The following is a 40499-nucleotide window of genomic DNA, read 5'->3' as shown; positions in this document are numbered from 1 at the left end:
GGAGCTAAGCAGGGGCGCCTTGGGATCAGACAGGAGCGATTCGACGAAAACGGGCTGATCCACAATGCCACCTGTCACATGAGACGGCGTCAAGCGCATCTGTACCAGCGATCCCAGACCGACCCACCCCATGGAGCATCACCAAATACTCCAGCCGGGACAAAACGCTCTTTGAGAAGCCGTTGTCATTCCGATCTCGGCCGTTGAGTTTTAGCTGGTGAGGCGTGAAGTGCCCTTCGGTGAGGGAGCGCTGGGGCCGCAACGAAGTACAGCAGCCACTACGACCGCAGCTGACCGACGCCGGCCCGTTCGATCCCCTCGGCGATGTCGCCCGCCACCGGGACCGGCGGGCGACGGCGCCACGCGCTCGCGGCGTCAGGAGAGGGTGGAGGCGCGGTTGACGAAGGCTCCGATGGCTTCGTGCCAGCGCCGGTCGATGTCGGACAGGCTCCTGCCGATGCCACTCATCCACGACGGCGGGTAGGTCGGCGGGTAGCCGGCGAAGATGAACAGCCGGTCCACGACCTGGTAGTTCGGTGTCCAGGATCGCGCCGCCCTGTCCCACTCCTCCCGTATTTCCGCGATGCGGCGGTGGTCGTCGCGTCGCAGGCCGAGCAGCAGGCCGGAGGTCCACTCCCGCCAACCGCGGAAGCCGGACGAGGCGTTGACCACCGCCGTCACCTCCGTAAGGACACCATCGGCATCATGGTCATCGGCTGCGAGGCACAAGACCTTCGCCGCCAGCGCGGTCCGCATATTGAGCCACATGCCATAGCGGTCGGCCTCGGCGATCGCCGCATCACATTCAGCGACCGTCGTACGTCCGACGAGCGCAGCTCGCCACAAGGCGATCGCATCGTTCTCCAGAGAGACGCGGTGCTGTCCGACGGACCGCAGGTAGCCGGCGCGGCCTGCGGGGCCGGCGATCCCTTCCGCCATCTCTCCGCGATCGTGGGCAAGGTCCCCCTGTATTCGCAGGTCAGCGCCGGGATCGAGCGGATAGCGGTCAAGGTGCTCGCTCAGCGCTTCGTAGCGACCAAGGGTGTGCAGGGTTCGGGCAACCTGGTAGCGCACCCTCCCGGATTTGGGCTTCTCCGACAGGAGTTCCAGGAGGATGGGAAGGGCCAGGTCGCTCTTGCCGGTGGTGCGGTGCGCGTACGCGAGGAAGCGGCGGGCCACCCGGTGAACGTCGTCCGGTAACGGGCCGGTCAGCAACCGCTCCAGGTAGTCGATCCGCTGACGTGCCGTGCGGCCGCGCCACCCCTCGAAGAACCGGGACAGCTGTCCCATCCAGTTGTCCTCAGCCGGCGGCGGCAGCCGTTCAGCGGTCTGCCTCATCCCCGGCAGGTCGATCAGCGCCTTGAGGAGCCATGGCGCCCGCATGTCATGCGCCGCGCAGAGCCCCGCGACGAGCTCCAGGACGTCGAGCCGCTGCCCGACGTTGTCCAGAACGTCCTCGTGAAGCTGCCGCAGGGTTTCGACCAGCGTGTCGGCGCGGGCCGTGCGGTCCGTCGGCGCCCACGCCCCCCGGTGGATGACGGACTCGTTGGCGATCGCCGAACGGACCGCGTCGTGAAGCCGGAACGGGAACACCGGGTGGTTGTCCTCGCTGACGAGTGACCGTCTGCAGAAGCGCTGGGCGTCGCCCAACAGCCCACCGGTCACTCGTGCCATCAGGTCGGGGTCGAAGCGGGGAATCAGGCTCGCGGTCCGCGCGATCTCGCGTTCGTTCTCCGGGAGGTCGGCGAAGACCCGCGTGACCAGTTCGGGCAGCGATCCGCCGAAGGCGACAGGGTCGAGCGGGCTGTCGGCGGCAGCGCGGGCGATGGACATGGACAGGTCCAGATAGAGGGGCAGGCCGTGGGCGCCGCGCCTGATGCGGTCGATCACCTCGGTGCCGAGGTGCGGGTTGCCGGCCGTTCCGGAAGCCGCCGCCAGATAGCGATCGACATCGGCGTCCGACAGGTCGCCGACCAGGTGCTGGTGAGGTTCGGCCCGCTCGCCCAGACGGAGACCGGGCCAAACCTGAGGACCGGACGCCGGCAGCACCCCGGTCAGTGCGCCGGCATCCCAGTCCAGACTTTTCCGGGAGGTGACCACCCACAGCACCCCGGGCGTCAGATGGACGATCCGGTTGAACAGCCGCTCCTGGATCCGGTCGCCTCCCTGGATGTACTCGGCGGCGTCGGCGAACGCCACCACCACGGGCCTTTCACCGATCTCCAGCCTCTCCAGGTCCCAGGAGAGCAGTCCGGCCAGGGTCGCCGCCACGTACGGCGACGGATCCAGACGCGCCTGTTCGATCACTGCTGCCAACGGAGCACACTCGCGCAGCGTTCTGCTGCGCAGCCGGCGCGTACGGACCGCGTCGACCAGCCGGATCCCCGTACGCACGGTCAGCGGCCCTACGCCGAGCCGTGCCCCGGCGTCGGCGAGAACTTCATTGAGGGTGTCCGTGATCTGCTCCCGCACATCGAATCCACCCGCGCTCCGAAGATCCGGCAGCACCGTTCCCGGACGTGCCAACGCCCACCACGCCGCCAGGCCCAGATCGAACGCCGGGAAGCGTCCGCCGAGGTCGGCGACGGCGGCCCGCAGGCAGAGCACGATGTCGGCAGCGCCGACCACCGTGCTGCCGTGAAAGTCGACCCGGACCGTCCTGACCGGCTGGTCGAGCCGCGGTGCGTCGCCCCAGTCACCGGGATCCCCGAGCTCGCCGAGGATCCAGCGTTCCAGGCGCCTCGACAGCTCCGTCTTACCGATCCCACCGATCCCGTAGAAGGTGAGCACGTTCTCCCGCGCTGTCCGAGCCAGTACGGAGCCGCCGTCGAGCAGCCGTTCCAGGTGTCGCAGCAGCCCGCGCTCGAAGGCCTGGTTCTCGGCATCGCGGTTGGTGAACAGGTCTGCAGCGGAGTACTGAGGGTCGAAAATGCGGTCGAAGTCATTCACGATGAACTCACGTCCCCTCAGGCCGTGTTGAGCGAATGGCCGGAGTGCGGCCGGGCGACGATCCACGGTCTCACGGGCCGCACCGCAGGCGCCGGAAGTCGGCTTCGTCGACTTCAACGACGGCGATCGGCCGTACCGGCCGGCGCCTCAGCGGCCGGTCCCCAGGGCTGCCGCCTCAGCGGCCGGTCCGTACGGCTCGGCGCCTCCCCGGGCCACGGTCACCGCCCCAGCCCGCCAACGGCGACGACAGCAGCGGCAGTGGCAGCGGTGGAAGCACTGGCGGCGGGGGCGGATCCGTCGCCTACGGGAAATGCTCCGAAGCGCGCGCCGCGGGCGTGGCACCCGTCCACCGCGGCGAGCCGGGCTACGGCTCCCACCTCGACCGGGACGGCGACGGCGTCGGTTGCGACGCCGGATCGTCTGAACGTCGCCAGGGAGTCCGGTCAGGGGTGCGGCAGCCGGTCCGCCCCTGACCCTCCTCCAGCAGCACGGCCGAGGACCCCGGCCACGCACCACACCCGGCCGAACATAAGATCAGTTGGCTACGGTTGACGTCCGCCACGGCGGAGGACGGGGGACACCATGACCGACTCGACCGACGGCTACGCACCGCACCCTCACATCGGGGGCCGCACCGCCGCGCTGCGTGCCCTCGCCGCATGGCGGACGCAGGAGCCCGGCGCACCGCGCGTCCTCGTACTCACCGGGAGTCCGGGCAGCGGCTGTTCGCGGTTGCTCACCGGGTTCCTGATGCTCTGTGACCCGGAGTTTCGCAAGCAGCTGCCACTGGACGAGCTCGATCCCACGATCGTGCCGCCCGAGCTCCCCGCGCCGGCCGTGCCCGGCCCGGAAGGCCTGACGGCGGCTCAGGTGCTCTGGGTGCTCGCGGACCATTTCGGGTCGCAAGCCGCCCGTACCGAGGACGTGTACGCCGAACTGGCCGCCCGCGCCGAGCCCGTGACCGTCGTCGTTCCCGATGTGGACCGGGCCGGGCCGGTACGAGCCGCCGGGGAGCCGGCGCGGCTTGTACGGGAGGTCCTGAAGCCCCTTGCCGCCACCGAGACCGTACGGCTCCTGGTCGACGTACCGCGCCCGCTCGCGGCCGAGTTGGCCGCGTTCGCCGCCGGATCGCCGTCCGGCGTCGTGCAGATCATCGACCTCGACGAGCCCGAGTGGGCCGACCCGGAAGGTCTGGTCCTGCACGCCGACGCGGTGCTCGATCCCCGATTCGGCGCTCCGGAGCTGCCGTTCACCGCCGACCCGGAGGCCCGCCACGCCCTCGCCGCATCCATCGCCCACCGCGCGGCCGCGGGTCCCGGCAGCCGGCTGACGGTCCAGCTCGCCGTCAACGGCATCCTGCTGCACCCGGACGGCTTCGATCCGGCGGACGCGACGTTGCTGCCCAGCAGCGTCGGGGAGGCGGTCGACCTGCACGCCCGACGACTGGGCGCGGATCCCCGCACGCTGCGGCTGATACTCGCCCCGCTCGCCCTCGCCGAGGGCGACGGGCTCCCGGTCGAGCTGTGGGGCCGCCTCGCGAACGCCGTCGCCGGGGCGGACATGAGCGAGCCCATAGCGGGCGGAATGACGCTCGCCGGACCGTTCGTCCAGCCCGTGGAGCAGGACGACGACCGTACGCTGCTGCGCCTGCTGCACCCCGGCCTCGCCGAGGAGATCCGTGCGGGACTGCCGGACGTGCACGCGGCGCAGACGCAGATCGCCATGGCGCTGCTCGAGGCCGTCCCCGAACAGGACTGGGCCAAGGCCGACCCGTACGTACGCGACTACATCGCCGGACACACACTCGACGCCGGGCTACTGCCCCAACTCCTCACCGATCCCAGCCTCTTCGTGCACGCCGACCCCGTCGTGCTGCGGGCGGCCGTCGAAGCCGTGCCGGTGGAGTCACTCGCCGCGCCGGCCCGTACCTATCTGCGCTCGGCTCCGCTGTTCACCCGCACCCAGGCACCCGCCACGATGCGCGCGGCCCTCCTCGAGACCGCGTTCGTCGAGGACGGCATGCCCGAACATGCTGCCGCACTGCACGAGATCGGGCTCGATCTGCCCTGGCGCACCCTGTGGAGCCTCCCGGTTCCGGGTGTCAGCGCCGTGACCGTCGGCAGCCTCCCGCAGCCGGGCCGGCAGGCGGATTCGGATACGGATCCGGATTCGGGTCCCAGGGCGGGTGCGGGCGCGGGAGGCGTCCAAACCGACCCGAGCTGCGACCCCGACCCGACGGAACCGGAAGCCTCGGCCGCCCTCCCCGTCGCCGTCCTCGTCGTTCCCGAGGGCACGCCGGGCGCCCGCCCCGTCGCGGAGAGCGGCGGCGCAGCGGTGCTCGTCCACGCTCTCGTACGGCCCGGGCTGCTCCACGAGTCCGAACCGGAACGGATCCTGCGCCCCTCGGAGGACGAGCGGGCGGCCGCCCCGCTCGCGTTCAGCCGCGGCGCCGACTACCTGCGGGTCTGGGACCGCGGAAGCGAGCAGGTCGTGGCAGCGCTGATCTCCGACACCCCGTTCACCGGCGCCGACCTCTCCTCCGACGGCGTCCTGCTCGTCGCCACCGGGCGCGGGGTCAAGGCCCTGCGCATCCTGTCGCACGTATCAGCGATAGCCTCGTAGTTGCCCTCAGTGGCCACCCGTACCCCCTCGAAGGTCTCGAAGGAGTCCCCTCTTGATCAGCCAGGCGCAGGCCATCGCCATCGCCGACCGATGGCTCAACCCGTACGGCGCGCAGGCTCCGCAGCGCCAGGTGGCCACGCACGAGTTCGACCTCGGCTGGGTCGTATGGGCCGTGCCGCCGCCGCCCGAGCGCGACCCGGTGACCGGTCAGCGACGGCCGCCCGCCGAGGTCGGCAACGCGTGCGGTGTCGTCGACCGCCGGTCGGGCGAGCTGACCGTCTGGCCGTCTGTGCCGGTTGAAGAGGTCGTACGGATGTACCAGCAGAAGCACGGGGGCGGCGCCACCGCGCCTGCCGCGGCCGAGGCGCGCCCGGTCACAGGCCCCGGCAACACCGCCGTGTTCACCTTCGTCGACCCCTCCAACGGCGAGGAGACGACCCTCTTCCGGAACTCGGCCCCCGGAATGCCGCACTCCGAGTACCAGGGGTGGGCGGAACTCCAGCGGATGGGTGTCCCCGCGCAGAACGTCGTCGGCGTGCACACCGATCTGAGCTCCAGCCTCCTCCCCGGCGGCTACCCCGGTGAGATGCTCCGCAACGCCTTCCCCAACGCCCAGTTCTCCTGCACGCAGAATTACGGTGAGCGTCCCGAGGAGCGTGCCGAGGGCATCGCCGGGCTGCTCCAGCACGTCGAGATGATGCACCGGATCGCCGGCCAGCAGCCGCCGCCGGCTCCGCACCGCGTCCCCGTGCCCGCGAATGTCACGCCTGCCGATCCCGTACGGGACGTGGCTCTCGGCCGCTGGCTCGCCGAGGTCTTCGGCGCGGAGGGCGTACGGCGCCACGACGCCGACGACGTGGCGCACACCCAGCTGCCCGAGGCAGCGAAGGGGACGCTCACCTGGGCGGGGCTCCCGGCTGAACTGCCGTTCTTCTTCACGGCCGACCGGGCGGACGCTCCTCCGGCGGGCGGTCTGTTCACCGACATGGCGACGTACATGCGGGAGGTCGGCACGGCGGCCACCGAGATTGCTCTCGAGGTTCTCGGTGGCCATGTCCGTATCGGCTCCGACGGGGTGTCCGCGATCACGGTGCAGTGCACCGCGCCGCCGCATATGACGAGCCCGGTCGGCCAGGTCTGGGCGGTCCCGCCGCGCGATGCCAAGGGCCGTCGCGTGAACGTGTCGGTGTCCGCCTTCGTCCGCTCCCTTGCGCTGCTCGCCACGACCCGCGAGGGGATGCAGGGTTTGGACCCGGTGGCGGCGGGTGCGGAAGTCGCCGCGTTCCAGGCGCAGTTGGCCGCGATCGACGCGACCGCGCTGGAGGACCCGGACAACTGGTGGTCCGTGATCGTCGAGCAGATGTGGCACGGACTGTTCTGACGAAGCCCGGCCCGCGGCTCCCGTCGCCGCTGCGCTGCCGCTGCCGCTGCCGCTGCCGTGGCCGTGGCCGTTTCATGTGACGGATGGCCTTGACTCGGGAGCGTTTCCACTGGTCCGGGAGGGTGGGAGGGAAGGCCGTCGGCGTTCCCGGGGCCTGCTTACCGTCCTGGACCGCCGGGTGGGCGATTTCGAGGCCGACCTCCGCCGACCCATTCACCCGCACTGGCGTACGCTTCCCGCGCGGGTGACCCCGGTGATTGAACGGAATCCGCCGACAAGCCGTACGGATAACGGCGGCCCCGACCTCCCGAGCCTGGTCCGCCTTGCCACTACCGGGCTTCGCACGGAAGGACCTTTGGGTTGTCGCCCTTCACAAGCTCTCGTCGGCCGCCGAATACGGACAAGGCAACCACGGAGGAGGGCCTGACGCCGGACGGCCCCCCGGAGGGCACGCCGGACGACGCCGCCGCGGGACAGGACGCCGCCGCAGGTGACGGCACGCCCGTACGTGAGGAAGCCGCCGCAGGGGGTGACGGCACGTCCCCCCGTGAAGCCGCCCCAGGTGACAGCGCCCCCCCAGGTGACGGCGCCGCCGCCCGTGAAGAAGCCGCCGCAGGTGGCGCCGCCGGCGTCGACCCGGACGAGGTCGTCGCGGGCGGCGGCCGGCGGGACAAGTACCCGGCCGCGGCGCGGGCCGTGGCGTGGGCGACCACGGCCCTGGCAGCCGCGCTGGTCCTCTCCGCCCTCCTCCTGCCGAACCAGCTCACCCGCCTCACGCCCAGCACGTTCGCGCGCATTCCGGTGGAGGGAATCCTCGGCGCCGCCGTGCTGCTCGTCCTGCCGCCGAAGGCGAGGAGGGTGGCGGCGGTGCTCGCCGGGGCAGGCCTCGGCCTGCTGACCATCCTGAACCTCCTCGATATGGGCTTCCACTCGGTTCTCGACCGGCCGTTCGACCCGGTGCTCGACTGGATCCTGTTCGACGACGCCGAGTCGTTCCTCAGGGACTCGGTCGGCGAGGCCGGCGCGATCGGTGCCGTGATCGGGGTCGTGGTCCTCGTCCTGGCCCTGCTCGTCCTCATGACGCTGGCGGTCGTCCGCCTGAGCAATCTCATGGTCCGGCACAGCGCCGTGGCGACCCGTACCACCTTCGTACTCGGGACCGCCTGGATATCCTTCACGGCGCTCGGCGTGCAGATAGCCGGCGTGCCCCTCGCTTCCACGAGCACCGCCGAGCGCGTCAACGACCGTGCGCATCAGGTGAGTGCGGGCCTGGTGGACGAGCGGGAGTTCGCCAAGACGGCCTCCGTCGACGCCTTCCGCGACACCCCCTCCGACCAGCTGCTGACCGGGCTGCGCGGCAAGAACGTCATCTTCACCTTCATAGAGAGCTACGGCCGCAGCGCGCTCCAGGACCCGCAGATGGCATCGCAGGTCGACGCGGTGCTCGCGGACGGGAACAGCCGGCTGCGCGCGGCCGGGTTCTCCTCCCGGAGCGCCTTCCTCACGTCACCGACGACGGGCGCCCACAGCTGGCTGGCCCACTCCACGTTCGCGTCAGGTCTGTGGATCAAGAACGAGCAGCGCTACCGCAACCTCACCTCGAGCGACCGCTTCACCCTCACCGGCGCCTTCCGGCGCACCAACGCCTGGCGGACGGTCGGCATCATGCCGGGCGTCACCCGGGCTTGGCCGGAGGGGAAGTTCTACGGCCTCGACAACATCTATGACTCCCGGCAACTCGGTTACAAGGGGCCCAAGTTCAGCTGGACGCCCGTACCCGACCAGTACAGCCTGTCCGCCTTCGAACGTCTGGAGCACGGCAAGCCGGGCCACAAGCCGTTGATGGCCGAGATCATCCTGGCCTCCAGCCACAACCCCTGGGCGCCCATACCCAAGATGATCGGCTGGGACGAGGTCGGTGACGGCTCGGTCTACAACGCCATCAAAAAGGCGGGCAAGGACCCCAAAGAGGTGTGGAAGGACCCCAACCAGGTGCGAACCGAGTACCGGCGTGCCATCCAGTACTCGCTGAACAGCCTCATCTCCTATGTGGAGAAGTACGGCGACGACGACACCGTGCTCGTCTTCCTCGGCGACCACCAGCCCGTCCCGACCGTTACTGAAGGCAACTTCGGCCGGGACGTACCGATCACGATCGTCGCCCACGACCAGGCCGTGATGGACCGGATCTCCGGCTGGGGCTGGCAGGAAGGTCTGAAGCCCGGCCCGAAGGCCCCGGTCGCGCGGATGGACACCTTCCGCGACCGCTTCCTGACTGCCTACGGTCCGAAGTCCGGCTCCACCCCGTCCACGAGAAGCCGGTAACCGCCGGGGGCACACCAGGGGCCGACGGACGGGCCGACGACCGATGGGCCCCGATCACCCTCTGTGGCGGCCGACTTGGGATCTCTGCTCGCTGAATCCCAGGAGGAGCGGCCAGGACGAGCAGCCAAGTGGAGGGGCCGAGAGGAGCGGTCAGAGCCTGGGCAGCCCCCGACCGGCCGGGCGCCGCGCTACTGGGCGGCAAGTGCCTTCCGCAGACGGGCACAGACCTCCTCGACGGCCGCCCCGTCCGGAACGATCCCGGCGTCGAACATGGCCATTTGCAGAGCCGGGCCGTAGGCGCTGTGCCGGTCCAGATCGTCCTTGAGGGCGGGCTGCACGACGAAGTGGATATGACCGGGCACCGCGCCGGCATGGGACCAGAGGCAGACGTAGACCTGCTCCGGATTCATCGTCGTAGTGACCGCTGCGCTGACCCGCTGGAGCAGCGGGCCGAGCTCACCGGTTTCCTCGGCTGCCAAGTCGGCGACGTGGACCACGTGTCGGATGGGCTTGACCACCAGCGTTCCCAGGCCCAGCGGCCCCACGCAGTGCTCAACCACCCACCGGTCGGTTGTGAGTACCGTGCCGCCGGGCAAGGGCTCGGTGCCGGCGATGAGCCCACAGGCCATGCAGTCCCGTTCGGTGTCCCCGTTCACGCGCAAGGCCGCGACTCCTCAGTTTCGGAAGTCCCTCAGAATCCTGCACAACAGCGCCCGCATCAAGGACCAGTTGGCGTACAGGCCGGAAGCCCGCGTGCACCTCACGCGGAAACGGGACGTTCACCGGGTTTTGGTGACCGTCCATTGCGTGACGGGCATGGCCTGGCGCCAGCCGGTGAAGTCGCCCACGGGGGCCGCGTACGCGACCGCGAGCCGCACCAGTTCGCCGCCGTGGCGGCGGTACCGGTCGGCCAGCAGCGCCTCGGATTCCAGGGTCACGGTGTTGGCAACCAGCCGTCCGCCCGTGGGCAACGCGTCCCAGCAGGCATCCAGCAGCCCGGGCACCGTCAGCCCGCCGCCGACGAACACGGCGTCCGGCGCGGGCAGTTCGGCCAACACCTCGGGTGCGGCGCCGGTGACGACCCGCAGGGCCGGTACGCCGAGCCGCTGCGCATTGCTGCTGATGCGTTCGGCGCGAACGGGATCCCGCTCGACCGTGACCGCCCGGCAGGAGCGGTGCGCGCGCATCCACTCGATCGCGATGGAGCCGGAGCCGCCGCCGATGTCCCACAGCAACTCGCCGGGAGCGGGTGCCAGCGCGCCGAGCGTGGCCGCGCGTACATGCCGCTTGGTGAGCTGCCCGTCGTGTTCGTACGCCTCGTCCGGCAGTCCGGGCGCGACCGCCAGCCGCAGAGCGCCGTCGGCGCGGCGGCACTCGACCGCGATGACATTCAGCGGATCACCCGACGGCTGCGCCCAGTCCTCCGCGGTGCCCTCGACGTGCCGCTCGCGCCCCGCCCCGAGCTGTTCGAATACGTGCATCCGGCTCGGCCCGAAGCCACGCTCGCGCAGCAGTGCCGCCACCTCGCCGGGCGTCGCGGCGCCGGCGCTGAGCACCAGGAGCCGGCGGCCGTCGTGCAGGGCGGCGGCGAGGTTCGCGGTGGGGCGGCCGACCAGCGTGACCACCTCGGTGTCCTCCAGCGGCCACCCGAGACGTGCGCAGGCGTACGAGGCGGACGACGGGTGCGGCAGGACGCGGAGCCGCCCGGCGCCCAGCACCTCGGACAGGGCCCGCCCGATGCCGTAGAACATCGGATCCCCACTGGCCAGTACGGAGATTCGGCGGCCCGCGTGAGCCGCGAGGATCCCCGGTACGGCGGGCCGCAGTGGCGACGGCCACATCACGCGCTCGCCCGCGCACTCCGGCGGAAGGAGATCCAACTGCCGCTCCCCGCCGATCAGTACCTCGGCGTCCCTCAGTGCCTCGCGCGAGCCGACGGAGAGCCCGCCCCACCCGTCGGCGCCGATCCCGACGACGGTCACTGCTGGTGCGGGGGCTGCTGAGCTCACTGCCGAATACCTCAAGATCGGGAGGGGACAGAGCCGAACTCTACTGGCCACCGCCCTCACCGCCCCCTCGGGGGATGCCGGCCCCACGTCGCCCCCTCGGGGGACACCGTGCCCCACATACCGCCACGCCGCCGGCCGGCTCCCCACCGGCCCAACGACCGGCTGTGCCCAAGGGTGTTCACGCCAACACGTGGAGTGGCGGGGCCCCATCGCCGGGCGGACCGCATTCGCCGGCTCGTCCGTTCCTGACCTCGGATACGCTGATTTATGCGTACTCTGCGCCCCCCGGGGACGCTGTCCGGTCATGAGTCGGCAGCTCATGTGCCGGGAGCGCTCGGTCGAACCATCTCGCGGGAGGAGCGGCCAGTAAGCGGAGAGCACACGGCCAGCGATAGGTCACTGCGGTGGACACGCACGAGTCGTCGAGTGATGTGCCGGACCGGTCACAGGACGCGGTCGGGTACGCGGGTGTGTTCCGCGACCTGCTCCCGCTCGCGCTGTGGAGGGCCGATGCGGACGGGCGTATCGAGCAGTGGTCGCTCGCCGCCCAGGACCTGCTCGGTTACGCGCCGGAGGAGCTGCTGGGCCGGTACGGCATCCCGATACTGGTCCCCGAGCGCAACCAGCCATTGGCCCACCGGCTGACGAGCCGGGTCCAGGCGGGCGAGGTGGTGGTCGGATGCCTCCCCGTCCGGCACCGTGACGGGCACCTCGTCGAAATGGAGATGTGGATCTGCCCGGCCGCGGACACGCGGGGCCGGACGGGCCTCATGGCCGTCGCCGCGGAGACCTCCGAGGTGCTGCGGATGCGGGACTCGCTGGCGGCACTGGAGGGGCTGTTCACCCAGTCCCCGATCGGTCTGGCCATACTCGGCCCCGACCTGCGCTATCTGCGGGTCAACGACGCGCTGGCGCGGATGAACGGCGTGTCCGCGGCCGACCACATCGGAAAGCGTGTGTCCGAGGTCGCCCCCGGGGTCAACGCCGCGGCACTGGAGACGGTGATGCGGCAGGTTCTGGATCACGGCGAGGTGGTGGTGGACTTCCGCCGTACGGGGTGCACGGCGGCCGACCCCGACCATGACCGTACGTGGTCATGCTCATACGCTCCGCTGCTCAGCACCACGGGCAGGCGGCTGGGACTGATCGCTTCCCTGATCGACATCACCGACGGGCAGCAGGCTCAGGTCCGGGCCGAGCAGGCGCAGCACCGTTTCGCTCTGCTGGCCGAGGCCGGTACGCAGATGGGAACCACCTTGGACCTGCGGCGGACCGCGGAGGAGGTGGTGCAGGTACTCGTGCCCCAGCTGTCCGATTCGGCCGATGTGCATCTGCTGGACGAGGTGCTCGCGCCCGGTGAGGTCGCTGCGTCGGCGCACGGCATGGTTCGCCGGATCGCCGTCGCCTACACCGACCCGGCCGCCCCGACGGAGGAACTGGCGGTGGACCTGACCTACCAGGTGCCGCCGGGCTCGGTGTACGAGCAGGTCATCGCCGATGGGCACCCGATGGACCTCTCCCTTCCCGACATAGCCGCGCTGCTCCCCGATCCGAAGGACGAGCGGCTGCGGGTCTATCTGAGCACCCGACTGGGCTCGGCCCGGCTGGTACCGCTGGTCGCCCGCGGCGTGGTGCTCGGCGCGGTGGTGGTGACGCGCACCCGTCAGCGGGAGCCGTTCGGCGAGCAGGACAAGGTGCTCATCGACGAGTTGGCGGCCCGGGCGGCGCTGAACATCGACAACGCGCGCATGTACTCCAGCCAGCGGCACGCCGCCCTCACTCTGCAGCGAAGTCTGATGAACACCTCGCTGCCGCGGATGACCGGGCTGGAGCTCACCGGGCGCTATCTGCCCGCCAGCGACCACGAGGTCGGCGGTGACTGGTTCGACGTCATCGGCGTGCCCGGCGGCAGGACCGGGCTCGTCATCGGGGACGTGATGGGGCACGGGATCCATGCGGCGGCGGTGATGGGGCAATTGCGCACCGCGGTACGGACGTTGGCGCGCCACGACATTCCCCCGGACGAGATGCTGCGCTCGCTGGACGCCGCCGTCGCCGATCTGGGCGCGGACGAAATGGCGACCTGCGTCTACGCCGTCCACGACCCGGCTACCGGTGACTTCCGGATCGCCAGGGCGGGCCATCCGCCCCCGGCCGTGGCCGACGCCCGGGGGAGGGTCGTGTTCCTCGATGGCCCCTCGGGGCCGTCACTCGGCGCGGGTGGACAGGACTTCAGGACCGAGCGGGTACTCCTGCCCCCGGGCAGCCTGCTGGTGATGTACACCGACGGCCTCATCGAGTCCCGGGACAGGGACCTTGACCAGGGCATGCAACAGCTCGCTCAGGCATTGCGGGACTGCGACCTCCCGTTGGAGGAGATCTGCGACCGTATCCTCGGCCGTCTCCTGCCTTCCGTGGCGCAGGACGACGTGGCGATGCTCCTCGCCAGGTCCCGTGTCGGCTCCGCCGGCAGCCGGAGAAGCCGCGGCGTGTGAGCTCAGGGGATCGTGTGAGCTCAGGGGATGACGAAGGGTGGTGGTGAATCCACCCCGCGGTCGAACCGGTCGATGGCCTCGATCAGGTCGATCGTGCCCACCTGGACGCTGTCCTCCATCGGCTCCGCACGGTTGCGGAACCGAGACGCGGCGAATCTCAGAACGGCAGACGCGAGCGCCCCTTGCGGCCGGCGCGCCCGCTGCGGCCCACCGCGCGGTTGCTGCTGTGGAACGGCCTGCTCATCCACCGGCCCAACGGACCCGGTGCCTTGCCCGCACCGCGAGCCCCCGCGCCCAGGGTCCGCTGCGCTCCCCGCTGCGGGCGGTTGGACAACTTCGGAGCCAGAAATCCCAGAACGACCAGCACAACGCACACGACTATGACAACGCCAATGATCATATCCACTCCCTCGCCGAGTCTTTTCCCGTCGCCGACGAATCTGCCCGTGAGCTCGATTTACACACGCGGGAAGCCCGACGGCAATGGGTTGTTGCACACGGATGCGCAGAAAAGAGCGAAGGGCCCGAACGGTAATCGGTCGGGCCCCGCGCACCTGCCTGCGGATTTCAGCGTTTGAACGCATCCTTGACCTTCTCGGCGGCCGTGCGTACGTCGCCCCTGCTCTGCTCACCACGTCCCTCGGCGGTCATGCGCTCATTGCCCACCGAGCGACCGGTGGCTTCCTTGGCCATCCCTTTGGCCTGGTCCCACTTGGCCTTGGCCTTCTCACGCGCGCTCATCGAGGTCTCCTCGGATATCGGCATACGTTGGATGTCGTTCCGGCTACCCCGCGGATGAACCGACGAACAAGTGGGCCGCTGCCGGTGGTAGAAGAGGTCGCGAAAGAGGTGGCAGAAGAGGGTGGCGTTACTGCTGTTGAATCAATCACCGAACGCATGGTCAGGAGATGTTCCAGTGCAGGGGTTTGAGACCTGAGAGCCGGGTACCCGGTGCAGCGGAGAGGTTGAACGACGACTTTCTCGCATTCATTTCACCGAGAATTTGGAAGGGTTTTCCATGACTGCGAACATGTGGAACTACGCTGCTACGACGAACCTTCAGCACGGTACGGACCTGACCGGGTTCAAGGTCGAGGCGACCGATGGAAGCATCGGCAAGGTCGACAAGCAGTCCGACGAGGTCGGCTCCGCATACATCGTCGTCGATACCGGCCCCTGGATCTTCGGCAAGCATGTCCTGCTACCCGCCGGCACGGTCACCAGCGTCGACACGGCAGTCGAAACGATCTTCGTCGCTCGTACCAAGGACGAGATCAAGAACGCTCCGGAGTTCGACAAGGACAAGCACACCACCGACGCCACGTACCACGAGCAGGTCGGGGGCTACTACGGCGGTTTCCTCGGCTGAGTCCCGCCGAGCACGGCAGCGAGGGGGGGGGGGGGGGGGGCGCCGCCGTCCATGCGGGCGCGCCGGGCGCCGCCGATGCCGCCGCCCGCCGCTCGGAGCGCGGGGCATCGCCGGCCGGACGCGGCCCGGGGGACACCGGCGCGGCGGGCCGCAGCAGCGGAACCTCGCGCCGGGGGCTGTCGGTGGCAGGCGGGTCCGACTCGCCGCGCGGCACGGTCTCCGTCCGGATGACGGTGTGGCGGTCGGTCCTGATCTCACGCTCGTGCCGGATCACGGCGCCCTCGCCGGGGACAGGGCCGGGTGCGGCCGGGAGCAGGGGCGCGGGTTCGTCCGGCAGAGCCGCCTCGGAGCGCAGCGCCTCGACCCGCTCGTACGGGCCGGGCAGCCGTGGCCGTACGAGCGCCGGGCCGTCGGCGCCGCCCGCCGCCGGCGCGGGGGCGTGCCGTGCCAGCAGCCGGTCGAAGTAGTCAGACATCTGCGCACAGCTCCAGGTAGTAGCGGCGCCGCACTGGGCTGAGCGCCAGGATCTCCGGCTCGCTCCAGCCGTACGCGGTGGCGAGCAGATGGACGTCGAGCAGCACATCGCGTGCCCAGGCGTCCAGTTCGGTCCACAGGTAGAAGGCGATGTCCAGCTCGGCCGGCGTGGCCTCGCCGCACTCGGGACAGGCGACGTTCAGCGTCACCGCGGCTGCCGGGTCGGCCCGCTCGGCGGCCTCGGCGAGCCGCCGCTGCACCGGCTCGGGCAGGTCGGGGAGCCGGTCCGCGGGGACCGGCTCCCCGGCCTGTACGGCCGAGAGCGTGCAGCGTGCGACCAGCAGCCGCCGGGACTCCGCGGCGTCCGGAGCGGAAGCGGCGACCGCCGCGAGGTCGGCGACGGTGGGAAGCCGGAACTCGACCACCCAGTCGCCCTCCTCCACTCGCAGTGGACCGTCCAACCGCTTCGGGCGGTCGGCCAGTTCCCGCGCGTCGAGGTCGAACTCCATCGCCTCGCCGCACGCACCGCACTCCGTCCGCACCTGCATCCGCTCGCCGAACAGCGCGCGGCGCAGTGCGAACAGATCAGCCTCGCGCTCGCCGACCGGCATCGACAGCAGTTCGTCGGTGCCGGCCTCCGGACGGGCGGTCCGGTGCAGCAACAAGGCGCGGCCGGGACCTTGGTGAGCCAGTCCCGCTTCCCAGGTGGCCAGCAGTTCCGCCGGCCCGGCGGGCCCCGTGTGCGCCATACCTCAGGCCGTCCTGTGCTCAGACGGGGTGGGTGAAGGACGGCTCGGTCGGCTCCGGCACCTCGTAGTCCCGCTCCCAGCCCTCGCACTCCAGCTTGAGGCTCTGGATGGCGACCGCGTTGGCGTTGGCGTCCAGCTCGCCCAGCACCTGGTACTCGCTCGGCCAGGCCCGGTAGAGCTTGTGCGAAACGGCCACCTGGCCGGCCTCGTTGAGGACCTGGACCACGATGTCCTTGCGGAAGTCGGCGAGCGAGACCTCGGAGCCGAGCCCCGCGCCCACCTGCCAGACCTTGTTGGCCCAGCGGTCGAACTCGGGGTCGTGGGTGACACCGCGCTCGAGGGTCACACCCTCGAACTCGGAGCGGCCGGGCGACTTGCGCGGAGAGCTGGGGTCCCCGCCGTGCCGGTGCTTGACCACCTCGGTGGTGCGCTTCAGCGGGCTTATCTTGCTGATGCCCGCGACCGTACGACCGTCCCAGAGGACCAGGAACTTGAAGTTCTTGTACGGGTCGAAGCGATGGGCGTTGATCTGAAACTCAGCCATCGTTTTCCTTCGGATTCCTAAATCTCGAACTGTCCGGCCATCTGCTGGATCTTGACGATCACGAACTCCGCGGGCTTGACGGGCGCGATGCCGACGAGCACATTGACCACTCCGTGCTCGATGTCGGCGTCGGTGGTCGTGTCCTTGTCGCACTTCACGAAGTACGACTCGCGCGGTGTCCCGCCCTTGAAGGCCCCCTGCCGGAAAAGCGTGTGCAGGTACGCCGAGGCGTTCAGCCGGATCTGCTGCCACAACTGCTCGTTGTTCGGCTCGAAGACGACCCATTGCAGACCGCGGTGGAGACTTTCCTCGACATGCAGCGCGAGCCGTCGCACCGGCACGTACTTCCACTCGCTCTCCAGGGCGTCCGAGCCCTCCAGCGTGCGGGCGCCCCACACCAGCGGGCCCACCACCGGGAACGTACGCAGGCAGTTGACGCCCAACGGGCCGAGCAGCCCGTTCTCCCGGTCGGTCAGCTGCACGGTCAGCGACCGCACACCCGCCAGCCGGGCCTCGGTCCCCGCGGGTGCCTTCCAGACGCCGCGCTCGGCGTCCGTACGGGCGAAGACCCCGGCGATGGCGCCGGACGGCGGGAAGGAGCGCAGCCGGCCGGTCAGCGGGTCGGTCAGCTGGATGTGCGGGAAGTACAGGCCCGCGTGGTTGCCGCGCACCGGCTCGAAGGCGGCGAGACCGGCCCGTGCCGTGTCGGCGCTGACCCAGGACGTGGGCGAGTCGACGAGCAGGAATATCCGCCGCTCCTGGCAGAGCCGCTCGGCAGCCGAGATCACGGTGAGCATGTCCTCGGTGGACTCGTACGCCGAGAGTTCGGGCAGCGAGAGCAGATTGACGTCGTCGACGCCGCGCAGCGCCTGGAGGCCGGTCTTACGGGCCTCGCTGCCGATGAGGTCCCGGGGTCCCGGCGGGCTTCCGTCGACGCCGCCGCTCAGCGGGAACACCGGTGGGTTGACGGACGCCTCGAGACCCAGGTCGTTGGCGCATTCGCCGACGAAGCGGATGACGTCGTCCGGGTCGGTGGAGCCTGCGACGGCCTGCAGCCGGTTGCCGTACGCGGTGACCTCCGCTCCCGCGAAGGCCCGTTTGCCCGGGGCGTCGGGAAGGGCGCGCAGCTTGCGCTCGAGCAGCAGGGCCAGCTCGGTGACGCTGCAGGGGAGTTCGCCGTCCAGGTCCGGGTCGTAGAGCGTGAAGTCCCGCTCCACCTCCCCGATCTTGACGGTGAGGTCGACGGCGAGGTTGGGCAGCTCCGCCGAGAACGGCTTGGAGACGGTGCCCGACGGGTCGGGCCGTCCCTCGCCGATCACCTCGACCCGTACGAGGGAGGAGCCCGGGTTGATCACGGTTTCCACGAAGCGGCCGTGGCCGGGGCTCATGGAGAGACCGGCGAACGTCTCGCGGGTGCCGCCGTGCGCGTCGAAGACCTGGAGGTTGAAGGTCTCGCCGGGGGCCGGGGTGTCGTGGTCGACGGCCAGCCGCAGGCCGGAACCCCAGACGCCGGGCTCCTTGGCGTGCACCCGTAGCACCGCGCAGTCGCTGTGGCCCTCGGTGGAATCGAGGGTGACACAGGCCTCTTCGCCGGTACCGGCCGCGGCCACCCGCACGATCACCGCGAGCGTGCCGCCGTTGCCGAAGAACTGGTGCACGGCGTAGCCGACCGCGCTCTGCGAGGTGAGCCCCCCGAAGCGCCGCTCGAAGTCGGTGAAGCTGGTGATTCTGACCGGCCTGTTCACCGGTCCGCGGCGGGTGTGTCCCACGAACGCCGTCACGGAGGTCGTGACGGCGGAGATGGTGCGCACGCTGCTGGGAAGTTCTTCGACATAGACGCCGGGGTAAGTCGGTTTCGTCGGCATTCCCCCTCCAATCCCCTTCAGGCACCGATGGATAAGGCACCAAGAGACCGGGGAGGGAGGTTACGGGTACCGGGAATTCGCATCCCGAACGCGCACAGGACACGCACACCCCATCAGTTCCCCCCGTCTTTGCCCCATTCGGATCGGTCCGCCGGGGCCAAGCTGGTCGCTTGCGACTCCTGATGCGTAAGTGCTCAACTCATCTTGCGTGGCTGTCAGTTGGGGGGTCAAGAGAATCCAGGGGTGACAGGATGTAAAGATCCTGTGATGGCCACTGCATTTTCTTCGCATCAGGGTATGCATTTCAGCCATGTGATCGCCGGGGGTTTTCGGCTGTGAACAGCGCGGTTTGTGCGCGTACGGCGACACCAGAAACGCAGGAAAACCGGTCCTAATCGGCTCTGATCATATCGGCGCATTTTTCGCCGATCATCATTGTCGTGATGCACGGATTGACCGCGGTAAGGAACGGCATCACGGACCCGTCGGCGACCCGCAGTCCGCTCACGCCCTTGACACGCAGCTGAGGGTCGAGCGGGGCCGCGGGGTCGTCCGGCGCCCCCATCCTCACGGTGCACGCCGGGTGGTAGACGGTGTTGTGCGTCTGCCGGATGTAGTCGAACAGCTCCTCATCGGACTGCGCGCCCGGGCCGGGGGCGAGTTCCGTACCCGCCCAGGTGACCATCGCGGGCTGGGCGGCGATCTCCCGGGCGAGCCGGATGCCGTAGGTCATCACCCGTACGTCGTGCGCATGGGTGAAGTAGCGGGGGTCGACCTCCGGCTTGTCCCGGAAGTCGCGGGTCCTGAGCCGGACGGTGCCGGTCGAGCGGGCACGGGTGACGTTCGGCGTCAGGCAGAACGCGTTCTCCGACGTCGGGTAGCCGTGCCGGTAGGTGTTCATGTCGAACGGGACCGAGCCGTAGTGGAACATCAGATCGGGGCGGTCCAGGCCCGATTCGGTGCCGGCGAAGATGCCGATCTCCCACCACTGGGTGGAGGAGGTCACCATCGGCTGCATGGCCTCCCACATGATCATGCCCTCGGGGTGGTCCTGCAGATTGGAGCCGACCCCCGGCGCGTCCACCCTGGTGTCCACGCCCTTCTCGCGGAGGTGCTCCGCCGGTCCGATGCCGGAGAGCATCAGCAGTTTGGGGGTGTCGATGGCCCCACAGGAGACGATCACCTCCCGCCGTGCGCCGACCGTCCGGGTGTGGATCAGGTCCGGCGCCAGATAGTCCACGCCGGTGCAACGGAGGTCGGCGTCCAGGACGAGCCGCTTGGCCTGAAGGCCGGTCCTCACCTCCAGATTCGGCCGCTTGCCGAGAATGGGATGGAGATAGGAGACCGACGCGGAGGAGCGGGTCCCGTCCTCGCGGGCGTTGATCTGGAACCAGTTCGCGCCGCGCACCACCGTCCGGCCGGTGTTGAACGGCGTGGTCGGAATGCCCGCCTCGGCGCAGGCCTCCAGCAGTGCCCGGCCGCACGGGTCGCGCGGCGGGATGCTGCGGATGGTCACCGGACCGGAGCGGCCGTGGTGGTCGCCAGGCCCGTCATTGCTCTCCAGTCGCCGGTAGAGCGGGAAGCAGTCCGCGGCGCTCCAGCCCGTGCAGCCCTGTGCGCCCCACTCGTCGAGGTCCTCGGCCGGGGCCCAGAAGGCGATACAGGAGTTGTGCGAGGAGCAGCCGCCCAGCACCTTGCCGCGGGCGTGCCGCATGAAGTTGTTGCCGTACCGCTGCGGCTCCACCGGGTAGTCCCAGTCGTAGCCGGACTCCAGCATGGCCATCCACTGTTCCAGCCGCAGTACCTTGTCGTCGCCGACGTCGGACGGGCCCGCCTCCAGTACGCAGACGCTGACGGCCGGATCCTCCGACAGCCGGGCGGCCACCACCGCTCCGGCGGTGCCGCCGCCCACGACCACGTAGTCGAACTCGTCCACCGTGCCTTGCTCGGGCATTGTGCTTCTCCAGCTTCGTGCTCGTGGGTGCGTTGATCAGCTGCTGGGGGTCGGCTGATCGCCCAGGAGCTCGGCCTTGTGCTCGTCGAGTACGCCGGTGCGGTGCCGCTGGACGAACCAGTAGTAGGCGAATCCCGCGCCCGCGACGATGCCGACGAAGAGGAACGCGCCCCAGCGCAGGTACCAGTGCTGCGGACCGGTGGCGTTGTAGATCTCGGTGCGCGGCCAGGCGAGGTTGATGATCATCCCGGCTCCCCAGAGCACCGCCAGGACGTTGACCGGCAGGCCGAACCGGCCGAGTGAGAAGAATCCCTCGGCCGGCTTCCACCGGCGGCGCAGCCGCTTCACCAGCATGGGGAGGGTGACCAGCAGATACGCCAGATAGATCATGATGATCGCGATACTGGTGATCACCGAGAAGATCTGCGGCTGGTCGATGTTGATCACCAGGATGAGAACGCCCACCACACCGATGACGATGGCGGGCACCACCGGGGTCTTGAAGCGGGGGCTCACCCGCGCGAGATGCGTGCCGGCCGGCAGGTTGTTGTCCCGGGCCATGGCGAACATCAGGCGGATTCCGGCGGCATGGACGGCCAGTACGCACACCGTGATCGCGATGACCACGCACCAGAGCACGATCTCACCGATGGTCGAGCCGAGCGTCTCCAGCACCACGTATTGCAGGCCGCCGATGTCCCTCAGCTCCTTGGCGCCCAGGTTCGGCACGGCCATCAGGGCGAAGAGCAGGATGAACCCGCCGAGGATGAACGAGGCGACCAGCGCCCGCAGGATGGCGTGAGGTGCGTTGCGACTCGGATTGTGGGACTCCTCTCCGAGGGACGACGCCGTGTCGAAGCCGTACATCACATAGGCGGATGCCAGGGATGCGGTCAGGAACGCGCCGAAATAGCCCCAGGTCTGGCCCTGGGCCAGCCCGTCGGTGTCGGTCAGCACGGTGTTCGGGCCGCGGGTGATGTGAGCGGCCAGCAGCACGACCAGAACGATGGCGGCGATCAGCTCGATGAACACACCGCTGGAGTTGATCTGGGCCATCAGCTTGACCCCGAAGGCGTTGACCAGGGTGGTGAAGAGGATGAGTACGGAGCCGAGGAGGACGGCGTTGGCAGCTTGGTCGGTCTGGCCGCTGCCGTCCCCGACGAACTGGAAGGTCTCGTCGATCTGCGGCAGCGTGACCTGGTAGGCGAGCGCCGTTGCCGAGAGCGTCACCATGGTGGCGGTCATCATCATCCAGCCGCCGAGCCAGCCCACATGGGGCCCGCCCATCTGCTTGCCCCAGTTGTAGATGGATCCGGCCACCGGGTACCGGGCGGCGAGCTCGCAGAAGCACAGGGCGACCATCAACTGCCCCACGAAGACCATGGGCCAGGACCACCAGTAGGCGGGTCCGCCGAAGCTCACACCGAGATAGAAGAGCTGGAAGGTGCCGGTCAGGATCGAGATGTAGCTGACCCCGGCGGCAAAGGTGTGGAAGTTGCCGAGTGTGCGCTTGAGTTCGGGGCGGTAGCCGAGTTCGGTGAGCGAGTCGTCGTCGTGACCGGAGCCGGCGGAGGGACCGCCCGGACCGGTCGGCTCGGTGGCCGTCACTCGAACCACCGTTGGGGACGCGGCGCGGTGTTACGCCAGATGTGCTTGGCCTCCTGATACTCGGCCAGGCCTGCCGGGCCCAGCTCGCGGCCCACGCCGGACTGTTTCATACCGCCCCATTCCGCTTGTGGCACATAGGGATGGAAGTCATTGATCCAGACGGTTCCCGCACGGAGCCGGGAGGCCACCCGCTGCGCCAGACCGCTGTCCTGGGTCCACACCCCCCCGGTCAGGCCGTAGAAGGTGTCGTTGGCGAGTGCCACCGCCTCGTCCTCACTGCGGAACCGCTCGACGGTCAGGACCGGGCCGAAGGACTCGTCGCGCACCACGGACATGCCGGGAGTGCAGTCGTCCAGCACCGTCGGCAGGTAGTAGAAGCCGTCCCCGAGCGCCGGGTCGTCCGGACGCCTGCCGCCGCACCGCAGCACCGCGCCCTCGTCCAGGCCCGCCGCCACGTACGCCTCGACCTTCTCGCGGTGGGCAGCCGAGATCAGCGGGCCGCTGCGGGCCTGTTCGTCGAACGGACCGCCGAGCCGGATCCTGCGCGCCCGGGCCACCAGCTCGTCGACGAACGCGTCGTGCAGCTTCTCCTGGACCAGCAGCCGAGCCCCGGCCGAGCAGACCTGTCCGGCGTGCAGGAAGACCGCCATCAGGGCGTAGTCGACCGCGGTGTCGAACTCGGCGTCGGCGAAGACGATGTTGGGGTTCTTGCCGCCGAGCTCGAGAGCGATCTTCTTCACGGTGGGCGCGGCCGCGGCCATGATGTGCCGCCCGGTGGCGAGGCCGCCGGTGAACGACACCATGTCCACCCGCTCGTCGGTGGTGAGCGGTGCGCCCGCGCCCGGACCGGTTCCCAGCACCAGGTTGGCGGCGCCGTCGGGCAGCCCCGCCTCGGCGAGCAGCCGCATGAGTCCGATGGCGGTGTGCGGGGTGAGCTCGCTCGGCTTGAGAACGAACGTGTTGCCGGCGGCGAGCGCGGGGGCGACCTTCCAGGCGGTCTGGAGCAGGGGATAGTTCCAGGGCGTGATCAGCGAACAGACGCCGACCGGCTCGTGCACCACGCGGCTGTCGACGGCCGGATCGCCGGTGTCGACCGCCCGGTCGGTGCCGCCGGAAGCGGCCAGACTGCCGAAGTAGCGGAAGCAGTTCGCGATGTCGTCGAGGTCGTACTCGCTCTCGACGAGCCGCTTGCCGGTGTCCAGCGACTCGGCCCGGGCGAACGCGTCCTTGTCCCGCTCCAGCAGGTCGGCGACGCGGATCAGCAGCCGGCCACGATCGGCGGCGGGTGTGCCGGGCCAGGGGCCGCGGTCGAAGGCGTCGCGCGCCGCGGCCACCGCGGCCGCGGAGTCCTTCGGCCCGCCCTCGTCCACCGTGGCGACCAAGGTGCCGTCCGCCGGGCAGCGGATCTCGCGGACGTGCCCGTCGACGGCGGCGGTCCATCGGCCACCGATGAAGAGCTCGGGCATGGCGTTCCTCCGGGTCTGCCCGGTGCCCTGGCCGACGGAGGGCCGACCGGATTCCGTGGCGCGAGATACGCAGCAGATTCTAAGTGATGCATGTCACATTCGCTCGGTGCCGTTGATGGGACGTTGAGACTCCGTTGATCGGTGGGCGTCAGAGTGACCGTTATGTTGATCGACTTCACCGTCCCGTCGGGGCGCGAGCCGGGCTGGCGGGAGCGTGCCCTGTGTGCGCAGACCGGTCCCGAGCTGTTCTTTCCCGAAGCGGGTGGCTCCACCAGGGAGGCCAAGCGGGTCTGCGGAGCCTGCGAGGAGCGCATCCGGTGTCTGGAGTACGCGCTCGCGAACGACGAGCGGTTCGGCGTCTGGGGAGGCCTCTCCGAGCGGGAGCGGCAGCGGCTGCGGCGCAGCTGATCGGCCGCCGCGGAAACGATTTGGTGGGAACGCCGGGAGCGCGTAAGGTCGTGTTCACCGACGCGGGGTGGAGCAGCTCGGTAGCTCGCTGGGCTCATAACCCAGAGGTCGCAGGTTCAAATCCTGTCCCCGCTACTCACACAGCAGGCCCGGTGCACACGCACCGGGCCTGCTGCTTTTTCGCCTTCCGGCGCGGGTGCGGTGGAGCGGTCCGCGCCACCGCACCCGGTGCGGCCCCTGTCCAGGGCCGGTCCCCTGGTGCCGCTGGACCGGCCCGCCTCTCGGACCGTCGGTGTGTCTCTACGTGCCTCTGCGTGTCTCTATGTGCCTCTCATGGGTGCGGCCCGCGCTCGCCCGCGGGCGTCCGGTGACGCGCTCGGTACGGTGCCGCCACCGGCGGGGTTCTGCGTGCGGTGGACCGGGGCAACCCCGTCCACCGCTCCAGCTTCCCTCCAGTGAGGTCTGGAGGGCGGTTGTGTGAGGCGGGGCCGGGTTCCTGCTCCCGCGCTCCTGCACTCGCCGTGTGATTCGGTCCCGGCGGCAAAACGAACGTCCCCTGCCCGAGGGCAGGGGACGTTCGGGAATCCCTCCGAATGGAGCCTCGGCGTCAGGCGGAGGCCGCCCGCGCCGCGCGCCGCGCGAGCAGCGCCTGGCGCCGCTCGTCGAACTTGGTCGCCTGGTCGTCGAGCCCGCCCATGAACAGGCCCAGCTCCTCCTGTGCCTTCAGGCCCTCCGGCCCCAGGCCGGAGATCTCCAGCACTTTGAGGAAGCGCAGCACCGGCTGCAGTACGTCGTCATGGTGGATGCGCAGGTTGTAGATGCCGCCGATGGCCATCTGCGCGGCGGCGCGCTCGAAGCCGGGCATGCCGTGTCCGGGCATCCGGAAGTTCACGACGACATCGCGGACCGCGGCCATGGTCTGGTCGGGAGCGAGCTCGAAGGCCTTACCCAGCAGGTTCCGGTAGAAGACCATGTGCAGGTTCTCGTCGGTCGAGATCCGGGCCAGCATCCGGTCGCACACCGGGTCGCCGGAGTGGTGGCCGGTGTTCCGGTGTGAGATGCGGGTCGCGAGCTCCTGGAAGGCGACGTACGCGACGGAGTGCAGCATGCTGTGCCGGTTGTCGGACTCGAAGCCCTCCGACATGTGCGCCATGCGGAAGCGCTCCAGCTCGACCGGGTCGACGGCCCGCGAGGTCAGCAGGTAGTCGCGCATGACGATGCCGTGCCGACCCTCCTCGGCGGTCCAGCGGTGCACCCAGTTGCCCCAGGCGCCGTCGCGGCCGAAGAGCGTGGCGATCTCGTGGTGGTAGCTCGGGAGGTTGTCCTCGGTGAGCAGGTTCACCACAAGCGATATCCGGCCGATGTCGCTGACCTTGGACTGCTCGGGCTCCCACGCGTCGCCGCCGAGCGGGCCGTCGAAGTTCCGGCCGTCGCTCCACGGCACGTACTCGTGGGGCATCCATTCCTTGGCGACGCTCAGATGGCGGTTGAGCTCGGTCTCGACAACCTCTTCCAGCGCGTACAGCAGCCGGGCGTCACTCCACGCCTCCGAACCGGCGAGGGGGGCAGGGGTGGTGGTCACATCGGCTCCAGAGGCATACGGGGACTGCAGAATCACCTACGGCTCCGTAGGTTACGAGTCCGTAGGTTAAGGCCCAGGTTAGGTGAAGGCCAAGGGGCGGGGGTAATCGTTCTACTTCGCCCCACTATGCATGCAAATCGCGGAGCCGTACCGAGAGACATGTGACGCATCCCTCCAGCTTCTCGAATTCGCCGATGTCGACCGGTACCGGTACGTACCCCAGACCGGCCAGCAGCTCCGCGGTTTTCGGCGCGCTCGCGGCCATCAGCAGCTTCCCCGAACCCAGCAGCACCACATGCGCGCCGGACTCCTCGGGGACGGGCAGAAAGTGTGGGAACACGGACGGGTCGTCGACCAGCGGCGCGTAGCCGATCACGGTGCCGTCCGGCAGGGCGGTCACCGCCGATTTCAGATGCAGCACCTTGCTGACCGGCACCGCGATGACCCGCGCCCCCAGCGGCTCGAAGGCGGCCCGCAGCTGCTGGACCCCGGCGGCGTTCGTCCGGCCGCCCCGGCCCACATAGATCGTGTCCCCGATCTTGAGGACATCGCCGCCGTCGAGCGTGCCCGGATCCCACACCCAGTTGATCGAGCAGCCGAGGCGAGCGACGGCCTCCTCCACCGCCGCCGTCTCCGGCTTGCGGGAGTCCGCGCCGGGCCGCGCGATCAGCGCCACATTCCGGAACAGCACCACCGTGTCCTCGATGAAGACGCTGTCCGGGCAGGTCTCGGCGGGCTCCACCTCGAAGGGTTCCCAACCGTGCGCCTGCAGCGTCATGGCGTATCCCTCCCACTGGCTCACCGCGAGTCCCGTGTCGACCGGCGACCGGTCGATATGGGTGACGAGCCCCTCCGCGAGGCGCGGGCCGGGGCGGCGGATGAGCACCTTCTTGCTGGGCACGGTTGCTCCCTTTCGATATACGGACCATGGGGGCACGGATGCGCCGTCCCCCCATCCTGTCCTTCACCCGGGCAGATCTTCTACTGCCCACCCCCACCCCCGCCCCCGCCGAACAGGCACAATCCCCGGCATGACGCGCATCCGCATCCCGCAGGACCCGCCGAACCCCGTGGACGATCTGCTCGGAGCCCTGGACCCGCTCCCATATCCGCAGCGCATGCGGGAACTCGCCGCCCGCACGCGCGCGTGGGCAGGCCGCGGGCAGCTGCGGCCGATGCTGGAGGACCTCGCGCAGCGCGGGGCGTACGGGCAGCGGCTGGCCGTCGTCGCGGCCGCCGTCGGGCGGGACACCGGCTATCTGGAGGCAAGGCTCACCGACCCCGACGCGGTGGTTCGCGGCCACGCCCTGCGCGCCGCCGAATCCGCGCCCGTCTCCGACGCCGCCCTCGAAGCGGCGCTCGAGGACGCACCCGCGGCCATACGCAGAGAGCTGATACGCGCCGTCGTCCGCGGCGGACGCACCGCCCTCGCCGACCGGCTCGTCGACGACTGCCGTGAGCGGTGGGGGGACGGCGAGGCGGCGCGGCTGCTGCCCGGCTGCGGGGCGCGGACCGTCACCCGGCTCCTCCCCGGCCTCTTCCACGCCGTCCGCGGCTGGCGCGGTCTCGCGGCCCGCCACCCCGACGCCGTACTGGACGAGGCCGGACGCCAGCTCGCCGAACTCCCCTCCACCCTGTACGAGACGTGGTGGCAGCGGTACACAGCCGGGGTCGCCGCCACCGCCGCCGCCCGGCCCGGCCGCGTCCTCGACCTGCTGGAGCGCCACGGCACCGGCGCTCTGCCCCTTCCGCTGTGGCACAGCCTGGGCGCACTGACCGCCGCCGAACCCGGCCGCACGCTCCGCCTGCTGCTCGATCCGCGGCACGCCGAGACCCTGCGCATACGCGGTCTGCCACGCTCCGTGCTGGAGCGCCTCGCACGGCTCGACCTGGCCCGGTTCACCGGCCTGGGCCGCGCCTGGGCACCGTACGGGGAACGCCTCGCCCAGCTGCTCCGCGCCCTGCCGCCGGCCCGCCGCGGCGACTTCTACGACGCCGTCACCACCGGGCAGGACCGCGCCCTCCCCTCCGACCCGGTGCTGGAGCTCCTGCCGCGCGCCCGGCGCGAGGCCGAGGGCCGCCGGATGGCCGCGCAGGCACGCGCGCGTGACGCGGGCTGGGCGGCCGTCCTGTCGGCCGTCGCGCATCTGCCCGTGGAGGAGGCGTGGGAGGAGCTGACCGCCGCCACCCGCCGGCCGGGCGCGGACGACCGTGCCGAGGCCTGGCCCCTGCTCATCGGCAATGTCGCGCGCTCCGCCGACCCCGCCGCGCTGCTGCGCCTGCTGGGCGAGATGGAACGGCTGCGCAACGAGCAGGACCCCGTACGGTCCGCCGCCCTGGCCGCGCTCGGCCGCATCCACCCCCGCCTCTTCACCGACGACACGGCCCCGTACCTCGACCGCATCGCCTCCGACGCGATCACGGCCCGCGACACCTCCTGCGCCGCCCCCAGCCAGAGCCGCAGCGCCCTGAGCGAACTCGCCATCGCGCTGCTGCGCGAACACGCCGCCACCGCCGAGCGGCAGTTGATCGGCTGGGCCCTGCGCACCCTGGTCCGGCTGTCCGGGAACACCGGCGGCGCCGACCTGGGCCGGCTCGACCGCTCGCTGCGCCGGGGGCAGGAGCACGAAGTGTTCGAGGCGCTGCGGCCCTGGCTGGAGGCGGGCGCGGAGAAGGTGGACCACGGGCTGACCTTCGCGCTCGCCCGCGCGGTCGGGCCACGGCGTGCCGCCGCGATGCCGGAGCTCCAGGAACTCCTCTGGCAGGCCGTGCAGTTCGGGAACGACGCGACCGTACGGACCGCGATCGGCCTGTGGCTCGAGGCGCCGTCCGCCCGGGACGAGCGGGTGGGGAAGATCCTCGCACTGGACTCCTCGACGGCCGTACTGGAGCCCGTCCTGTCCGTGCTGACCCGGCGCCGCACCGATCTGCTCGACGCGGTCCTCGGCGACACCGCCCCGCACGGACGCTTCCGGAACCGCAACAGCCACTGGCTGCCCCCGGTCGGCCGCGAGGCGGACCGCTGGCTGCCCCGGCAACAAGCCGCCGCGGCACGGCTGATGACCCGGGCGATGGGAGACGCCTCGCTGCGGCCGAACCAGCGGATCGCGGCCATCGGGCAGGCCGCCCGCATACCCGAGCTGGGAGCGGGGGAGGTGCGGCGCTGGACCGACTCCCCGGACGTGTTGCTCGCCGAGGCCGCTCTGGCCGCTCTGGCGAGGACGGACCGGCCGGGTGAGGCGCTGCCGGTCCTGCTCGCCCACGCCGGGGACGACCGCGCGCGGGTCGCGGTGTACGCGGCCACCCGCGCGACGCTGTACGTCGCGCCGTCACGGCTGGCCGGAATCCTGCGCGCCGTCCTGCTGCCGGACGCCGGTGTGCAGGTGAAGGTCACCAGCCGCAAGGAGGCGGTCCGGCTCGCCGCGACCCGGCTTCCCGTCACGGTGGCCGCCGGACTGCTCGCCGACGCGTACGCGCTGCCCGGGCAGCACCGTGACGTATCGGCCGCCTGTGTGGCGTTCGCGGCCGGGCTGCTCGGCGACGAGCGGGCGTGGGAGATGATCGCGGGCGCCGCGGCCGGCCCTCCGGCGCTGCGCCACGCCGTCCTCCGTATCCGGCCGCTCGATCTGCCCGAAGCACACCGGGAGCGTTACGCCCGGCTGGTCACTGCCCTGGGCGTCACCGAGGACCGGGAGATCGCCGAAGCGGTCTACGCGGCGCTGGCGCACTGGGCGCCGTGGTCGCCGGAGGCTGCCGGGGCACTGGCGGCCGCCGTCACCGACCTGGGAAACCGCGGGACTTGGCGTGCCGCCGCCGACGGTCTCGTCTCGCTGGTCACGTCGGTGCCGGGGAGCGGCCCGACGCTGGAGCGGGTGCTGACCGCGCTGGTCGCGGCGGACGGCCGATCGGACTGGGCCGGGGAGACGGCAGCGGAGGCGCCGGTTACGGCGGACGGGGCGGCTGCGGCGGCTGCGGCGGCTTCAACCGGTGGGGCGGTTACGACGGGTGGGGCGGTTACGGCAGACAGGGAGGTCATGGCGGAAGCGGCAGTCGTGGCGGACCGAGGGGGCATGGCGGATGGGCGGGTCAGAGGGAACGGGGCGCCGGTGGGGGACAGTTCGCTTGCCGGGGACGGGGCCGTCATGGACGGGACCGTAGGGGATGGGGCCGTCATGGACGGGGCCGTAGGGGATGGGGCTGCCATGGCGGATGCGCAGCCCGACCGCGACCGGCCCGCCCGCCGCCGCGTCGAACATCTCGTGGAGCGGCTCGCTGTGCGGGCGGTGACGCACCCGGCCGGCTACCGCCGGGCCGCCGCCGACGCCGGTGAACTGCTCGCCCGGCACCCCCGGTTCGTCCCCGCCGCGGCCCGGCTCCTGGCCGACTCCCTGGACCTGGACGTGGACCTCGACGCGGACGGGGCCTCGCTGGGGGACCGGCTGTCCTGGCTCGCCCGGCTGTACGAGGGCCGCCCCGTACTGGCGGACCGGAGCGCAACGGCTCTGCGCCGTCGACTGGAGACCGCGTCCCAACCAGGCTCGGACGTGGCGCTCTCCGCGGCAGCGCTGCGTCTCGCGGGGGAGGGAACACATGCCGCGGGCCTGATGTCCGCCGCGCTGACGGCCGTCGCCGGCCAGCGCTCCGGCTGGCCGCCCGCCTGGCGCGACCAGCTACGACGGCTGCGCCGCCACCCGGTCCCGGACGTACGCGACGCGGCACTCGCTCTGGAGACGGCCCCCGAGTGATCCTGCCAGGTGGTGGGGCGGTACGGCCAGCGCCGGGCCATACCGCCGTGGAGCGTCCCCGCTGGCCAACTGCGGGAGGGTTGATCCGGCCTCCCGCAAGGGCTGCGGCAGGTTGTTCGCGTGTGTGCACTGCGGGCACGAGGACGACGCGGACCATAATGCCTCGGTGGAGATCGAGGCCCGAGCCCGCCGGACGGGCGGCTCGGTCATCAACAGCACGCGCAGGCGCCGCACGGCGCCGAGTCCCGCCCACCAGCGGAGGCGGACGCGTGAAACCCAACCGGCCACCCACGGGTAGCCAAAGGCAATCTCCCGGCTTCAGCCGGGAGAGGATCGTCAAACCTCCTCCGGTTCGACGGCCGACAGTTCGCCGTCCAGCCGCATCCAGCGTGTGATCCCGATCCCGCGCAGGAACGGCACATCGTGGCTCGCCACGATCAGCGCGCCCTCGTACGACTCCAGGGCCGCGGTCAGTCGGCCGACCGACGTCATGTCGAGGTTGTTCGTCGGTTCGTCCAGCATCAGCAACTGCGGAGCCGGTTCCGCGAGCAGCAGCGCGGCCAGCGACGCGCGGAACCGCTCGCCGCCCGACAGCGCGCCCGCAGGCCGGTCCGCCCGCGCGCCCCGGAACAGGAAGCGGGCGAGCCGCGCCCTGATCCGGTTGTTGGTCGCTGCGGGCGCGAAGCGCGCCACGTTCTCGGCGACGGTCAGCTCGTCGTCCAGCACGTCGAGCCGCTGCGGCAGGAACCGGACCGGGACATGCGCCACCGCCTCCCCGGACACCGGCTCCAGCTGCCCGACGACGGTCCGCAGCAGTGTCGACTTCCCCGCTCCGTTCCGGCCCACCAGCGCGATCCGCTCCGGTCCGCGCACCTCGAAGTCCTGAACCCGTGCGCCGTACCGGAGTTCGAGCTCCCGCAGGGTGAGGACGGTCCGTCCCGCCGGTACCGCCGTGTGCGGCAGATCGACCCGGATCTCGTCGTCCCGCACCGCCTCCACGGCGTCGTCGAGCCGCTCCTTCGCCTCCTTCAGCTTCTCGGTGTGCATGATCCGGTGTTTGCCGGCGGACACCTGTGCCTCGCGCTTGCGCGCGTTCATCACGATCTTCGGCTCGCGTTTGGAGTCGTACATCTTCTGGCCGTAGCGCACCCGACGCGCCAACTTGACCCGGGCTTCGGCCAGTTCGCGCTCCTGCCGCTTCACATCGGCCTCGGCGACACGGACCATCCGCTCGGCGGCCTCCTGCTCCACGGCGACCGCCTCCTCGTACGACGACAGGTTTCCGCCGTACCAGTGGACTTCGCCTCCCCGCAGGTCGGCGATCTGATCGACGAGTTCGAGGAGTTCGCGGTCGTGGCTGACCACGACCATCACCCCGGACCAGGCCACGACCGCGTCGTACAGCCGCCGCCGGGCGTCGAGGTCCAGATTGTTGGTCGGCTCGTCCAGCAGCAGTACGTCCGGCCTGCGCAGCAGCAGCGCCGCCAGTCTCAGCAGCACCGACTCGCCGCCCGAGACCTCCCCGATGGTGCGGTCGAGGCCGATGTGGCCGAGCCCCAGGCGGTCGAGCGTCGCCCGCGCCCGCTCCTCGACGTCCCAGTCGTCGCCGACGGCGGCGAAGTGCTCCTCGCTCGCGTCGCCGCCCTCGATGGCGTGCAGCGCGGCGCGGGCCCGCGCGATGCCCAGTGCCGCGTCGACCCGCAGGGCGGTGTCCAGGACGAGGTTCTGCGGCAGATACCCCATCTCCCCGGCGACCCGGACGCTGCCCCCGCCCGGGTCCAGCTCGCCGGCGATGAGCCGCAGCAGGGTGGACTTGCCCGATCCGTTCAGGCCGATCAGACCGGTCCGTCCCGGTCCCACCGCCAGGTCGAAGCCGTCGAACACGACGGTCCCGTCGGGCCAGGCGAAGGAGAGTCCGGAGCAGGTGACGGACGCGGATGCGGATGAGGTGGCGGAGTGAGCCATACGGGCCTCCAGGTTGCTCGCAGTGATGTGGCAACACGGGGAGACACCGGGGATTGCGGCGACGGACCGGACGGGCAACGAGAAGGCCCCGGTCGGGGGAGGGGGCGGCTCAGCGCCGAGGTCGCACACAGCTCACGCGGCACCTCGCACGGAGGCGGGGCGGCGGAGCACGGTGTCTCAAGACCTCAGAGGAGCAACGTCCTTCTCCATTCAACGACAACGGGGCCGAGAAGAACGGTATGCCCGGCTGCTGTGCGGCGGCAACGCAATAAAAAGCAACGACCCGTTCGGCCCCCGCCGCCTACGGCCACGACCCATGGGAGCCGGCCGGATCGGGGGCGGATCGAGGGACCAGGCCGGGGCAGGCCTGTTCCGTCGGGGTCAGTCCGGGTCAGGCCTCGCGCAGCAGCGCCGCAAGATCCCCGTCCAGGTCCAGTTGCAGATGTTCGCTGCCCGCGGGCACCACGAGGTAGGACCGCTGGAGGAAGCGGCGGAGATCGGCCGTTTTGATCCGCACCATGGCCGTGCCGACAGCGGCGTGGAACTCCATCACCGTCACATCGGCGCCGAACGGCCGTACGTGCACATCCCCCTCGCCCGTCGGGCTCTCCAGCCCGGCGGCCAGCAGGTCCCGTGCGAAGACCCACGTCACATGCGAGCCGGCGAGCGAGGCTCGCGGCGGGAAGCAGATACGGATGGCGAGTGGGTCGTCGCGCCGATAGCGCAGCACCGCCGGGACGTCCAGCACCTGGGCCTCGGCCGTGATGAGGCCGGCCTGGACGGTTTGGTCGATGACAGGGGACACGCCTGCCTCCTTGCACTCGTGCGGTCCGTATCGCTGTATCCGGTGAGACGGATTCCGGGCCGGATGCGTGCATCGGCGGGAAGCGTGACATCCGTCACTGCCGGGGCCGGGCGACCACCTGCGGCGTGCCGCACGCGCGCGTGGGGCAGCCGTGGGCGCTCCGACACATCCGCAGCGGCTCCGCAGCGCCGCGGCGGCCCTCGCCGGCTGCACCCCAACGGTGCGGTCCCCGGCCGACGACGGGCGGCGGCGATCGGGGATCCGACCAGAGATCCGATCGGGGATTGCCAGGGATCCGGCCAGGGATCAGCCCCGGGATCGGCCAGGGATCCGCCCCGGGATCGGCCAGGGATCCGCCCCGGGATCTGATAGGACAGCCTCATGGCGTGGACAGGCAGGCAATGGCCGGACTCCGAAGCCGAGGCGGTCGCGGAGCAGGAGCGGCTGCGGGGGCTCGTCGACCTGGACAGCGCCGGCCCCGAGCCCGGGGCAGCCGGCCGGGTCGCCGGAGTGGACGTCGCGTACGACGCGAAGACCGACCGGGTGGCAGCCGCAGCCGTCGTCCTGGACCTGGAGACCCTCGATGTCGTCGAACAGGCGACCGCCGTCGGACGGACCTCCTTCCCGTACGTCCCAGGGCTCCTGGCGTTCCGCGAACTGCCGCCGGTCCTGGAGGCTTTGGAGAGGCTCGGCGCGGTGCCGGACCTGGTGGTGTGCGACGGCTACGGCATCGCGCACCCGCGCCGCCTGGGGCTCGCCAGCCATCTCGGCGTACTGACCGGCATCCCGTCCTTCGGCGTCGCGAAGACCCCGTTCTCCTTCTCCTACGAGCAGCCACCCGCGCCGCGCGGAGCATGGACGCCGCTGGTGGACGACGGCGAGGTGGTCGGCCGGGCCCTGCGCACCCGCGAGGGGGTGAAGCCGGTGTTCGTCTCCGTCGGTCACGCGATCGGCCTCGAGCACGCCTGCGGACACACCCTCCGGCTGACCCCGCGCCACCGCCTGCCGGAGACGACGCGCCACGCCGACGGCCTGTGCCGCCGCTCCCTCGCGGCCGCGCTGGCAGCAGCGTCGGCGACAGCCGGCTGACGAGCCGGGCCGAGTCACCGCTCCCGGCGTACGGTGGGACGCATGCAAGCCGCCCTGCCCGACCCGGTGGCCGAGGCGCCGGTCATGTTCGGTACGGCGATGCCACCGGGGGAGCTGCTGCCCTGGAAGTGGGCGCTCGACCGGCTGGTGGCCGCCCGTACCTACTGGATCGCCACGACCCGCCCGGACGGCCGGCCGCACTCCCGCCCCGTCTGGGCGGTCTGGCTGGAGGACGGACTCTGGTTCAGCACGGGCTCGCTCGCCCGGCACAACCTCGCCGCCCAGCCGGCACTCACGGTGCACCTGGACGACGGGGACCGGCCGGTGATCGTGGAGGGCACGGCGGAGCCGGTGACGGGCGCATCGGCGCCGGCCCGGTTCATCGCCGCGTACAACCTCAAGTACGACTGGGACATCGCCGCGACCGACGAAGGCGTCGCCGACAGCTCCGGGGCCCTCGGCCCCGCATTCCATGTGCGGCCGCGGCTGGTCTTCGGCTGGGACGCCGATATGCGGGCCGCCACGCGATGGCGCTTCCCGGACACGTAGGCTCCGGATCATGTTTGTACTCGAGCTGACCTACACCGCGCCCCTCGACGAGGTCGACGCACTTCTCGAAGCCCATCTGGAGTGGGTGAACGAGCAGTACGAGGCCGGGGTGTTCATGGTCTCGGGGCGGAAGGAGCCGCGCGACGGCGGTGTGATCCTCGCGGTGGGCGACGACCGGGACCGGATCGAGGCCGTCGTCGCCAGCGACCCCTTCGTACAGGAGGAGGTCTGCGCCTACCGGGTCACGGAGTTCACGGTGAGCAGGACCGCTCCGGGCCTCGAGGAGTTCCGCCAGCAACGGGTGGGCTGAGCCGGGGGCGGGCTCGGCCGGGACCGGGCGCGCGCGGCGGGCCGGAGCGGGCCGGAACGGGCGGGGCCGGAGCCCGGGACACCCCCTGGACGGCGTCCTCGCGGTGGGCTAGTTTCCGGCGCCATGAGGTTACGGAGCAAGCTGGGTCGCATGGTGTCGGCAGGGCTCTGCGGTGCTGCGCTCGCGGCGTCCACGTCCGCCCCCGCACACGCCGAGCGCGGCGACCGCCCCACCGCCCGGTCCACGCTCCGCTGGCAGGTCACCGACACCGGCAGCACCGTACGGTTCCGCGGCCTCGCCGCCGTCAGCCGCGGCACGGCCTGGGCGGCGGGCTCGAAGGGGACCGTGCTGCGCACGGTCGACGGCGGGCGCGGCTGGAAGAATGTCTCGCCGCCCGGCGCGGGGGAGTTGGAGTTCCGCGACATCGAGGCGTTCGGTCCACGGCGCGCGGTGGCGCTGGCGATCGGCGAGGGCGAGGCCTCCCGGGTCTTCCGTACGGAGGACGGCGGCGCGACCTGGACGGAGAGCTTCCGCAACACCGATCCCCGGGCCTTCTACGACTGCCTGACCTTCTTCGACCGGCAGCACGGACTGGCGGTGAGCGACCCGGTGGACGGGAAGTACCGCATCCTCGCCACGGACGACGGCGGCCGCTCCTGGAACGTACTGCCGCCGGAGGGCATGCCGGCCGCCCAGCAGGGCGAGGCGGCGTTCGCGGCGAGCGGCCAGTGCCTGGTCTCCTCCGGCCCGAGGGACGTCTGGCTGGCCACCGGGGGTGCGGCGACCGCCCGAGTCCTGCACTCCCGTGACCGCGGACGCACCTGGTCGGCCGCCGAGTCGACGATCCCGGCCGGTGACCCCGCCCGCGGTGTGTTCGCCGTGGCCTTCCGCGACCGGCGCCACGGCATCGCGGTCGGCGGCGACTACCGTCCCGAACAGGCGTCACCGCGAGCCGCGGCGACCAGCCGCGACGCCGGCCGTACGTGGACGCAGTCGGAGCGTCCCCCGACGGCGTACCGCTCGGGCGTCAGCCGGCTCCCGCGTCCGCGCACCGCGGCGATCGCGGTGGGCCCCACGGGCAGCGATCTGACCCTGGACTCCGGCCGTACCTGGCGCACCTTCGACACGGGCTCGTACGACACGGTCGACTGCACGCCGGACTCCGCCTGCTGGGCGTCGGGAGAGAAGGGGCGCATCGCACGCCTGCACCGCTGACGAGGCGCACCGTCGGCTGAACCTGATCGGCGGACGCGGCGCCGTCCGGGCGTCGCGTCCGAAGACATCGCGCCCGGACCACTCATCAGTTCGTGGTGCGGTGGACGGCGAAGCGGCGCGTACGTGCCGGGCGCTGCGGCCACCCGCCTAACGTCTCCGACGTGGATCGCGCATCAGCTACTACCGGAGGCGGCAAGGGTGCCGAGCGCCTGGAAGCCCTGTCGGACGGTGTCTTCGCCATTGCGATGACCCTGCTGGTGCTCGATGTGTCGGTCCCGACCGGACTGGACGAAGCGGAATTCCACGAAGCTCTGCGCGAGACCCTTCCCAACCTGGGGGCGTACGCGCTGAGCTTCGCGGTCATCGCCGAGTTCTGGACCGACCACCGCCGTATCCTGCGCGCCTTTCCCACCGTGGACGGCCGGGTCACCGGGCTCACCCTGCTGGGCCTCGGGCTGATCGCGCTGCTGCCGTTCCCCACGGCGCTGCTGGCCGAATACGGTGACGAGTCCCTGGTCGTGGCCATCTACTCGGGCAGCGTCGCCATGACGAACGCGGTGCACCTGGCCTTGCTGCTCACCTCCCACAGCCTTCTGACGCCGGCGACCGAACGGATCACCGTCAACGCCCGGCGCCTGGACGCCGCCGACCTGGGTGCCACCGTGGTGGTGTTCGGCATCGCCGTGCCCTTGGCCTTCGCGTCCCCGGAGCTGGCCAAGCTGTTCTGGATCACCCTGATCCCGGCCAAACTCGCGGTGGGCCACCAGCAGCGGCGCATCTCGCGATCTTGACGGGCTCGAGACGCTCCGGGACCGTGGCCTCTTCGACGAGAGGACATCCGTGGGCGAGAACAAACAGCGCATGCTGGCCGGTGACTGGTATCTCCCGGACGACCTCGAACTCCTCGCCGACTCCGAGCGTCGTGCCGAGCTCTGCGCGGCGTACAACGCGGCAGGCCGGCCCGCCCCCGCCGAGAGCCGCGGGATCCTGGAGCAGCTGCTCGGCTCGGTGGGCGAAAAGGTACGGATCCGCCCGCCGTTCTTCTGCGACTTCGGCTACCACATCGGCATCGGCGCCCGTACGTTCATCAACTTCGGCGCGGTCCTCCTCGACGCCGCACCCATCACCATCGGCGCGGACGTCCAGATCGGGCCGAACGTGCAACTCCTCACCCCGGCGCATGAGCTGGACACGGAGCGCCGACGGGCCGGCTGGGAAAAGGCGCTCCCGGTGACGGTCGGCGACAACGTCTGGCTCGGCGGCGGGGTGATCGTCTGTCCTGGAGTGGCCATCGGCGAGAACACGGTGGTGGGTGCCGGAGCCGTGGTCACCAAGGACCTGCCGCCAGGCGTCCTGGCCGTCGGCAACCCGGCCCGGGTCGTGCGCACGCTGGATACGTAGACCTGCCGAGCCGCCAAGCGGAGCCGGAGGCGCCCTGCTTCAACGGACCTCGGAGTCCCGGACGTCCTTCACTCCGGCCCGACGACCCGGAACGTGATCCCCGCTTCCACGAGCCGCGCGATCAGCGACTCGCCCATCGCCACCGCCGGAGTCACCTGCCCCGCCGCCGTCTTCGGCAGGTCGTCGAACGCCAGGCAGAGCGCCGACTCCGCCAGCATCTTCGCCGTCTCGTCGTAACCGGGGTCGCCGCCCGCGACCTCCGTCTCGACCCGCTGCCCGCCGCCCTCCCCGATGAAGCGGACCGTGAACCAGCTGCGGGCGCGCCGCTCCGCCCCCGGCCCCTGGCTCGGCTTCCGGCGGGAGGAGAGCCACCGCCGCGCCGGGGGCAGTTGGGCCAGCGCGAAGACCGCCCCGACCGCCACCACACCGCCCACCGCCACGGGCAGCCACTTCACGGCCGCGTGGTGCCGGTAGCGGAAGTCCGGACCGTACCGGTCCAGGGCGGTCGCCGAACGGGCCACCATCTGCGGGTCGATCGTCGGCAGTGGCAGCACCCACGCGTGAACCGCGCGGCTACGGCGCAACGGAGCCAACGGCGCGCGCACCCGGCGCCCGGCCGGCGGACGCGGCTCGCTGCGCTGCCGTTCCCTGGCCGCGCGCAGCGTGGCGCGCGGACGGGACAGCGCGGTGAGCGCGGAGGCGAAGGTCCCGCCGGAGAACGTCGCGTTGGAACGGACGAATCCGTCGATGCGCAGCGGTACGCCCTCCGGGAGCCGCCCGACGGTGTAGAGCACGCCCAGGTCGTGCGGGACCGAGTCGAAGCCGCACGCGTGGACCAGCCGGGCGCCGGTCTCCCGGGCCTGCGCGTCGTAGCGCAGATACATCCGGTCGATGAACTCCGGCTCCCCGGTCAGGTCGGCGTAGTCGGTTCCGGCTTCCGAGCAGGCGGCGACCAGCGGCTCGCCGTGGACGGTGTACGGGCCGACGGTCGTGGCCACCACCCGGGTCCCGGCGGCGATCCTCCGCAGCGACCCGGGGTCGCCGGCATCGGCCTGGAGCAGCGGCAGTTCGGCACAGGCAGGGTTCAGCCCGGTCAGCCGTTCGCGGACCCGCTCGAGCTTGGCCATGGAGCGCCCGGCCAGTGCCCAGCGGCAGCCCTCGGGGGCGTGCCGCGCCAGATATTCGGCGGTGAGCCCGCCGGTGAAACCCGTCGCGCCGAAGAGCACGATGTCGTAGGTCCGTCGCACGCCCGCTCCCTGATCCGGTCCCGAAACGCGAAGCCCTCAAGTCCGCGGCGCCTGCAAGCCCCGAGCTCTCGAGCCGCCTCAATAGGCGCGCCTTCGGCTTGCCCTCGACGCGCCGTCAAGTTACGTAACGGTAGGTATTCCGGGACCCACGGTCAACAGCCGCTGCAGGCCACGCCTCGCCGAGCCTTGACGCGGCGGAACGGCTCGGGCACTGTCAGCCACGGGACATAGGACGTCCAACGTCCTGATTGTTCTGACTTCTTGATGCTTTCGATGATTGCCGGAACGCTGGAGCCGCCACGATGCCCCTTCCCACCCCCCTCACCGGCGTCGTCCCGCCCCTGTGCACACCGCTCACCCCCCGCGGCGATATCGACATCCGCTCCCTGCGTGCCGTGGCCGAACGGCTCATCGGCGCCGGAGTCAGCGGCCTCTTCGTGCTCGGCTCCAGCGGTGAAGCCGCCTATCTCAGCGACGCTCAGCGCCGTACGGCACTCGGAACGGTCGTCGAGACGGCGGGCGGCCGCGTACCCGTACTCGCCGGGGCGATCGACATGACGACCGCGCGCGTGGCCGACCACGCCCACGCCGCCGCCGAGCTCGGCGCCGACGGAATCGTCGCCGCCGCGCCCTTCTTCACCCGCACCCACCCGGCCGAGATCGCGGACCATTTCCGCCGCATCCGCGGCGGCACTGATCTGCCGCTCTTCGGCTACGACATCCCCCGCTCCGTCCACACCAAGCTCCCGGCCGCGACCGTCCTCGAACTCGCCGCGGACAGCACCCTCGCCGGGCTCAAGGACAGCAGCGGCGACGACGGCGCGCTGCGTCGCCTCCTCGTCGAGCTGCGCCGCCGCGGCCTCGAGGACACCTTCTCCGTACTCACCGGCTCCGAGCTCGCTGTCGACGGCGCGCTGCTCGCCGGTGCCCACGGGGTCGTACCGGGCCTCGGCAATGTCGACCCGGCGGGATACGTCCGGCTCCATATGTACGCCCGGGCCGGCCGCTGGGCGGAGGCGGCGGCCGAACAGGACCGGCTCGCCGCCCTGTTCGCCATCACCGAAGTGGGCGACCCGGCTGCCATGGGCGGCAGCTCCTCCGCCCTCGGCGCCTTCAAGGCCGCCCTCCATCTGCTCGGCGTCATCGACTGCCCGGCCACGGCGCCACCCCAGGTGCCGCTGGGCGACGCCGCCGTCAAGGCTGTCGGCAGGCTCCTCGAGGACGGAGGCCTCCTGTGACACCCGGACCGACACCGGCACCGATACCGGCGCCGTTACCGGAGAGCGCGCCCGGTGCCGTCCCCACCCGCTGGTACCGGGAGGTCTCCGGCCGCCAGTGGAAGGCGATGTTCGCCGCCTGGGTCGGCTATGTCC

At 71.1% G+C, this 40499-nt stretch carries 31 protein-coding genes, 1 tRNA gene and 2 pseudogenes (1 of these 34 running past the window's edge); 17 read left to right on the top strand and 17 right to left on the bottom strand.

What is annotated here, in order from left to right:
- Nucleotides 1-375: 375 nt before the first annotated feature.
- Nucleotides 376-2949, bottom strand: a complete 2574-nt coding sequence (locus ABZW18_RS03500; protein ID WP_356181440.1) for a hypothetical protein — start codon at nt 2947-2949, stop codon at nt 376-378.
- Nucleotides 2950-3179: 230 nt separating this feature from the next.
- Here ABZW18_RS03500 and ABZW18_RS03495 point away from each other — a divergent pair.
- The 4 genes and pseudogenes from ABZW18_RS03495 to ABZW18_RS03480 all read left to right on the top strand — a co-directional run.
- A pseudogene (locus ABZW18_RS03495) lies at nt 3180-3422 on the top strand (excalibur calcium-binding domain-containing protein); the annotation flags it as partial.
- A 109-nt stretch (nt 3423-3531) separates the two neighbouring features.
- Complete coding sequence (locus ABZW18_RS03490) at nt 3532-5571, top strand: ATP-binding protein (RefSeq protein WP_356181437.1); 2040 nt, start codon at nt 3532-3534, stop codon at nt 5569-5571.
- A 52-nt stretch (nt 5572-5623) separates the two neighbouring features.
- Entirely contained in the window at nt 5624-6952 is a 1329-nt protein-coding gene (locus ABZW18_RS03485) for an SUKH-4 family immunity protein (RefSeq protein ID WP_356181434.1), read from the top strand.
- A gap of 360 nt (nt 6953-7312) precedes the next feature.
- Nucleotides 7313-9277 (top strand): sulfatase, encoded by a 1965-nt coding sequence (locus tag ABZW18_RS03480; RefSeq protein ID WP_356181431.1) that lies wholly within the window; start codon nt 7313-7315, stop codon nt 9275-9277.
- A 188-nt stretch (nt 9278-9465) separates the two neighbouring features.
- Here ABZW18_RS03480 and ABZW18_RS03475 read toward each other — a convergent pair whose 3' ends face one another.
- Both ABZW18_RS03475 and cbiE read right to left on the bottom strand, forming a co-directional pair.
- On the bottom strand, nt 9466-9933 hold the full coding sequence (locus ABZW18_RS03475; RefSeq protein ID WP_356181428.1) for a hypothetical protein: 468 nt from the start codon (nt 9931-9933) through the stop codon (nt 9466-9468).
- 123 nt (nt 9934-10056) lie between these two features.
- On the bottom strand, nt 10057-11286 hold the full coding sequence (gene cbiE / locus ABZW18_RS03470) for a precorrin-6y C5,15-methyltransferase (decarboxylating) subunit CbiE (protein ID WP_356181425.1): 1230 nt from the start codon (nt 11284-11286) through the stop codon (nt 10057-10059).
- A 404-nt stretch (nt 11287-11690) separates the two neighbouring features.
- On the opposite strand from cbiE, the gene ABZW18_RS03465 reads away from it, so the two are divergent.
- Nucleotides 11691-13781: a SpoIIE family protein phosphatase gene (locus ABZW18_RS03465; RefSeq protein WP_356181423.1), complete on the top strand. Its 2091-nt coding sequence runs from the start codon at nt 11691-11693 to the stop codon at nt 13779-13781.
- Nucleotides 13782-13804: 23 nt separating this feature from the next.
- Here ABZW18_RS03465 and ABZW18_RS03460 read toward each other — a convergent pair.
- From ABZW18_RS03460 to ABZW18_RS03450, 3 genes and pseudogenes are all read right to left on the bottom strand, one after another.
- Nucleotides 13805-13972 (bottom strand): annotated as a pseudogene (locus ABZW18_RS03460) (sigma factor); the annotation flags it as partial.
- Nucleotides 13939-14181, bottom strand: a complete 243-nt coding sequence (locus ABZW18_RS03455; protein WP_356181420.1) for a DUF6411 family protein — start codon at nt 14179-14181, stop codon at nt 13939-13941. The pseudogene ABZW18_RS03460 and the gene ABZW18_RS03455, both read right to left, overlap by 34 nt.
- 167 nt (nt 14182-14348) lie before the next feature.
- Complete coding sequence (locus ABZW18_RS03450) at nt 14349-14522, bottom strand: CsbD family protein (RefSeq protein ID WP_356181418.1); 174 nt, start codon at nt 14520-14522, stop codon at nt 14349-14351.
- A 277-nt stretch (nt 14523-14799) separates the two neighbouring features.
- Between ABZW18_RS03450 and ABZW18_RS03445 the strand changes: the two genes are divergently transcribed.
- Nucleotides 14800-15150: a PRC-barrel domain-containing protein gene (locus tag ABZW18_RS03445; RefSeq protein WP_356181417.1), complete on the top strand. Its 351-nt coding sequence runs from the start codon at nt 14800-14802 to the stop codon at nt 15148-15150.
- A gap of 467 nt (nt 15151-15617) precedes the next feature.
- Here ABZW18_RS03445 and ABZW18_RS03440 read toward each other — a convergent pair whose 3' ends face one another.
- The 6 genes from ABZW18_RS03440 to ABZW18_RS03415 all read right to left on the bottom strand — a co-directional run bounded on the left by ABZW18_RS03440 (nt 15618) and on the right by ABZW18_RS03415 (nt 23810).
- Complete coding sequence (locus ABZW18_RS03440) at nt 15618-16373, bottom strand: hypothetical protein (protein WP_356181415.1); 756 nt, start codon at nt 16371-16373, stop codon at nt 15618-15620.
- A gap of 19 nt (nt 16374-16392) precedes the next feature.
- The gene (locus tag ABZW18_RS03435) at nt 16393-16917 is read right to left on the bottom strand and encodes a phage tail protein (RefSeq protein WP_356181412.1); all 525 of its coding nucleotides are present in this window, start codon (nt 16915-16917) and stop codon (nt 16393-16395) included.
- Between the two features lie 17 nt (nt 16918-16934).
- The gene (locus tag ABZW18_RS03430; RefSeq protein WP_356181409.1) at nt 16935-18782 is read right to left on the bottom strand and encodes a phage tail sheath C-terminal domain-containing protein; all 1848 of its coding nucleotides are present in this window, start codon (nt 18780-18782) and stop codon (nt 16935-16937) included.
- 391 nt (nt 18783-19173) lie between these two features.
- Complete coding sequence (locus tag ABZW18_RS03425) at nt 19174-20736, bottom strand: GMC family oxidoreductase N-terminal domain-containing protein (protein WP_356181407.1); 1563 nt, start codon at nt 20734-20736, stop codon at nt 19174-19176.
- A 36-nt stretch (nt 20737-20772) separates the two neighbouring features.
- The gene (locus ABZW18_RS03420) at nt 20773-22344 is read right to left on the bottom strand and encodes an APC family permease (RefSeq protein WP_356181404.1); all 1572 of its coding nucleotides are present in this window, start codon (nt 22342-22344) and stop codon (nt 20773-20775) included.
- Entirely contained in the window at nt 22341-23810 is a 1470-nt protein-coding gene (locus ABZW18_RS03415) for an aldehyde dehydrogenase family protein (RefSeq protein ID WP_356181401.1), read from the bottom strand. Before ABZW18_RS03415 ends, ABZW18_RS03420 begins: the two co-directional genes overlap by 4 nt.
- Before the next feature lie 162 nt (nt 23811-23972).
- Between ABZW18_RS03415 and ABZW18_RS03410 the strand changes: the two genes are divergently transcribed.
- Together ABZW18_RS03410 and ABZW18_RS03405 are read left to right on the top strand one after the other, a co-directional pair.
- Nucleotides 23973-24218, top strand: a complete 246-nt coding sequence (locus ABZW18_RS03410; protein WP_356181398.1) for a WhiB family transcriptional regulator — start codon at nt 23973-23975, stop codon at nt 24216-24218.
- A 61-nt stretch (nt 24219-24279) separates the two neighbouring features.
- Nucleotides 24280-24353: transfer RNA gene (locus ABZW18_RS03405), tRNA-Met, on the top strand.
- 472 nt (nt 24354-24825) lie between these two features.
- On the opposite strand, the gene ABZW18_RS03400 is transcribed toward ABZW18_RS03405, so the two are convergent.
- On the bottom strand, nt 24826-25800 hold the full coding sequence (locus tag ABZW18_RS03400; RefSeq protein ID WP_356181395.1) for an acyl-ACP desaturase: 975 nt from the start codon (nt 25798-25800) through the stop codon (nt 24826-24828).
- Between the two features lie 124 nt (nt 25801-25924).
- Nucleotides 25925-26701 (bottom strand): dimethylargininase, encoded by a 777-nt coding sequence (gene ddaH / locus ABZW18_RS03395; RefSeq protein ID WP_356181392.1) that lies wholly within the window; start codon nt 26699-26701, stop codon nt 25925-25927.
- A 130-nt stretch (nt 26702-26831) separates the two neighbouring features.
- Here ddaH and ABZW18_RS03390 point away from each other — a divergent pair, with 130 nt between their 5' ends.
- Nucleotides 26832-30545 (top strand): hypothetical protein, encoded by a 3714-nt coding sequence (locus ABZW18_RS03390; RefSeq protein WP_356181390.1) that lies wholly within the window; start codon nt 26832-26834, stop codon nt 30543-30545.
- Nucleotides 30546-30881: 336 nt separating this feature from the next.
- Here ABZW18_RS03390 and ABZW18_RS03385 read toward each other — a convergent pair whose 3' ends face one another.
- Both ABZW18_RS03385 and ABZW18_RS03380 read right to left on the bottom strand, forming a co-directional pair.
- Nucleotides 30882-32510, bottom strand: coding sequence for an ABC-F family ATP-binding cassette domain-containing protein (locus tag ABZW18_RS03385; RefSeq protein WP_356181387.1), 1629 nt, complete (start codon nt 32508-32510; stop codon nt 30882-30884).
- Nucleotides 32511-32901: 391 nt separating this feature from the next.
- A complete protein-coding gene (locus ABZW18_RS03380; protein WP_356181384.1) occupies nt 32902-33315 on the bottom strand; it encodes an SsgA family sporulation/cell division regulator in 414 nt (137 codons plus the stop codon).
- A gap of 381 nt (nt 33316-33696) precedes the next feature.
- On the opposite strand from ABZW18_RS03380, the gene ABZW18_RS03375 reads away from it, so the two are divergent.
- The 6 genes from ABZW18_RS03375 to ABZW18_RS03350 all read left to right on the top strand — a co-directional run bounded on the left by ABZW18_RS03375 (nt 33697) and on the right by ABZW18_RS03350 (nt 37879).
- Nucleotides 33697-34404 carry an endonuclease V gene (locus ABZW18_RS03375; RefSeq protein WP_356181381.1) on the top strand — a complete coding sequence of 236 codons (708 nt, stop codon included), beginning with the start codon at nt 33697-33699 and terminating at the stop codon, nt 34402-34404.
- A 42-nt stretch (nt 34405-34446) separates the two neighbouring features.
- Nucleotides 34447-34953, top strand: a complete 507-nt coding sequence (locus tag ABZW18_RS03370; protein WP_356181378.1) for a pyridoxamine 5'-phosphate oxidase family protein — start codon at nt 34447-34449, stop codon at nt 34951-34953.
- Between the two features lie 10 nt (nt 34954-34963).
- Nucleotides 34964-35263 (top strand): YciI family protein, encoded by a 300-nt coding sequence (locus ABZW18_RS03365; RefSeq protein WP_356181375.1) that lies wholly within the window; start codon nt 34964-34966, stop codon nt 35261-35263.
- Between the two features lie 150 nt (nt 35264-35413).
- Complete coding sequence (locus ABZW18_RS03360) at nt 35414-36478, top strand: oxidoreductase (protein WP_356181372.1); 1065 nt, start codon at nt 35414-35416, stop codon at nt 36476-36478.
- 161 nt (nt 36479-36639) lie between these two features.
- Nucleotides 36640-37269: a TMEM175 family protein gene (locus ABZW18_RS03355; RefSeq protein ID WP_356181369.1), complete on the top strand. Its 630-nt coding sequence runs from the start codon at nt 36640-36642 to the stop codon at nt 37267-37269.
- 49 nt (nt 37270-37318) lie between these two features.
- Nucleotides 37319-37879, top strand: coding sequence for a sugar O-acetyltransferase (locus tag ABZW18_RS03350; RefSeq protein WP_356181367.1), 561 nt, complete (start codon nt 37319-37321; stop codon nt 37877-37879).
- 68 nt (nt 37880-37947) lie between these two features.
- On the opposite strand, the gene ABZW18_RS03345 is transcribed toward ABZW18_RS03350, so the two are convergent.
- Nucleotides 37948-39126, bottom strand: coding sequence for a saccharopine dehydrogenase NADP-binding domain-containing protein (locus tag ABZW18_RS03345; protein WP_356181364.1), 1179 nt, complete (start codon nt 39124-39126; stop codon nt 37948-37950).
- Nucleotides 39127-39428: 302 nt separating this feature from the next.
- Here ABZW18_RS03345 and ABZW18_RS03340 point away from each other — a divergent pair, with 302 nt between their 5' ends.
- Complete coding sequence (locus ABZW18_RS03340; protein WP_356181361.1) at nt 39429-40364, top strand: dihydrodipicolinate synthase family protein; 936 nt, start codon at nt 39429-39431, stop codon at nt 40362-40364.
- Nucleotides 40365-40387: 23 nt separating this feature from the next.
- Nucleotides 40388-40499 carry the start of a sialate:H+ symport family MFS transporter gene (locus ABZW18_RS03335; RefSeq protein WP_356181463.1) on the top strand. Its footprint extends 1391 nt past the window's final position, so only the first 112 of its 1503 coding nucleotides appear in the window; the start codon lies at nt 40388-40390; the stop codon falls past the right edge of the window.

Source organism: Streptomyces sp. NPDC004647, from assembly GCF_040609575.1.
Classification (GTDB): Bacteria; Actinomycetota; Actinomycetes; order Streptomycetales; family Streptomycetaceae; genus Streptomyces.
Note: the sequence above shows the minus strand (reverse complement) of the source record. Positions and strands in the feature narration are given on the sequence as shown.

Coding starts and splice junctions, on each gene's coding strand:
- ABZW18_RS03490 (WP_356181437.1), top strand. CDS start 3,532: ATGACCGACTCGACCGACGGCTACGCACCGCACCCTCACATCGGGGGC.
- ABZW18_RS03455 (WP_356181420.1), bottom strand. CDS start 14,181: ATGATCATTGGCGTTGTCATAGTCGTGTGCGTTGTGCTGGTCGTTCTG.
- ABZW18_RS03450 (WP_356181418.1), bottom strand. CDS start 14,522: ATGAGCGCGCGTGAGAAGGCCAAGGCCAAGTGGGACCAGGCCAAAGGG.
- ABZW18_RS03445 (WP_356181417.1), top strand. CDS start 14,800: ATGACTGCGAACATGTGGAACTACGCTGCTACGACGAACCTTCAGCAC.
- ABZW18_RS03440 (WP_356181415.1), bottom strand. CDS start 16,373: ATGGCGCACACGGGGCCCGCCGGGCCGGCGGAACTGCTGGCCACCTGG.
- ABZW18_RS03435 (WP_356181412.1), bottom strand. CDS start 16,917: ATGGCTGAGTTTCAGATCAACGCCCATCGCTTCGACCCGTACAAGAAC.
- ABZW18_RS03430 (WP_356181409.1), bottom strand. CDS start 18,782: ATGCCGACGAAACCGACTTACCCCGGCGTCTATGTCGAAGAACTTCCC.
- ABZW18_RS03425 (WP_356181407.1), bottom strand. CDS start 20,736: ATGCCCGAGCAAGGCACGGTGGACGAGTTCGACTACGTGGTCGTGGGC.
- ABZW18_RS03415 (WP_356181401.1), bottom strand. CDS start 23,810: ATGCCCGAGCTCTTCATCGGTGGCCGATGGACCGCCGCCGTCGACGGG.
- ABZW18_RS03410 (WP_356181398.1), top strand. CDS start 23,973: ATGTTGATCGACTTCACCGTCCCGTCGGGGCGCGAGCCGGGCTGGCGG.
- ABZW18_RS03390 (WP_356181390.1), top strand. CDS start 26,832: ATGACGCGCATCCGCATCCCGCAGGACCCGCCGAACCCCGTGGACGAT.
- ABZW18_RS03385 (WP_356181387.1), bottom strand. CDS start 32,510: ATGGCTCACTCCGCCACCTCATCCGCATCCGCGTCCGTCACCTGCTCC.
- ABZW18_RS03375 (WP_356181381.1), top strand. CDS start 33,697: ATGGCGTGGACAGGCAGGCAATGGCCGGACTCCGAAGCCGAGGCGGTC.
- ABZW18_RS03370 (WP_356181378.1), top strand. CDS start 34,447: ATGCAAGCCGCCCTGCCCGACCCGGTGGCCGAGGCGCCGGTCATGTTC.
- ABZW18_RS03365 (WP_356181375.1), top strand. CDS start 34,964: ATGTTTGTACTCGAGCTGACCTACACCGCGCCCCTCGACGAGGTCGAC.
- ABZW18_RS03360 (WP_356181372.1), top strand. CDS start 35,414: ATGGTGTCGGCAGGGCTCTGCGGTGCTGCGCTCGCGGCGTCCACGTCC.
- ABZW18_RS03340 (WP_356181361.1), top strand. CDS start 39,429: ATGCCCCTTCCCACCCCCCTCACCGGCGTCGTCCCGCCCCTGTGCACA.